This is a genomic window from Leptothoe sp. LEGE 181152 (assembly GCF_032906605.1).
Lineage (GTDB): Bacteria > Cyanobacteriota > Cyanobacteriia > Phormidesmidales > Phormidesmidaceae > Leptothoe > Leptothoe turfae.
Genome location: NZ_JASATU010000065.1, coordinates 115,344 through 173,014, shown reverse-complemented (window position 1 = coordinate 173,014; position 57,671 = coordinate 115,344). Strand labels below are relative to the sequence as shown.

Genomic DNA, 57,671 nt, shown 5'->3' with positions numbered 1-57,671 from the left:
TAAGGGAGAAGGGGGGCCTGGCCTCAAAGTCCTTCGCCCCCAGGGAGAAGGATTTAGGATGAGGGCCAATTCAAGGTCAGGTCTACTTTTTGGGACATTATCTTCTAGATGTGTATACACCGTAGTTGGTAAGGGGGAGGATCGGAGTTTCCCCTCTTGGTAAGGGGGGATTAAGGGGGGACTGCAGGATTGTGAACTCCCTTTCGAGATGTGTGTACACCGTAGCCCTTTTAATGGAATAGTCCACCTTTTCCAAATTAGGAATACTGGGGTTTCCCAATTCTGGGGAAACAAGACTCAAAGCCCCCAGTATTGGGGGTTAGGGGGCCTGCCCTCCTTGAAACCCCTTGGCCTGTTACTCAATTATGGAAATATCTTTTGATTAGAGAATCAGCCCTAAAATATGAGGGGGGTTGCATTTAAGAGTGCAGCCATGTAAGGATTAAGGACTGTATTCCAAGGACTGTACCATGAGCCGCAGATGTGATCTGACGAATAAAAAGGCCAATAATGCCTTTGCTGTTTCTCACTCTCACCGACGTACCAAGCGTCTACAACAGGCAAATCTTCAAGACAAACGGGTTTGGTGGCCCACAGGCAAACGTTGGGTAAAGCTACGTTTATCCACTAAAGCGATTAAAACCCTTGAAAAGAAAGGGATTGAAGCAATGGCCCGTGAGGCAGGCATTGATTTGAGTAAGTATTAGAGACTGTGGCACTGGTTCAGGCATTAATTTATTGAGTTTTCAATTGCCTGAGTTGATACAACTTAATGCTGCTTACTTAGCTTTATCAAAAGCTTAAAGTTTTGGTATGTTCACGGATAGATCCCCTGGCTGCAAAGTCAGGGGATTTACTGTATGTATAGTCGATGATATTCAAATGCAGGATCTTGCAGAACCTTAGTTATGTCGAACTGATCGTGATGTAGAGATAGATATCTATGGATTGTTTTGATCACGATCTGATCGATTCGTCATAAGGAATGGGTAAAGTTCAAGTAAACTATTCAGGCTTTATACTGATTACCAGTTTGGTAATTAAAGGTTTAGGCTGGGTAAATCTACTATGGGACATGTAGATACCACGCAAGTTTTCGTTCCCTGAGAGTTCAATTGCTTTAAGTCTTAAATAGACTGCAAATCGATGGTCATGTTGGCATATGCCACACCTGATCTAACGCTTATTTTTTAGAAGTCAGCGATGTCTACCCCAAAACGCTCTCGAGTTTCTAATCGTCGGTTACTAAAACGTTTTGTACGATTGCCGAACCAGCTGATGGCTGGGTTGCTAAGGCTCGTTTTTATCAGTGCTCGTTTTAGTCGCACCAGACAAGCTGGGTTTGTCCTGCCGACAACGGTATTGCTACTGTTAGTCGTTACTTTGACAGTTGGTTCACTCAGTTTTCGGGCATTCAGCCGTTCTGCGAGTGTGATTGCAGAGCGTGAACAAAAGGTGGTCTATGGGGCTGCTACCCCTGCCATTGATCGAGCTAAGGCTAAGCTTGAATACCTTTTTGACAAGAGGGTTCCATCCAACAGCACACCTAAGAGTGCTGATCTTGAAGGTTTTTTGCGGGAGGACAATCTTTTTACTATTCCTGGTGCTGTAGCAGATGGTGGTGAAACACGAATTGATATCAATGGCGATGGCACTTTAGACAATGCTTGGTGGTTTGCAGCAGATGTCAATGGCGATGGTACCGTAGATACGGATAATGAGCGTATTGTCTATTCCATTTTGGTAGGTCATGAAGGCTCGGATCCAACGCCTAATCCTGGTGAGGTTACTACTGACTTCTTGTTAGAAGACATAGTCAGGCAAGGCAAGGCTGATGCGTTAGTCACTCGTAATGGTCCAATTGATGTCGCCACTACAAATAATGCCTGTCCAGTTAGCTTAGGAACTAATGAAGAAGGCTGGCAGGAGATTGCGACAGGTTCTCCAGTCATTAAAAAGAACTTTCAGATTAATGCTTTTACGGTCAACTCTAACGATGTCAACCGCACAGTCAGTGCGCTTGAAGTGCAGCAGGTGAGGGAAGCTCGTAAAGGGAGCAAATGGGGAGCATGGTTTCAGAATGATTTAGAAATTTTCCCAGGTGCTCGTGCGGCAGCCTTTACTTGGAACGGTGCCATGCACACCGAAGGCAGCCTTTTCCTTGGACCGACTAACAGTGCTTTCAATCTCAGAATGATTAGCAGCTACAACTCCTGCATCTATTCTGAGGCAGCTTCTGAAATTGAGTTGGTCCAAAATCGTGCCCCCAACAACTACAACGGCCAGGTTATTGCTGGCAACCTGACGGGAAACGCCCCTGGATTTGACGGTAGGCAGACCAGACTAGATTGGTATAACGGTCTTGCAGCTGTGGGTTCAGATCGTATTGGTCCCGCTGAAGATTCCATTAATACTGAACCCACGGATATTGAGGACTTAGCGTTAGATCCCATTAAGCTTTTTACAGCTAACGAGCTTGATTATAGAAACCCTGCTGGCTGGACACCAGAAGATGATGCAGGGTTTTGGAATAGAAATTATGCGAGAAATCGTATAGCCCGAACAGATGAAGATGATCCTCCATTTTTAGATGATATTTATCGAGCGGATGGACGATTTGGGCCTAAAGCTGTGTATGACAGCGCTAAAGGTCTATCTTTGAGCAATGCGAGAGCAAAACTAGGTGACCTGATTTCAAGCATTGCCCTTACGGCTGATTTCACTGCCGCTCAAAGAAATGAATTAGATTCGGTTGGTGCTCCCTTCGAGGGCTTAGATGGGTACTGGGAAAAGCAGGCCACCGATAAAGGGGCTAAGGTGATTGTGGGTGAGCGTTTACAGCTAGGCAACTCCTTCGGCTGGAAAGGGGCCTATGCTAGCCAAGTTGATCCAAATTCAGGTGCTTCAGATGCCGCTAATAGGCCAAGGAATTCTGATTCGCTTTACCCTGCCTACAATGTTGCCATTGGAGACACAATTAATGACCTTGACGACCAGTCATTGAGACTGCATGCCCGCTCATTAAACGACAACCTGGCTGCAGTTCAGTCCATGGCGTTATATCACTACAAGTCGGCATCAAAAACCTTTCCTAGGGCTTGTATGTCATTGGTTTCACATCCGGGCACCAACACCACCAGAGATAATGCTCGCACATTTAACTTTTTGCCAAAAATTAATGCTGCGGGTGGTCTATCACTAACCCCAGGTGATACAGATTTAGTCAATGTGGACTTTGATGGTTTGCCTGGTAACGATGTGCAGATAGATGCTGACTTTTTCTTTGGGTATGGCACGAATGCTTGGGAATATAGTCCACCGCTAGGTACAGAGGCTGCCTTTAGGGCCGCATATGACACACCTGCACTTGCCCCAAGTCCTTTGAAAAAAGCTCTGACAAATCTGGCGTATTTTGCTGGCGATCCAGAAGGCGGTTCTCCTTCATTTACACCTGTTCAAGGTCAACAGGGAGGTCCGGATCCGTTCATTCATCCCTATCCCTATTTATCAATGTGGGGAGACTACTCGTCGTTACGACGGATTTTAGAACCTGTAGCGAATGGTGGCTTGGGCAATCCTAATTATGACGACTTGAGTATTGCAGATAAGACTACTGTTCAGACGGCTGCCTGCACGCTGGGTATGTTGGCAACGAATATCCAAGTGGCGGAAAGTTTGGACTATAATAACCCCTTGGTTCAGACAGCGCTCGGTCAGCTGGCAACCAAAATTGGTGCTCTTGCGGCCCCTGAACTGACAACTGCTGACTACTCTCCTGATGAATACATTTCTGCATTAGTTCGTCAATACGAAGCTACTGGTAATGATGATGATGGCGCTGCTTTGGCTTTAGCAAGGTTGTTGCATCTCAAAGAGCAAATTAGACGAGATCGCACCTATGGCTTTTTAGAAACACCTCTTAGTGTTCCGAATCGCAACTATACCGTCAGCTTTGGCAATCAAGATATTGCTGCCGCTGGTGTTCAGACTATTCCTGACGCTACGACTGTGACGCTAGGAATCGACCCAGTCAGTGCTGACAATAATTATTTTGGTGCTGGTGCTGCGCCTGCGAACGCTGCAGAAGAGCTACGGTTTTTGCGTCTTGCTGCTGTTGCTGGTGGCATACTAGATGCTAGTGCTGTACCAGCATTTGGTGTGCCAAACGGTTTACCCAAGTTTCCTTCTCTTTACTATCTGTTCCCATTAGAACAGCACGATTACCTGGGGAATCATCCAGTTAATGCTGCCCTAAGTCAGGTTCAACCAACCAATGAGCCCTACATTGATCCAGACTTAGATGGGGATCCGGCAACAAATAGCTACACCGCTATCAGCAATAGGCTGAATCCAGCGGCGGCGACGCCATACTTTTATGAGCCATTTATTCCTGCTGACTTAGATGCCATTCGAGCTGAGCCCCGCGAATTAATTGCGGATTGGACTCTGCCCTATACAGACGCTGATTTAGCTGGAAGGCCAAACCTGATTAATTACGCTGGCGGCACCAACAACATTGCAACCTTATTTCAAGACAAGTCCTTTATGGATGGTCGCGAAATGATTAGCGTGCGAACGGTTGAGCTAGATGTGGCCATGGCCACAGATGCTGCCAATGCAGATGTGGACAACAAACAGGTTGGTGGTCAGTCTTGGTTTACCGAAGGTGAAGGGGCAACCGTACAGGGTGGCATCTTCTATGCCTTTAGGGAAGATGCACGGCGCGAAGATGAACTGTTTAGACCCATTGCTAGCCCTAACCCTATCCCAGAGTGGGGTAACTGCGATGCAACAGCAGAGATTCTGACAGAAGCTTGTCGTATGGACTTTAATGTAGGTGCTGATCAAGATCCACCCATTAGACGCTCGGCAGATGCTCAGCAAGACAACTACATCAGTACTAAACCGGTTGATTTTTATCCTGATCCTGAACGTCGCCCTTATGGGTTCAGACTATCCAATGGTAGAACGCTAAACCGTGCTGATGATGTCTCCACCGGCTTGACGTTTATTACTGACAATGCACTCTATGTCCAAGGTGATTTCAACTTACACATTGCCCGTAGAGCTTTTGGTGGAGTAGCGGTTGGCGATCCTCTAGAAGAGTTCTTTACCCCGGTTGCAGGCGTTGTCGGTCTTGATGAAATTACTGAAGATGAGTTTTATGCCAACCGTGGTAATGTTGCCGCAGATTTTGACACAGAACTATTTGCCAAACCCGATGGTGATGACTGGCGCGTGGTTGAGTTAGTCGCCGATGCGACAAGTATTCTGTCCGAGAATTTCAATGATGGGGTCATTAGAGACTATTTCTTGGAGCCTAGAGGTGCAGGTGCAGGTACAGCAATCTCTTCGTACCAAAATGTCTTCCGTGTCAGACAACCTGGTGTTACAGCATGGACTGGTAGAGGAGGCAGGGACTTTGCCTATCAAGGTGCAAATATAGATAAGGTCTTTCAGTCAAAATATGCAGCGACAACGACAGATGCTGTTGCTGATCCAGATCCGATATGGCCTTTCTGGATTCGTCGAAATGGCAATGTTGATGGAGGTGATGATACCGATATTTATGTAGATGGTGGCGTTCGGGATGAAGATCGAATTGCAGCCACTGGCACAAGGGTGAATGCGTTGTTAGTTGGCGGTATTATCCCATCACGACAAAATCTCAGCTATGGCGGGTTGCATAATTTCCCCCGCTTGAATGAGCATTGGCCAGGCCATGATTTGTCGATTTCAGGAGCTTTTTATCAACTCAACTTTAGTACTGCATCCACCGGTCTGTTTGAACAGGATATCAACGCTGGTCGCGGTGCTTGGGAGCCTGGAGTAGATCCGGTCGCAGGATCAGGTACTCAGTACTATTACGGTGCACCGGGTCGTAAATGGGGTTATGATGTCGCTTTCCAATACACCAGTCCTGGTCCTTTATCTCAGCGCTTTACAGGTAACGAAAGTGTGCGGAGCGAATATTACAAAGATCTCCCTGCTGATGATCCCTATATAACCAATTTGCAATGTGCCCGAGATGCTGGCGGTCGAGTTGTCGACAAGCCAACGGTAACTTGTCCTCTTCCATAGGTCGATGCCACCCACAGAGAAATTAATCATGATTTGGAATTATCAGTTTGGTAACAAACGAAAACTTGAGCAGCAGGCTTCTGATGTTGGTTTAACTCTGATCGAATCGCTAGTGGCTATTTCTGTGATTGGTATTACCGCAGCAAGTATTGGGCCAGTAATCTTGATTTCAGCGGCGACGCGCATTCAAAGCCAGCAGGCTGAGCAAGCTTTACAAGTTGCCCAGAGTGAAATTGATCGGGTTCGGCAAATTGTTGAGCAAGGGTTTGTAGATGATGGTCCTGGCGGTTCCCGCGAATATAATGCGGCGGATTTAAGCATTGCGTCCACACCAATGGCGATTGCAACAGCATTTGATGCAGCAGCACCCACCAATGTTAATCCAGACTTTGATCCAGGTAACTATCGAATAGCACGTGAGATTGATGTCGATGGTAACGGCGAACCAGATTTCGCAGTACAAGCTTATCGTCTAGGTGCAAGAGAACTTGCCAATGGTGGTCGGCCCATTGCATTTCCAATGGGGGTACGTGTTTATGCTCATGACGCAGTGGCAGATGGTGGAGCTTCAGAGACCACGCCTGCCCGTTTAGGCACCGCCGCTGGCTTTGGGGAACGTGATGAAAAACCTTTGGCGGTTCTATACACAGAGATTGTCAAAAGTGATGAGCGTCAATCCTTATGTGACTATTTTACTTATCAGGGAACTCCACCGGCTGCCCTTGATTGTTCATAGTTTGGGTTGAGTCTGTTGGAACAAAACAACAAAATTCAATGTTTTTAGCATATTCACATAGCGGCTGAGGTGACTTTTATAATGCTGAGGCAAGTCTTAAAAAAGCATCTTGTGAGATACCCTAACCAGGGATTCACATTGATAGAATTATTGGTATCCATGGTGATGGCTGGGCTGATTATTTCTGGCCTGATGTTTTTGGTGGTTGACCTGCTACGTACCGATCAGCGGGAGTTGACCCTGGAACAAACTCAGCAAGATATGAAACGAGCCCTAGACTATATTGCTGATGATGTACGAGAGGCCATCTACGTCTACGATGATCCCACACCATTAGTCACAAATCTGGCAAATACAGACTATGCCCTACCGGCTGATGCCAGGCCTGTCCTGGCTTTTTGGAAAATCAAGCAGCTAAATGTTGAGGCAGGGGATTATTCCAAATTAAGCACACCTGGTACGGCGGCTTGTAGTGGGTTAGGCGTCGATCCATTTAAAAGGTGTCAGGCTTTGCTTGTGCGCCATGGCTATTATGAACTTGTGATTTACTACAGCACTGACGATGCTGATCCAGAATGGGAAGGAGAAGCCCGTGTATATCGTTACAGCGTACCGGAATATTCGCAAGATGCATTGACCAATCCAGCAATAACCTTAGAGGAGAACTCGATATATGTGCTGGATCCAGGCGCGACTCCTATCCAGGGTGGTTTGCCCAGGTCTGACTGGGCCTGGGTACCTAACGATAGTGGAGCAGGTACCTTCCGTGGTGATGTGCTTGTGGATTTTGTTGCTAATTTAGCTGCGATCCCTGCTGTTCCTCCAGCTTGCGAAGCGGGTTATACACAGATTCCAGCAGCAACGGCAGGAGTAACGGCTAGCAATAGTTTTTATGCTTGTATTCGTCCTATTGATGCTAGCAATAATTTGTTAAACCAGGATGTAAGCATCTATCTACGCGGCGATGCTGATCCGACACCGACAAATTCTTCACTGGTGCTAGGTGGGGTTAGCGGCAATAGCGAGTTGCCAACTTTGCAAACACGAGTTTTAACTCGCGGTGTGGTTAATAAGGATTTACCCGATTAAGGAATATTATGAAACGCTCTTTGTCCGGTAGTTGGTTTAAGTTAATATCTCGTCGTTCTCAGGATGCGGAGAGTGGCTTTACTCTCTTAGAACTTCTGGTCATTGTCGTCATGGTTGGGATTTTAGCTGCGATCGCAGCCCCTGGTTGGCTAGGCTATATCAGCAGAAGGCGGGTTACCACCACCCGTGATGACGTTTATCAAGCTATTCTTCAGGCCCAGACTACAGCACAACAGCGCAGCACTACATACCAGGTTTCATTTCAAGAAACACCTGATGGATTTTTACAGTGGGCAGTCCATCCCAGGACCGCAACACCTTCTAATTGGACAACAGCGGCGTCAGCCAACATTGAAATTGACACTGATTGTGCTGGGGCTCTAAATCCAATAGCTCCCGGCACTGATATTATTGAATTTGATTTTAAAGGAAACCCTGGTGGGACGGGTGCTCTTTATTTTGCTAGTGCCATAGGTGATTCTGTTGGTGACGCTGATCCAACCTTGAGAGCCATAGACTTTGCAACCCTGATTGGTGGACTGAGAAAAGTTAAGCAGCAGTGCATTTAAGGATCTAAACACTGCACCGATGCTCTCCTATCCCCTCTAAACAGCTCAGTATATCCTGGGAACCCCTAGCCCTGAAATGTTGTAGTTGTCTAAACAGATCAGTGTATCCTGGGAACCATCTTTGAACTCAAGGTCGTTAGTCTAAAGTATCCTGCCTCATAGAAGGATACATATGAAACGCTTTCGGGTTCCTGTCCCTAATCGTCATTCACTAAATTATTATATTGGTCGAATACCTAAGCGGTTTATGGCTTGGGTGCTAAGGCTAGCTTTTATGGGTGCTCGCTTCAGTCGCACTCGACAGGCTGGCTTTGTATTACCAACAACGGTAATGCTGCTTCTGGTACTCACCTTAACTGTTGGAGGATTAAGTTTCCGCTCATTCAATCGGGCTGCTCAGACAATCGCATATCGTGAGCAACAACAGATTGACAACTTTGCTGCGCCCGCCGTTGACAGGGCTAAGGCTAAAATTGAATACTTATTTACAAAAGATCCAGAAGTCATTAACAAGAGACCACCCTCTAGCAGTGACTTAATCAATTCACTTTTAAAGTATTCAAGGCCATTGGCAGACGGAGGTTACGGCCAAACCTGGGGGGCTGCAAATCAAGCCAATGACGATCCATACACATTGCCAGATGAAACCCAGTTAGACATCAACGACGATGGTAATCCTGACCCTGCGTGGAGCTTTGAATCCCGTGATGGCAATACCATTGTTTATTCAATCCTCACCTCTCACGAAGCAAGAGATTCAGATGGTGACATTATTCAAGACTCAGATGGTAATGAACTGACTCTAACCTCTAATCAGGTAGATGAAAAAGCAGATAACCTGGTTACGCGCAACGGTCCTATTAATACGCAACAGTCGGTTGATGGTTGCCCTGTAAGTACCCTGGCCGGTGATGGCTGGCAAGATGCTGGCGGTACGCTACAAAAAGTTTTTCAAATTGACGTTCTAAACATTGCTAACCCTAACAATATTAATCGAACGGTTAGCTCCGCAGAGTATCAGCAAGTACGCACTATTCCAAAGGGGAATGTATATGGTGCCTGGTTCCGTTACGACATGGAAATATTCCCAGGTGGAGATTTCCGCTGGAATGGAGCCATGCACTCAGAGTCAAACATCATTGCATTTGAGAATCTAGAGGCCTATCTAGTAAGCTCTCCAGAGTCCTGTGTTTTCAGTACCGATGCATCGGAAATTAGCCTCAGTGTGAGTGGCTACGATACCGATGGCGATGGCACTGATGATCAATTTTTCCAAGGGCATTTGATTTCAGGTGCATCAAGGGATGACGATTTTGGGGGAAATACAGAATTTCACAAAGAGAATAATGCTACCCCCACTAACCCTGGCAAAAATAATCTGAAAGATGATACCGATTCAGTTGATGAAACTGGTGGAACTGATGTCACAGATGTTGCTGTAGACCCAGTTTTGATTCTTACAGAAGACATTACTGTTAATTTGGATGATACATCGTGGGATCCTGAGGCTGCCAAGGATGCGTTATCTCCAAATCCTTTAGAGCCCAATGATCAAGTTCAACTGTTGAGTGATAGCAGTCGGGTGCGCGTATTTCCCGATGCGGCTCGTCCATTTGTAGATGATGGGTTTCGAGCAGACAATCGCTATGGGCCAAAGCCCCGTTACGACTCTGAAAATAGCTTAAGTCAAGCTAATGGTGTATATCTCTCTACACCTCACCAAATTGGTGATGAAATTAATGACAACTCAGTGTTAGCTAGTGATAATGCGGCTGAGCAAGAGTACGGTCTAGATGGGTATTGGGAAAGACGCTCTATTTCTCAGGGTTTACGTGTTGTTGTTGGTCAACGGTTAGAGCTAGGTAATCAGTTTGGATGGGAAGCTGATGATCCGCTTTATCCACCCACAACAGTTCAGAATCTAACTCGTAGTGGAGGTGACATAGAAAAGACACCTGCTCAAGCTAAGCAGCAAAAGTCTCTACGGGATAACTTGTCGGCTGTGCAGGGTATGGTTGTTTACCATTACACACAGGGTAACAACGGTACGATTCCTTATATTTGCGCGGCATCTACTGTCCATCCGGGTACGCAGCAGACCTTAACCAATAGTCGTACCTTTAATCGCTATGAAATGCCTGATGGTGGTACAACTCTGCCTGATGGCACTACCCCAAGCCCTTTAGAAACTAACTTCTTGACGGGTAAAGGAACAAACGGATGGGAGTTTGACTTTAGTAGCTTTGATAGTGATAGTGATGGCGATATCACCGATGAATTTGTAGTAACAAGGCCCATGGGCAAAGCTCTACGAAATCTGGCTCACTTTGCCGGCGATCCTAGAGGGGGCGCTCCATCCTTTTCGCCTAAGCAAGGGGTGAAGAATAACACAATAGGTGCAGTACTGGCCGATGATGATGAGGTTATGCATCCCTATCCGTACCTATCTATGTGGGGAGACTTTTCAATCCTTCGACGTATTTTTGATGAGTATCTTGATGCTGGTACGGCATATGACAACTTGAGCCCTGCTGATAAATCAACATTGCACAGTGCTGCCTGCACCCTTGGCATGTTGGCCTATAACCTCAAGGCTGAACAAAACATATTTGATGCTGTTTTAGATGATACGAGTATCAACTGGTCGAATTTAGGAGTAAAGCTGACTCAGTTGTTTGATATGAACAACATCACCAATGGTTCACCGATCATTGGACGTCCTTTACCTGGTGATTCTAATTACAAAGCTGAAGGGTTGTGTAAAGGTACTCAGGCTAGCGCACCAGACTACACTGATCCAGACTGGACCGGCTGTCCTTCACAAAATCCCAATGATATTACAGATGTTTCTGATCCTGAACATCCGCAAAACTATTTCAGTAGATTCTCCACGGATGAATGGATTGCTGCGTTAGTGAGTGATGGTAGCTTGTCTGCGGACGAAGCAAAGGCACTTGATTTGTTGATTACTGGTTCACAGATCTTACGAGATAGAGTGCTTGGGTTTAACACTACATCTGCCTTTCAGGGGGATGTATTACCCGCTGGGAACTACAACATTACAACAGGCATCTGGACCAATCCAAGCGGCAGTGATGAGGTTAGTGCTGGTGAATTGGAAACTGGAGATACGTTGCAATTGGGTTGTGACCCTGACATTTTCAGGGATGGTACAGCCAGTTCAGGTTCAAAACGGGCGCAGTTGGGTCTTGCTGTAGTGATGTGTGCTTATGGAAATGGTCCCAAATACCCATCCCTATATTATTTATTTCCGACCTTTGACCATGACCACTTAGGTGCAGATGATTCTCTCACTGCAAGTATTGGCATAGATCACACTCAGCCTGCCACGGAAGAATATATCAATGAAGGTGGAGGTGACATTTACATTGCCGATGCAGACACAGGTACCACTAAAGCCAATGATGGTTATACCTATTTAACTGTTGATCCTACCAGCATTGCACTGACGCCAAAAACTGCGGCTAGTGATTTTAATCAACCGACAGCAACTGTTGCAGGTGGTACACTCGCATCTCGTGATGATCTCCAGGAAAATATTATTGATGCCAATGGCACCATCACTGAACTTGCTTTCCTAGATAAGGCTATGATGGATGGACGTGAGTTGTTAAGTGTTCGCGTGCTTGACTTAGATATCGATAAGCTGACAGATATTACTGCGGACACTCGTTCATACTTTACCGTTGGCACCGATCAGATTTCCTGGATTCCAGAAGAAGATGGTATTTTCTATGCCGCCAGGGAAGATGCTGTGAGAGAAGACAGTATCGTTCGTCCTCGCCAGGCGGATTGGGCTACCTGTCAAGATTTTGCCAATCTGCAGGATAACGGACAAAACTGTCCAATGGACGTTGTCCCAGAGGCGAATAGTCCAAATCAAAAAGGAACCTACGATCCACCGTTGGCAGACAACTTAATTAGTCCAAAGCCGGTTGATATGTATGCTGATCCTGATCGACGCCCCTACGGGTTCCGGTTAATTAATGGTGCGATTATCCATCGTTCAGGGGACGACAAGGCTGCAGGGGTTACCTTTGTCACCGATAATCCAGCTTATATCTATGGTAATTTCAACCTCCACCAAGACACTTCTGGCAATATTCTTGAAGAATTTGAAGAACAGCTAGGCACAGACTTTGCCACCGGAGCAGGCGACCCCTTTAACGATTTCTATGGACGTAGCACCCTGGATCAGGACTTTGCACAGGGCGGCCAAGACCTATGGAGACCTGCCGAAATTTTTGCCGATGCAGTCAGCATTCTCTCCAGTGAGTTCCGCGATGGTTACGTTGAAGATGCCTATATTTATGAAACTGACGGTAGTACAAATACCATAGGAGATGAAAGTGCTCAGTCCTCATATCTAAATTCGGATCGACCTCTGAGGGAGGATGATGCTACATGGGAGCCCAGCCACTGGCAGCGTGAAGATTTGGCAGACGAACAGGGTGATAGCGATGTTTCGCTGCCAATCCGATTTAATCGGAACGGCATTGCAGCTAAAGCACAGACTGAAGGGGACTTAAGTTCTGCATACACCGAATTCCCCACTACGTTTAATGGTGGCCGTGCAAACCATATCCAGTTTTCAGATGAGGCTGAACGTCAGGAGAATTTGATTCCAGCAGCTGATAATACCCGCGTTAATGCACTGTTAGTTTCGGGTATTGTACCGCTGCGAGCAGGCCAAAACTACGGTGGGTTACACAACTTCCCACGGCTGCTTGAGTATTGGCCCGGTAAAAACTTGTTTATTTCAGGCGGCTTTTTCCAGTTGAACTTTAGTACCCAGGCCACTGCTCCATTTGACCAGGACTCTTGGGAACCAGGTACTACACCTATTTCTACTGGTGGTAACAATGTGTACAACGGCTTCTACGGTGCCGCCACCCGTATTTGGGGTTACGATGTCGGTTTCCAGTACACCAGTGTTGCTCCCATTGCCCGCCGTTTCGTCGCCTTAGGTCGACCACGAAGTGAGTTTTATCGGGAGCTGCCACTGCAGGATGAGTATATCGCTAACCTCTGTACAGCAGAAGATTCGACCGGTGCCCTTGTACTCGGTGCTGATGTTGGTTGCCAATAGGGAGTAATCGAAAATGTTTTTGAAAAATAGGCAACTAAAAAAGCTAATGAGTACTAAGTCGCAAGTACCTGCCAAGGCCGATGACAGTGGTCTGACGCTGATTGAGGGTTTGGTGGCAATTGTAATTATCGCGATCGCTACTGCAGTCATGACGCCAATGGTTATCCTGGCTGTTGGGACCAGAGTTCAGAGTCAACGGGCAGAGCAAGCCTTTCAAATAGCCCAGGCAGAAGTAGACCGGATAAAGCTGATTGTTAGTCAGGGTGGGAACTACACCTTAAATATTGCGCCAACACCAACGGGTGTAAATAGCGTAGCTGACTTTGATGTTGTTCCGGTCCCTGCGCCAAATGTTATTAACGACAACACACACTCAACAACGACTGACGCGGCTCGGGCCATTGATGTGGATAACGATGGCAACGCCGATTACGCTGTTCAGGTTTTCAAAACTGACGGAATTACAAGCGGGACAATCCCCGTCGCGTTTGATCTAGGGGTTAGGGTTTATCGCGCTGACATCATAGGAAGTTTAGATCCCACAGATGTGGAACAGGCCAGCCTGATTATGACCAGCGGTGAAGGGCAATCAGGTAATGCCCCCCTCTCCACTATCTACACTAGCCTCATCAGAAGTGATGATGAAGAATCACTGTGTGACTACTACGAATTCATCAACAGTGTTCAAGGAACAACTGTTTCTACGCCTTCTGAATGTTAACTGCACTATTCTTTGAAAGCTCCATGGCTAATTACCATTCTAAAAGTTGGTTGTATCGATGGCTGTTGCAGCAACGAAAACATCGAACTTCTGGGTTCACCTTAATGGAAGTTCTTATCTCAATGATCATTGCTGGCATCATTATATCTGGCTTGTTGTTTTTAGTGGTTGAACTGTTACAAATAGACCGTCGAGAAATTGCACTGGAACGGGTTCAACGGGATATGCAGCGTGCCATAGACTATATCGCTGATGATTTAGAAGAAGCTGTCTACGTCTATAACGATGTTCGCATGCAGGAGATTGTTGACGATATCCAGATTTTAAGTGACCAGATGGGCACTGGTGTTGAGGGTAGTGGTGATGCAGTTCCCTTACTTGCCTTTTGGCGCACAGTGCCTCTAGATGATGATGTGTTGCCTGATACTTGTACAGGCAATGACGATGAGATGGAAATCTGTCGAGTTGCGAGAACACGTCGAGCGAGTTATTCCCTGATTGTTTACTATCAACAGCATCGGGATGATACTGATGCAGACTATGTTTGGAAGGGTCCCAGCGTCCTCAGACGTTACGAGCTGCCCCAGTATGCCAACTTAGCCACTTTCACTGAAACCCCTGGTTACGCGGACCCTATTACGGACCAGGCTACTGATTTTGAAAACTGGGAGCCGAGTACAACGCCTGATGCTGTTGGCGGCAATAGTGTCGCGTTAGTAGATTTTGTGGAACAAGCGGATCCAGGGGGGACTGCTGTTGACTGTCGTAATTTAGTCTTTGGTCTCAATAGCCGTTTAACTGGAGAAAACGATAACACTAATGATGTATATGACTATGTCGTGACTCCTGAAAATGCGACCGATGCAGCTGGTTTTTTTGCTTGTATACGACAACCTAACCTGGCTGACGGAGATTTTAGGACAACCCAGGATGTCTATCTTTTTCTCAGGGGTGATGTTGAATCGGAAAATCGCTTTTTAGGGCCAGCAAGTGACGGCAGCCGTTTCCCTGTACTACAAACTCAGGTCAAGCTGCGCGGTGTCATCAATAAAGATGGATAATTAGCGATAAGGACACTAATCATGAAGCGATTTAAGCCACAAAAATCTATCTCTTCAACAGCTGGTTTCTCAATGCTTGAGCTATTGGTGGTTATCATTATGGTAGGCATTTTGGCCGCCATTGTTGCGCCTGGCTGGCTGGGTTATATGAATCGTCAACGTGTGAGTCGTGCCCGTAGCGATTTAGCTCAAATCATTCAAACTGCTCAATCTGATGCACAACAAAAAAACTCCACTAGAGTCATCAGATTCTCTGGGGCTGCGGGTGTATCAGCTGCTCCTACAGTACAAGTAAACTCTACAACTGGTGAAACAACTGGTAGAGAACAGTCTGTTGGTGGAGAACAAAATGGCAGTATTCGGTTAACGGCGAATGTTCAAGAGTTTGTTTTTAATTATAAAGGGGAAGTTGAACCCGTTAATCCAACAGATTTACCCTATATTGTGTCTGTCACCTCGGAACTGAGTGAGACACCGAAATGTATCATTGTGCCGACTATACTTGGCGGCATTGTGCAAGCGAATGGTAACGATTGTGATGCTTCTCTTTACTAAGGACAACTCTCACAAAATATGAGAGTTTAAGGCTTGAGCATTTGATATTAGTCGAGCTTGTTGACAGCCAATTTAGGGCTATTTCTGGGAATTTTAAAAGTGTTGCAAGTTTCCGCTTAGCTAGACTATGAGTAAATTCCACAGACTTCAATATTCTGTTGCTAGGGACTCTGGCTTTACACTTTTAGAAACAATTATAGTTCTCGTCGTTGTTGGTATTTTAAGTGCTCTAGTATTACCAACATGGAATGGATCGCAAGAACGATGGCGGGTTTCTGAAGCTCAAAGTAACGCCTATAGTGCAATTCGCAAAACTCAAGCGATGGCAATGCATCAGCACGTAACCTGGCAATTTAGTATTCGTGAATCACTCGCGGGCGAGGTGGAATGGGCCATGCACCCGCTGTCAGGTGTACCTGTTGACTGGACATCTTTGGGTGATAAAGCTCTGGATCTTGACCTGGCAGATACCACCTTGCATAAGCGCGATGGAGCGTACTATATACGCTTTGACTATAAGGGACGGTTAGCTTCACAGACGCGGACGCTTACGTTCACCAGCAGCAGGGCACCATCCATAAAAAGCTGTATAGTAATGTCCACCCTATTGGGTGCTATCCGCCAATCCCATGAGCAACCAAAACCTAACGCCAGAGGACGATATTGTTATTAAACGGTATTGTTATTAAGTAGAGTAATTGTGTTTGCTTGCTTGGAGGGAGATTAATGGCTCCATACTCTCATGCTCAGATTGAAAGCATAGTTTTTGATCTGGGTGGGGTAATTGTCAATTTGGATTATGGTCTCACTATTCAAGCATTTAGTGAGTTGGCTGGTTATGACGTCACTCAGCAGTATAGTCAACAGAGCCAAGCAGACATTTTTTCCAAGTTTGAGGTTGGCAGTATTACACCAGCTGAGTTTAGACGCAGTCTAATGCAGTTGCTACAGTTTAAAGCTGACGATGAGGCAATTAATCAGGCGTGGAGTGCACTGATTCTTGATTTTCCGCCAAAGCGGGTGGAGTTAATACGTCAGCTCGGCCAGCAGAAGCGGATATTTTTATTGTCCAATATTAATGAACTACATTTAGCGACGAGCGATCGCAAATTCACCGAAGCCATGGGCAACGACATTGGCACCCTAGCCGATCAGTTTGAGCGGGCCTACTATTCGCATCTGGTGGGCGATCGCAAACCAAATACCAGCATTTTTCAACGGGTCATCGATGAAAACAACCTTGACCCCGCAAAAACACTTTTCCTCGACGATACAGCCCACAATTTAGTCGGAGCACAGCAGATTGGCTTGCAAACCGTACACATTACCCAGGAGCGCCCTATCGAAAGCCTGAATTTGTTGGATTTATAGCGATTTCAAACAATTTGGCCCTAGGAGAACGTATAGAATAGTAATCTATTCCCTTGATGTTGCATTCTCCTATGGTAAGCCTCGCTGATTTTGCCCTGTTTGCCCTGTTAGGTCTTGGCGCTGGGACCCTCGCTGGCATGTTGGGCATTGGTGGTGGCATGGTCATTGTGCCTGGCCTGTTCTATTTGTTTTCACTGATGGACTTGCCTAGCTACAGCCTGATGCATCTCGCTGCAGGCAGTGCCATGTGCATCATGATTTTTACCTCAGCAGCATCAACGTTTTCCCATCATATGCGCGGGGACGTCCATTGGGATATTTTTGGTCGGATCATCGCTGCCATTGGTGTGGGTGTCTTAATTGGTAATCTACTCTCTAATCATTTAGACACCCATTGGCTAGAAATTATTTTTGGGTCATTTCTCTTATTGGTGTCCGTCAAAATCTTGCTTAACTGGAAACCTGCCTTTGAAGAAACCAGCTCCCCACCCCTTGTACTGATCGCCACAATTGGAACTTTAATTGGCTTTAAATCAGGCATCCTAGGCATTGGCGGAGGCGCAATCAGTGTACCTTTTCTCCTCTATTGTGGTCTTCCCATGAGCAAGGCTAGCGGTACCTCCGCCTCATTTACCTTGCCAATTGCCATCGTCGGTACCCTGTCATTTCTACTATTCTCCCAAGGATATACAGATATCTCCTGGGCAACGGGTTACATATACTGGCCAGCCGTAGCCTTAGTGGCCCCGTTCACCATGCTCGGAGCCCCCATTGGCACTCAGCTATCCCACATTATTTCGCCGCAGCAGCTACGGCGAATCTTTGGCTGGTTGCTGGTGGTCATTGGCCTACGTATGTTTGGTGGTGGTATTCAATTTTTGGCCTAGGAATAATACCTATAACAAACGACTGTTGAGGCAGCCTCTCCTTTGGAGATGTGCATTCAGCAGTTTGCTATACTGCCCTACTCAGCCAACCAATCTTTTGCCCAAATCAACGCTTCATCCGCATTGGTCAATTCTCCACTGGCTTGGGCCTGTTCAATGGCACTGAGCAATTGTCCGATCTGAGGGCCTGATTTTAGATTTAACCCACGCATCAGATCCTTACCGCTGAGTAGTGGTGTAGGGTGGGCAACCGGATCATCAGGTGTCTGATAGCGTTCTACCATCACCCCAACAGCGGTGGCCGGTATACCCATGGAAAGGGCGACTAACGAGACAGCGGGCAAGCTGGTGCCAGCGAACTTAAATAAAAAGAATTGGTCTGCTTTGGATAAACAACCATTTTGCTCAGCCATACGGTCCAAATAGGGCTGCACCTGGAGCACTCTAAAGATGGCCTGCCCCTCACTGCGGCTGTACTTTAAACGCATCAACCAACGGTGAGCTGCCTCTTCATCCAGCGGCAGTAACCGAGATAGGCGAGCGGCCTTAATCCAGCTACGATAGTGCCCTGCGGGAACTGTATCTTTCCAGCCATGGAGCAGCTGTAGGTAACCTGGTAGGTTGGGCAAGTTGACTAACGCACTATCTAAATTAGCCAGTTGCTGGGCATGGCCAGCATTGAGGTGGGGTAGCCAGGCATCAAATAGGCCATCTTGCCAAGCCATTTTGAAACAAGCTGACCCGTTAGGCTGACTTAATAGGGCATCTAGCTCATGGCGAATACGCTCGGGGGCAATTTTTTGTAGCAGTGGTGCCAGCTCACGAATAGAGGCGCGAGTATCACTGTCAATGGTAAATCCTAACTGAGCTGCTTGACGATACGCTCGTAACAGTCGCAATGGATCTTCAGCCAAGTTTTCACGACTGACCATCCGCAATGTTTGCTGTCGCAGATCAGCAATGCCATTGAGGGGATCGATGAGTCGATCACTGGGAGGATGATACGCGATCGCATTAATAGTAAAGTCGCGTCGCTGCAGATCCGTTTCTAGGGTGGGGCCTACCTGTTGGGCAAAGTCGATGGTCGCCTGGTCGAAGACAGCACGGGCAATTTGATTATCGGCATCGAGCACCACAAAGCCAGCCCGATAGCGTCTAGCAATGGCACTCGCGATCGCAACTGCTCCATCCGGCAAGACAAAATCTAAGTCTAAATATTCTGCCTGGCGCTCTAGCAAAGCATCCCGAACACTTCCCCCAACAACACAGGCCGTTTCCGGCAGCAGGCGGCTATCAAAGGGCCAAGTTTTAGGAATTAAGGCAGACGCCATAGACGACACAAACTTCAACGATGCAGCTCCAAACGTAGTGCGGCTTACAATTTTCCTATATTGCGTCGCCCGTAAACACGTATTTCGCAACCTAATTTTAGGCTTCTGCTAGGTTTTCGCTAAAACTTAGGGGCAACCGCACATTTTGAAACAAATTCCCCTGGCTATATTTTAGCTGCGTTAAAGTGGTGGCAAAGTGCATATATTCTGCAGGAATGCCCTCACTGGGTACGCCCCATCATCTGCCAAGTGCCAGCAGCAGCAACTTTTATTATTTATTCCCTACCCTGCTTTCACTCTCAACCATTCAGCCCCTTAAGCACACCTTTTCCATTCCATGTGTATTTGCATCAACTGCCACTATGTTGACCGCTGTATCACTTACCATGCGGTTGAAACGAACCATCGGCAGCCCCACTTAACAGATTCTCCAGATTTTGACCCCCAAAATCCGACAATTAACGCCAACATTAGCCCGCCCATTGTCAGCGTAGAAGGCGATCGGATTGTGCAGTCTGGCGACTTTGGCTTTGAATACGATGTGGTCGGCTGCGACAGTTTTCAACAGGATATGGGCAAATGGGCAAGATTGCGTCCCGGTGAAGCTATCCCCACATAATATGCCCATGGGTAACGAAGTGGGCACCGCCCAGACACCATGGTGAGTCAAAGGACAGTTAACGGAAAACACCGTTATGAAATCATCCAAAGCTTTGGCAGAGGGCAAAGTGGCCAAACCGATCTCGCCCATGTTGTAGCACCTGAATCCAATCCGACCGCTCAACGGCTCCTCGTTGTCATCAAACAAATTTATCGCCCCCAGGAACCGCTCGATACCTTAACGAAGCGGATGCAAGCTGTGGGCCAACATCCTCAGCTACCGGCACTCGTCGATAGTTGGCAGACATCGGCAGGGCAGTTTCTAGCTTTTGAGTACATTGATGCCCCAGCCATCACCCAAGCAGAGCCTCCGCCTTGGCCAGCAAAAAAGGTGGAAGTTTGGTTGTTATCCCTTTTGGCAGTCTTAGAATATCTGCACAGTTTTCGCCTTATCCACGGTGACATCCGCCCAGACAACATTCGTCAAGGTCAGCAGCCGATGCTCATTGACCTGCGTATCACCAAACGTCTGAACAGACAGCAAACGCCCCTCAACGCCACTGGTGGCGACGCGGCCTATGCGGCCCCCGAACAGGCCCTTGGTCAGCTAGTCTGCGCTAGCGATTTGTACAGCCTGGGATTGGTAGCCACTCATTTACTGACCGGATTAAACCCGTTTGATCTTTATTCAGTCGCTGACAATCGCTGGATTTGGCCCGATTTAGTCGCAACACCGATACCCAAGAATCTCAGCACCGTTCTCCATAAATTGTTGGCACGGTCCCTTGAAACTCGCTATGCCACTGCCAGTCAAGCGATTAGCGACCTAAAAAAATCTTCTGCCGTCTCCCTATTGGATAAAGCCCGTTCTCTACTATTGCCAATAGATACCTGGTCCCAGCCTCCACAAGCAAGCAAAGCCCCCGCATCCTCTAAATCTCTAACGGCCCTGTCCTCTCCACAACTCCAGTGGCAATTTCTATACCAATTTTCAACCGGCATCACCACGGCCTTAGCAATTCAAGGCAATATCCTGGCTATGGGCACTAGCTCTGGCAGTCTGCTCATTTGTGATTTACCTAGCGGTGAGGAGGTTTATACCTTAAAGGGTCGACGCCATCGAGATCGCATCACTGCCTTAACCTTCCATCCTCAGCAGCGCATCCTGTTCAGCGCCAGTAGTGATGGCACCGTCAAACTGTGGGATTTGAACCGTGGTGAGCTTGTGCAAACATTGCAACAACCCGGTTGGCAACCAACAGACCTGGCCGTCGCACCACCGTATCTCATCATCAGCGATGGCACAGGTTATATCGATCTGTGGGATTTGGCGAAGCTCTCACCCTGCCATCGGTTTAATCAACATCAGGATTGGGTTAGCGTGATCGCAACCAATGGCAAACAATTAGCCAGCATTAGTCGCGATCGCACCCTGCGGCTATGGTCTTTACCCGAACAGCGTCTGCTGGAAACCATACCCATGGGCCCAAGCCGAGCCCTCGCCCTTCACCCCAGCGGGCAGCATGTGATTGTTGGCAATGACCAAGGGCAGGTAAATGTCTGGCATGTAGCTAACCTCGCTAAACCCGATCGACTATGCAGTGCCGACGATGGGATTACGGCCCTAGCCCTGAGCCCCGATGCTCGATTGCTGGCAGTTGGTACCGATGGCAATGCTTTACGCATCTATCAGGGCACTAACGGGCAGTGTGTTTCTGAATTAGCGCAGGGATGGGGAGTGGTTGCGATCGCTTTCGACGGCAACACCCTTGTCAGCAGCAGCCAGGACGAAACCGTCACCGTATGGCAACGGAGCAACCACTCCGTGACATGATCCGTGACATGATCAGAGGCAACTTGTGAATCTCCTCTGTCAGTTGCCACAGCTATGGTCCATCCCTTACCTTCCCCTCTCGCTCCTGGTGATTTGCTTTACGCTATTGCTCCCAGTGGCGCTTTACGAGCAACCGAAAAATTCGAGGCAGGTGTGGCAGTGTGGCGAAAACGTGGTTATAGGGTAGAACTCAGCCCCACCTACGACACACGTTGGGGCTATTTAGCAGGTAGTGACGAGCAGCGTCGCCAGCAGTTACTTAACGCCCTGAAAGACCCTAGCTATCGTGGCGTACTATGTGTTCGAGGCGGTTATGGTGGCACCCGTCTGTTAGAAAACTTTCAATGGCCAACGGGCATTAATAAATGGCTCATTGGCTTTTCCGATATTACCAGCCTGCTGTGGAGCAGTCAGATGAGTGGCGGCGTCCATGGCCCCCTACTCACCACCATCAGCCAAGAAGCCCACTGGTCACTGCAACGGCTATTTAACTGGTTAGAAAACCAAACCCTAGAACCACTCAAAGGTCATAGCTGGGTCAGCGGCATCGCCACAGGCAAACTGCTGCCTGCCAACCTGACCGTGGCCACCTGCCTGCTGAACACCACCCATGAACCCAATTTTGCCGGAGCAATTCTGGCCTTTGAAGATGTAACCGAAGCACCCTATCGCCTCGACCGCATGCTCACCCACTGGCGGATGTTAGGCAAATTTGACCAGGTAGCAGGTATTGCCCTCGGTCGCTTTAGCCAATGCGAACCGCCAGCTAATATTCCTAGCTTCAGCGCTAAGGAAGTTTTACAAGAACGTCTGGGGGACCTGGGTATTCCCATCGTCGCTAATCTGCCCTTTGGCCATGATGGCGTCAATGCGGCCTTACCGTTCGGTATTCAAGCAAAAATAGAGGCCAGAGCCGATGGCCCTGGCCTCTTGTCATTTCCAAATCATTATCGACAACCGCTGTAGGGGCGTTCCATGGAACGCCCCTACAGCGGAAATTCCTACGTAATTATGATTAAGCCTTAACCATTTTCTTCTCGCCGTCACCAACGGTAACGATTTCGGTTTCCATTTCATTCATCACCGTTTCTGACAATGCTGGAATCGAATCATCTCCGGTAATCAGACGAGCACCACGCTGATAGGTGAAATAATTCCAGCCCCACTGCAACAGCACTAGCAGCTTGTTATCAAATTCGATCAGGAAGTAGATATGAACAAAAATCCAGATAAACCAGGCAGGGAAGCCAGATAACTTCATAAAGTTCAGGTCGGCCACGGCCTCATTACGGCCAATCACGGCCAGGCTGCCCTTATTCTTATAATTAAACGCCGGAACTGGTTTCTTAGCCAACTTAGTCTTGATGGCATTAGCCAAATAGCTACCCATATCCATGGCAACAGCTGCAGTACCCGGCAAAGGCTTGCCTTCATTGCCCTGGTAGGCAAAGTGAGCCAAATCGCCACCAATATAAAGATTGGGATAGTTCGGCACACTCAAGTCAGAGTCAACAATGACTCGACCAATGCGGTCGGTTTCAGCGCCAGTCTTTTCTGCAATGGTTTTACCCAGGGGAGAAGCCTTGATGCCAGCCGCCCAAAGTACGGTGCAAGCCTGCATATCAGTCACGTTTCCATCGTGTTTGATGGAAACTGTGTCACCGTCGATATTGGTAACCAAGGACTGTGTACGCACCTCAACCCCTAGCTTTTCCAAAGAAGCTTTAGCTGCAACTGACAAATCAGCAGGGTAAGGGGGCAACACCCGGTCCATACCCTCTAGCAAAATAATTTTGGTTTCCTGGGGGTCGATATCGGTGAAGTCATCCTTGATGGTCTCGTAGGCCAGCTCAGCCAGAGCTCCAGCTAGCTCAACACCAGTGGGACCAGCACCCACCACGAGGAAGGTTAGAAGTGCCTTACGACGTTCGGGATCGGTCTCCTTCTCAGCAGCCTCAAATGCCAAGAAAATACGACGACGCACCTCCAGGGCATCTTCGATAGTTTTCATTCCAGGGGCAACATCAGACCAATGATCATTACCAAAGTAATGATGGCTAGAGCCAGTCGCTAAAATCAGACTGTCATAATCAATGACTTCATTACGCTTGAGGCTAACCTTTTGAGCATCGGGATCAACATCCACAACCTCACCCATCAGCACTTTGACGTTCTTTTGACGACTGAGTATAGAACGTAGAGGCGAAGAAATATCACCAGCTGACAGTCCACCTGTAGCTACCTGATAAAGCAATGGTTGAAACAGGTGAAAGTTCCGTTTATCAATGAGCGTCACCCTCACTGGGGCCTTGCCCAAAGACTTGGCGGCGTAAAGGCCGGCAAAGCCTCCACCAACGATCACCACATGATGTAGAGATTTTTGCTGAGCTGTGGTTTTTTGGGCTATAGGAGCCTGACCAGAAAGGGCTGCTGTCATAGCATTAAAAACTATTACGTATGATTAACAATCTTATATCGTCTATCTCTGAGTTGAACGCCTAAACCAGGGTCTTCTTCAAAGTTTATTTATATATCAGCTCATGAAGTAGGCCTGACATAGGGGTTTTTCCTATTTTGAAGATTCCCTTTTTAAGAAAAAAGCCTGAGAAAGCTACCACAATCAGTCCCAAAATCAGATGACGTATTTACTTCTCAGTATGTTTTTTAATGTGTCATGGGATTTACATACATGCTTCTATATTGTTGCGTCCGGAAGAATACATATCATTCAGATTCATGAGTCTGAAGCACCAAGACGGGGCTTGACTTGGTAATCTGATTAACCAGGTTTATAAAACAGTGCTAGGCGCATGTTTTTCTGATGGTTTAGACGAGACAAACTATTCAGATATTTCAGAGGGCAAATTGAGTTTGTGGGTTTGAGAGGGGGATAGACTATGGCTTTAATCGTCCAAAAGTACGGCGGCACATCGGTGGGCAGCGTTGAGCGGATCCAAACCGTTGCTGAACGGGTACAGGCAGCGGTACAGGCAGGCAATTCCGTTGTCGTGGTCGTATCAGCCATGGGCAAAACCACTGATAGCCTGGTCAAACTCGCTAGCGAAATTTCTAGCCAACCGAGTCGTCGAGAAATGGATATGTTGCTCTCCACTGGAGAGCAAGTATCCATTGCGTTATTGACAATGGCTCTCCAAGAACGAGGCCAGGCAGCGGTTTCTATGACCGGTGCCCAAGTTGGCATTGTGACAGAGGCTCGTCATAGCCATGCTCGTATTCTGCGTATTGAAACGGAGCGAGTCAAGCGCCACTTAGAACAGGGTCAAGTCGTTGTAGTTGCTGGTTTTCAAGGCATTAGTGATGCCCCTGATTTAGAAATTACCACCCTTGGTCGTGGTGGCTCAGATACCTCTGCCGTAGCGTTAGCTGCTTCCCTACAAGCGGATGCATGTGAAATCTGCACAGATGTTCCAGGGATTTTAACCACGGACCCGCGTTTGGTGCCATCAGCCCAGCTGATGACTGATATCACTTGCGATGAAATGTTAGAACTGGCCAGCCTGGGGGCCAAGGTTTTACATCCAAGGGCCGTGGAAATTGCCCGTAACTACGGAGTTACCCTGGTGGTGCGTTCTAGCTGGACTGAAGATCCTGGGACCAAGGTTACCGCCCCGAACAGACTGCCACGCCCCTTAGAAGGGTTAGAGCTAGCTCACCCGGTGGACGCTATCGAGTTCGATACGAACCAGGCCAAGGTAGCCTTGCTCAGGGTGCCAGATCGACCTGGCATAGCGGCCCAGCTATTTGGTAAAGTGGCTCAGCAAAATCTCAACGTTGACCTGATTATTCAGTCCATCAACGAAGGGAACTTCAATGACATTGCCTTTACCGTTGAAAAGAATGTCTTGGAAGACGCCAAAAACCTGGCATCATCACTGATTCCTTCATTGCGAGGTACCTCTGAGGATGGCGATACGGTTGCTTTGGTCACTGATACCCAAATTGCCAAAGTGAGCATTGCTGGTGCCGGTATGATTGGTCGCCCCGGTGTTGCCGCTAAGATGTTCTCCACCTTGGCAGCCGCAGAGGTTAATATCCAAATGATTGCGACGTCTGAGGTCAAGGTGAGTTGTACCATTGCTGCTGAGGATTGCGATCGCACCATCGCAGCCCTCTGTAATGCCTTTGACCTCAATCAGTCACCCGCCCGCTTAGATGCCACTGCGACCGTCCCTGGCCCTGCTGTTCGTGGAGTTGCCTTAGACCGTAACCAAGCTCGCTTGGCTCTACGCTATGTACCCGACCAACCCGGCATGGCAGCCAAACTCTTCCAAGTCCTGGCCGATCGAGGCATCAGTGTCGACATGATCATCCAGGCCCAGCGCTGTCGCGAACTCAACGGCATTCAAACCCGTGATATTGCCTTCACAGTAGCCCAGGCTGATGCGGACATGGCTAGGGGCGTCCTCCAGTCTCTCGCGACCGAGTTTGGCAGTAGTGAAATTGTTCTGGATAAGGCCATTGCTAAAGTCAGCGCCGTCGGCATCGGCATGATGACCGAACCCGGCACCGCTGCAAAAATGTTTCAAGCATTGGCCGATAGCGATATCAATATCCAGATGATTGCCACCTCAGAAATCAAAATTAGCTGCGTCGTCGCTGAAGATAGCGGTATTGATGCCCTAAAGGCTGTGCACACCGCCTTTGGCCTAGCAGGTAGTCAAGAAATTAAAGTACCCGCCTAATGGATAGAGAGTAATGGGGAGTGGCACTTGCCCAGGAAAAACTTCTCTATCAACGCTCCACTTGCTCCAGCGACAAATGAGGTGCCACTGGTTTAATCACCGATATGGGTTTGGACAATTGATTAAATAACTCCCAAAGCACCTCATTAGCATCCGTTGTGGGTTGAGAGGACCGGGAAAGCAAAATATCGCGACACACCTGCCGAAACTCAGCATCATCCGCTGAAATGTGGATCCTCTCACGCTGACAAACCTGGGCAATCATCAACTTAGGACGTAAGCTAAATTGCCCTTCAGGAGCCACGTGTCTAAAAAACTGCTGCACAATCCTAATCACCAAAGTGGCAGCATCATTAGAAATGCCCGCTAATTCTATTAACAGCTGCTGCTGAGTCAAAACATCTGGTTCCGACAAATGTATGGTGATCAAACGATCCAGTAATGCAGTTTGGGTGCCATAGGTACCATAGTATTCTTCCGAATTCGAAGTAAAAATCACTCGAAATTCAGGATGAATGGAAACATACTCTGAGCCATGGTCACCAGTCAGCACTAGAATCCGCTCCTCTAAAGCAGATAACAAAGCCGTATTGAGCTCAGGGCGAGAACGATTAAATTCGTCATAGATCAGCGTCCAACCTTCGGCGCAAGCTAGCCTGAGCCAAGAGTCTTGCTGACCAGAAACAGTTAATTCATGACCACCGACAACTAGCAACATCGGACGCTTTCGACAGTCCGCTAAATGCATAGCTAACGTAGTTTTACCAATTCCCGTTGGACCTTCCAAGTGAATGGAATAGCCAGACCGCAAATATCGCAGCGCCCGCTTCATAATCTGGCCAAGTGCAGCAGTCTTTACAAACTGCTGAGGGCGCACCTGAATTACCGTGGACACCAAAGACACCGATCCCTTGTAAGTGGAGTATGGGCTATAACGTGTACACTGCCCATAAAGATTAGCTAATGCTGCTGTTAAAGATATCCCTATGAAAATGTTTCTACGTAGGAAGTGCCGATAGATAACTGAGAAGACCTACAAAAACATCTCAAAGATGAGCAACGGCATTTGCCTTAACATTCCCCAGTGGGGTATATCACTCTCTATTGTCCCCTCCCTAGGCCTATTCATAACCCAATAGGTGCTTTCCGCACTATTCAGGCTTAGCGTTATCTTTCGACTACTTAAGGAGCTACCGTCTGTTTTCCCAGACTTACTGATTCAGAGATCCCACTATTTTGCCAGGCCCACTGCTTTACAGGACCCACTGTTTTACAGGACCACTCGCCCCCGCTCGATTTGTCTAACTGATGGATTCTGCCTACATTGAGCGCCTATTACAGGCATTAAAAGATTCAGATGAAACTGTTCGCAATCAAGCAACAGGTGAGTTCTGGCATATGTGGTTTCACCAAAAAGGGATGCAAGGGGCCAAGCGTTTGATTGAAAGTCAGACCCTAGTAGAAGCAGAGCGGAATGATGAAGCCAAAGCCATTCTCGATGAACTCATTGTGACTGAACCTGACTTTGCCGAAGCATGGAACCGCCGTGCCGTTTTGAATTACATGCTCGGCAAATACCCAGCGGCTATTAACGACTGTGAAAAAACCCTTGAGCTCGTCCCTTACCACTTTGGCGCACTCCATGGTCTAGGGCTATGTCATGCATCCATCGGTAACTATCTAGATGCTATTCAATGCTTTCGTCGCACCCTAGATATTCAGCCGTTCTCCTTAATCAATCAACGGCTAATTTTGGAATGTACGGCCAAATTAACCTGATGCGCTGGTGGATCTAAAGTTGCTGTCTAGTGAACCGTGTTTTTGAAATGTCGCCCAGACTGCGAGTAACCACTTGCATTTTGTGAGACCCTGACAAAATACAATAGGCAATAACTTTAAAATTCGCTTCACGACGTATGCAAACCCTGACGCCCCCTTCTTCAAATACTGGTTTAAACGAACTGCTCGATACCAAAATTATTCGTCGCAAAACGCGTCCAGTGCCGGTTGGCAACGTCATCATTGGCGGCGGAGCTCCCGTCGTTGTGCAATCAATGATCAATGAGGACACCCTAGATATTGAAGGGTCCGTCGCCGCCATTCGCCGTCTGCATGAAATTGGCTGTGAAATTGTGCGCGTTACGGTTCCTAGCATAGCCCACGCTAAAGCCTTGGAAACCATCAAGGAGAAACTGGCAGCAACCTATCAAACAGTGCCTCTGGTGGCTGACGTACATCACAACGGCATGAAAATTGCCTTGGAAGTTGCCAAACACGTTGACAACGTACGCATCAACCCCGGCCTTTACGTGTTTGAAAAGCCTAGCGATGACCGTACTGAGTACACCCAGGCAGAATTTGATGCAATCGGTGAAAAAATCAGAGAAACCCTAGAGCCTTTGGTCATTGCCCTACGGGACCAAAACAAATCCATGCGCATTGGAGTCAACCACGGATCCTTAGCAGAACGCATGTTGTTCACCTATGGCGACACCCCTGAAGGCATGGTGGAATCGGCCCTGGAATTTATTCGTATTTGCGAATCCCTAAACTTCCATAATTTAGTGATTTCCCTCAAAGCCTCACGGGTACCTGTCATGCTGGCCGCCTATCGTCTCATGGCTCAACGCATGGATCAGCTAGACATGGACTACCCGCTGCACTTGGGGGTGACTGAAGCTGGGGATGGAGAATATGGTCGAATTAAATCGACAGCCGGTATTGGCACTCTCCTAGCCGAAGGCATTGGCGATACCATCCGTGTCTCTCTAACCGAAGCCCCTGAAAAAGAAATCCCAGTGTGCTATAGCATTTTGCAGGCCTTGGGCTTACGTAAAACCATGGTGGAGTACGTTGCCTGCCCATCCTGCGGGCGTACCTTATTTAATCTGGAAGAAGTTCTACACAAAGTACGCGCTGCAACTGACCATCTCACAGGATTAGATATTGCTGTGATGGGCTGTATCGTTAACGGTCCAGGGGAAATGGCAGATGCTGATTACGGCTATGTGGGTAAAACGCCTGGATATATTTCCCTGTATAGAGGGCGTGAAGAAATCAAACGTGTGCCTGAAGAAAGCGGCGTAGAAGAATTAATTAACCTGATCAAGAGTGATGGTCGCTGGGTAGAGCCGGACAAATAAGTGACATATCTGTAGAACAAATTACCGAGTACAGCATTCGGGGCTGTCATTTTTTTCCTGAGGAAAAAATGACAGCCCCGGATATGTTTTAAGTACTGTTCAAGGAAAACTTCATCTCCAACTCATATCCATTTGTTAACTTGGAGCATAGAGCATGAGTCCAATGCACATTTAACCAGCCAAAAGCTAAGATTCCTTGCTAAATCTACTTACCGATTCCCGAGAGGAGTTGCTAAGCTGCATAAAATAACTAAATATTTCTATACCCCCTGCGGCAGTTGAGCAAAGCCTATATATTTGATAAGGGGTGTGAGTTAGTTATTTTGGCCGTTTGACTAGTTTCGTATCGTCCTATTGTTCTGGATCTCTTTTTTATGGCAACCAAGAAGCATGGCCTGATTTTGGGTGCAGCAGCGCTAGCAAGCATGGCTGTTGTCGTTGCAGGAACAAGCATTCACTGGTCTCAAAGTCAGGCGTTCTTTAAAGAGAGCCCGAAAGAGGTTATTGATGAAGTTTGGCAACTGATCGATCACGAATACGTCGACGAAACATTCAACGATCAAGACTGGCTAGCGATTCGCAACGACTATCTCAACCGTGACTACACAGATAGCACCGCGGCTTATGATGCCATCCGCGAGATGCTGGATTCTTTGGATGACCCCTATACTCGCTTCATGGATCCCCAAGAATTCCGCAATATGCAAATTGACACTTCGGGTGAGCTAACGGGTGTGGGCATCCAAATTTCCCAGGAGGAAGAAACAGAAGAAATCATCGTCGTTTCTCCCATTGAAGATACGCCGGCATTTGAGGCAGGAGTCCGCTCTGGAGATATTATTACCGGTATTGACGGAGAATCGACCGAAGGCATGGATCTAAGCGATGCGGTTAATTTGATCCGAGGTCCAGTGAATTCTGAGGTGACATTAACGGTCATCCGTGATGGTGAGCAGATAAACTTTGATCTTGTGCGTGCCCGCATCGAGATTCATCCTGTACGCTTTGCATATCATCCTGAACAGGAAGGTGGTGTTGGCTATATTCGTCTGACGCAGTTTAGTGCAAATGCGGCTTCTGAGATGCGTGAGGCGATTCAGGAACTAGAGCTACGGGATGTGACTGGCTACGTAATGGATTTACGTTCTAATCCGGGTGGATTACTTTACTCCAGTATTGATATTTCTCGCATGTGGCTCAGCGACGGCACCATCGTTTCAACCGTGAACCGTGAAGGTACCGTTGATGAGAATGTGGCCAGTGACCGCGCACTAACCGATAAGCCCCTGGTTGTATTGGTTGACGGTGGCTCTGCCAGTGCTAGTGAGATTCTGTCCGGAGCACTACAGGATAATAATCGAGCGGTATTGGTGGGTACGAAAACCTTCGGCAAAGGTTTAGTGCAATCGGTACGGGGACTTGGAGATGGGTCAGGGATTGCAGTGACCATTGCTAAGTACCTCACACCCAGCGGTCGCGATATCAATACCCTGGGCATTGAACCTGACTTTACCGTTGAACTGAGTGATGATGAGAGGGAATATCTGAGTGAAGACCGTGAACGGATTGGGACAGAAGAAGACCCTCAATACGCTAAAGCAATTGAAGTCTTAAACGATATCATTCGTGGCCAGCGAGAAGCAGCGAATGCTGGAGTAGTTTCGGTTAATTAAAAGCTGCTGTCACTCTCTATTTAGGCAAACATTTACCAGCTCGAATTAGCCCCACACGTTTAGCTATTGCTTCAGCTCGGCTCGCAAATGGTCCCCACATTTGTGGAGACTCACCTAGTTGAGCAAGTTCAGCCTGACTAAAAATTTCACAGTGTCCGTCAGTTTGCTTTATCACGTGCCAGGAATCGGATTCCTGGGTATTTTGAGTGTCTTCAGGTGTTTCAGCAGCCATAGTTTTCTGAACAGACATCAGTTCATGACTTACCCGTAACTTTTCTAGCCGTGAGATAGATTAGGCCGGACCACCAGGTCAATCCTACAGCTAGCCAGAATATACTCAGGGCTGGTAGAGGATATTGCTGGGATATGGGTGAAATCAGGAGTGCGATCGCAACAATCTGCACCACTGTTTTCACCTTACCCCACATATTGGCTCCTGTAATCGTCGCCTGCCCTACACGCCAACCGGCAATGGTTAACTCCCGGGCCAAAATCAAAAATACGCCCCAAGCAGGTACCGTTCCTAGTTGCACCAAGACCATTAACGGAGCCAGCACCAATAATTTATCCACCAGCGGATCTAAAAACTTTCCCAGGTCAGTCACCTGATTAAGACGTCGTGCTAAATAACCGTCCAGCCAGTCAGTACAAGCCGCTAGCAGAAACACAACCACTGCCCACCAACGATTGCTAGTCGAGGGCGAGGGACTTGCCAGCAAGCCAAACACTAAGGGAATCGCCATCAGTCGAGAAACAGTAATCCATGTAGGTAAATTCATGGGGCTCACCGATAGCTAATATAATCTTCCCGATAGTTCGGCGGCTCGACATGAATGGTGACCCGAATTGGCCCAAACACCTTCTCTAGTTTCTGTTCAACCACTTCAGTAATATCGTGGGCACTGACCACATCTTTGGGTTCCACAATCAAATGCATATCAATAAATACCTGGCGACCCAAGAGGCCTCGTGAAGCAATGCTATGACAGTTCAACACCCCAGGTACTCGCATTACTTCTCGATGAATTGCCTCTGGCGCAATGGCCATTTCATCCACTAGCCAGGGTAAATTTGCCGACAACACCACCCAGCCACTATGCAACACCAACACTGCCACCGGCAATGCCATCACAATATCTAACCAACCCAGCCCTCGCCACACCCCGATCAGACCCGCAATGACAACAATGGTGATCCAGATGTCACTCATCGTGTGGTGCGCATCAGCGATTAGCAGTTTGCTACCCAAACGCATGCCCACCCTGCGCTCATAAACAGCCACAATGATATTGATGCCCAATACCAACAACATGAGCCAAAGAGCTATAGGGGTAAGGATCACGGGGTCAGATCCCATCAACAAACGTTCAAACGCACCTCTCAAAATTTCAAAACAGGCAATTCCCAAAAAAGCCGCAATCCCTAAGGCACCGACAGCTTCATATTTCTGATGGCCATAGGGATGCTCTCGATCAGGCTCTGGAGAGGCTAACTGATTGGTCACCAATCCCAAAATGTTGTTGGCACTATCGGTAACACTGTGCAGCGCATCAGCCAACAAACTCAAGGACCCTGTCCAAAAACCGACCAGTACCTTGAGAAGCAGAACCAATACATTAAGAAGCAGGGTGATTAGCAAGACCTGCCTCACTTCAGACCGATAGCTAACACCAGATACTTCAGTAGACATGCACGACTTCTCCGCAGCATGTTTAATAGTAGCGAAGGACGTTCCCCTATGGCGTAATGCTTAACGCTAAAATTCTAAGCTGCTTGCTGCTGCTGCAATTGCAGACCATGCATATGGGCAAACAACTGCCAGCAGTAAGACTCTGGTAAACCACAGGTAAGAGCTCCTCTCATGACCACATCAAAATACCAATCACTGGGAGCATGCTCATGCCCCAACTTCTCTAACACAGTGTAGGTACGTGTGTTAGAGAACGTCTTACCTCGACATTCGATAGTGACTGGGTGGTGCACATAGCCTTCTTCACGGTGATCAAGCAGCGCACTTAAATGCCAGGGCAATGAGTACAATACTCCGTGCACCGTTGCACCGGGGGTGTGCATAATGTCTAAAACACCGCACTGACGACGGCGCGAGTATCGAAAAAAGCCAAGCCGATAGCCCTTTAGCTGGGCTGGTCCAATCACATAGGGATGGGTGTTTTCCCGCAAAGAGCGCTTGAGATCGACAGGACACATACATGACCCATAGGCAAAATAGTAAAACTGCTCAGAGTTTCCATGGATCATTGTTATTGCCACAGTCAATCTCCCTTATCAACCTCAGAAAATTCAGTAAGTTCGGCCAGCTTACTCAAAACTTACAAATTTAAATGTACGAATATGACAAGAATTTAACAGAGATGGCTGGGGAAATAGAAAATCACAACAATTCCACACGATTTTATAGACTTAGAAAGTAGTTCTATCAACCTCCATGCCACACATCCATGCCATTCATTGTCGGCCTAATCATTCTGCTGATCAGCCTGCCATTATGCTTTGCCATTGATGGTCTAGCGCATTTGACGCCTACTCTGTCAACAATGCCACTATGGCTGTGGCTGATCGTTGGCTCAATTCTATTGAGTTGGTTAATGAAGGATAGCTAATGGCAGAAATACTTGAGACAGGATAATTTACTTGCCATTGCGGATCCTCAGGAGGATTTAATCGGAAACAATAATGTAGAGCAAGCTTTCTAGATCGCTTCATTTCCTGAAGCAGTAACAGCATTTGCTTAATCCCTAACAAAGCAACTAATCCTAAACCGAGCAAGTAAGCTACTCTCTATACAAAGCTGTGTATAAACACGTCATCACAAGCCATGGCCAAGAACTTCGATTTAGAGCAATTAGAACAGCTTGCTGGAGGAGATAAAGCCTTTGAAAAAGAACTTTTGAGGATGTTTGTAGGGGATACTGAAAATAGTCTGACTCAGCTGACAACAGCACTCTCTACGGACAATCCAGTCGCTGTACAAGAGCTAGCACACTATATCAAAGGGGCCAGCGCAAACGTTGGTGCCACTGGGATGTCTAAAACTGCTGCCAAGCTTGAGATGCTGGCTAAGCAAGGCAACCTGAAAAATGCGGCCAATCACATAAGACAGTTACAAGCGCTACACCAAGAAGTAAAGCGGTTAGCGCGTTAGAGTATCATATTTACTATTTATTTTATCTAACACTGAAATGCCCAACTGTAGTCACAGGGACTACAGTTGGGCATTCAGGCTATTAATAACGCTGCGTTGACTGCACCTAGGCAGATGTACGACTCTCAGTAGGTTCGGTGGTGCCGTAAAGTTCTGGTAGATCACGTGATGGTGGTAGTGTCCGTGATTCCCGAGTCTCAATGTATCCTGTGTAGTAAGCCCCCGGTTCTATCTCCAAGGAACCTGCCACTACATCACCTTCTAAACGGGCTGTACCGCTTAACATCAGCTTACCTTCAGCAAATACTCGCGCTTTCAGTACACCCTGAACCACAATGTCGTGAGCACGCACCTCCTGGCCTTCTACCAGGCCAGTTTTAGAAATTTCCAGGTCTCCCTGTATATCAACAATTCCGTGAACAATGCCATCAACAACTAACTTGCCTTCGGCATGAACGTTGCCCTCTAATTCACATGTTCTGCTGAGATAGGTAAAACTAGTCGCTGGCTTTCGCTTGAACATAAACACAGTAATCAGTACCCGTACGGTTGGACAGCAGTAAAAAATGAAAGCTCTACCACGGGGTAAGGCCCCCAGATGCACACTTAAGCTAAATTTTGGCTATTGAACCATACAATCAAAACTCTAAACTCTAACCATCTACTGGCTGGACAACGACTAAGCAGACTGCTGCTTCTGAAAAGTTAAGCCTTTCCTTGCCTAAACTCTAGCATCAGTTTTTGATTCAGACTGTCGCTCAAGCTATTTGTTTACTTGGTTTTTTATACAGGGGGGTGCAAGATTCGTCTATAGGCACAGACAATCACCGCGAACGAAAAGCATGGCCTATGGCCTACATAAATTCCCAGGTAAGCATTCCATGACTTTTTTTGAAACAATCTATCTAGAACACTTGTGTGGGATTAGCCTAACAGGCTGCTTAATATCAGAGATACAGTAGTTGTACCGATAGGAACCGTAAGATTATCGATACCGTATTTAGACACAGCTTCCAGGGCAGTGGCTGCGATCGCAACGCCTAAGGCCACCAACAGCAGCGACCCGCTCAGCCCTTGAAGCGAGCCGAGGACAATGAGCACAATCAGCGTACTTACGATCGCCATCGTTAAGCTACCTTCATAGCTTTTTTTCTCCCCCCACAGTTCATAGGGATGCCGCCCCCATCGCTGCCCCACCAAAGCAGCCAGGCCATCGCCCCAACACATAATTAAAATGCCAATGACACCAAAATAGGGATACCCTTGAGGCCAACACCAGGCCATCACCCCTCCAATACTGACCGCATAAAAAAAAGTCCCCCAGCTGCGGCGACCCACACTGTTAATTCCTGGCAAAATAGGCACCCGATAGGACACTAACGCCACACCTGCAAACACGACGGAGGCCGCTACCCCCATCCAAGCAGGCAACATGAACCACCAAGCCAACAAAATCACATGGCCTGCTCCAATGTGCACAATCTTACGGGTAATCTCTGGACCAAATCCCGAGCGCCGTGCCCCTTCAGAAACAGAACCAATCAGCAACAACCAGGCCAAAACCAAACCAACCTGCCAGCTATAGACTGTAAATCCCACCTCCAATTGCCCCATGCACTACCATCCGCATAATCATTCAACGCGATTGTAAAGCCTACACTAGATCCTCCCTAAATGCGGTTCCCCAATCAACCTCAGACTGCTATCTTGATGGGGAAATTCAGTCACAAGCTATCGCATGGGGAATACCTACAAGCGAGTATTACTAAAACTTAGCGGCGAAGCCTTAATGGGCAATCTAGCCTATGGCATTGATCCAACTATAGTAGATGCTATCGCTCAAGAAATTGCAGCCACTGCTGCTCAAGGAGTTCAAATTGCTGTTGTTGTCGGAGGTGGCAACATCTTTCGGGGAGTTAAAGGCGCTGCATCCGGGATGGATCGGGCAACGGCAGACTACATTGGCATGCTTGCCACCGTCATGAATGCCATGACATTGCAAGATGCCCTAGAACGGATTGATGTCCCTACACGGGTACAAACTGCCATTTCTATGCAGGAAATGGCCGAACCTTATATTCGGCGACGGGCCATTCGCCACCTTGAAAAAAATCGAGTGGTCATTTTTGGCGCTGGTTCCGGTAATCCTTTCTTTACAACCGATACTACAGCTGCCCTGCGTGCGGCTGAGATTAATGCCGAAGTGCTACTTAAAGCGACTAAAGTAGACGGCGTTTATGATTCTGATCCCAATACTAACCCCAACGCAAAACGCTACTCCAGTTTGACCTATAGCCATGTTCTGGCTAAAGATCTCAAAGTGATGGATGGTACTGCCATTGCACTGTGTAAAGATAACAACATCCCCATCATGGTGTTTAATCTAGCTGTTGCTGGCAATATTCAACGGGCCATGACTGGGGAACCAATTGGCACAATTGTGGGAGGATCTTGTGAAGTTAGCTGATATTAACGACGTAGAACAGGCGATGCAAAAGGCGGTTGAAGCCACGAAACGCTCTTTTAACACCATCCGCACCGGGCGCGCTAATGCATCCCTGCTAGACCGTATTTCTGTTGACTACTACGGTGCCCCTACCCCCCTGAAGTCAATGGCTAACATTAGCACCCCTGACCCGAGCACGCTGATGATTCAGCCCTATGATGCCAGCATTCTCAGTCAAATCGAAAAAGCGATTTCCTTGTCTGACGTTGGGTTAGTTCCCAACAATGATGGATCGGTGATTCGGTTAAACATTCCTCCACTAACGACCGAGCGTCGTAAGGAGTTTGTTAAACAAGCTGGTAAGTACGCTGAAGAAGGTCGCGTCGCCATCCGTAATGTCAGACGAGATGGCATGGACTTTGCGAAGAAGCAAGAAAAGAGCGGTGACCTGTCTGAAGACGAAGCCCGCGATTTACAAGATCAGGTACAAAAACTAACAGATCAATACATTAAGAACATCGATAAGACATTAGACGATAAAGAAAAGGAAATTATGAAGGTGTAATCGCACCATATTGGTTCATCCTTAGCACCTAATCATCTCAATCCTGATCGTCACCTATGCAAAATTTGGTGACCACAGCCGCTTAGAATAAGTTGCGTCATTACTATTTGAGGCCTTTCACCTGAAACAGTCAGCTCATCAGTTGGGCTGATTTCAGGCTGATTACCACAATCAATTAGTAGTACAGATAAAGCGGAGCATATGGGGTGTGCATGATGTTTGACTGTATCGTCGTGGGTGCTGGACCTGGAGGGAGCACAACCGCTTATCAATTGGCTAAGCGGGGTCGGTCGGTGTTACTGCTGGAAAAGCATACGCTGCCCCGCTACAAGCCTTGCACTGGTGCTGTAGCTCCCAGTATTGCCACCTGGTTGGACTTTGATATCACCCCTGCGATTGATCAGAAGCTGCGTCGTATCCGCTACACCTGGCAGCTGGATGATCCCATCGAAGCAGAACTCGAAACCGACGAACCCATGTGGATTGTACGTCGGGATATCTTTGACCAATATTTGATTGACCAGGCCCTTAAGGTTGGCGTCGTCGTTAAAGATGGCACGCCTGTTACGTCTATTAGCTTTAAAGATCAAACGTGGACAGTTAACACTGACCACGGCTCCTATGAAGGCCAGTACTTGATAGCCGCAGACGGAGCCGATGGCCCCATGGCTAAGTGGCTCGGATTCAAATCGGAAAAGGTCCGTCAGGGTTATGTGCTGGAAATCGATTTACCGACCCCAGAGCCCCATCCAACCATGGCGTTTGAATTTGGGTTAGTTAAACAGGGTTGTCTCTGGAATTTTCCTAAACATCAGGGTCACTCCTTGGGCATTACCCGCTTTTTAGGAGACAACCTTAAAGATCCCGAACAGTCTTTAGCAACCTTTGCCAGGGGTCTGGGTGACGATGCTGAGGCAGGGCAACTTTATTCCCATGGTCTTAAGCTTTGGAATGGCAACACTCCTCTCCACACAAAACAGGCCCTGTTAGTGGGCGAAGCTGCAGCTTTAGTCGATCCCATGACAGCTGAAGGTATTCGTCCAGCTATTTTTAGCGGAATTCAGGCCGCTAAAGCCATTAATAAGGCTTTGGATGGCGATAACAAAGCATTGGCCAACTACAGCCAAGTTATCCATGAAGAGTGGGGCAACGACATTCAATGGAGTCACCGGATCGCCAATATATTTTTCCGCATGCAAAAAATTGGTTATCGCGTTGGCATTAAACGACCGACAGCAACTAAACGATTGGGTCAACTACTAGCTGGTGAAATTCGGTACGCAGATCTAGCCAATCGAGTCATTAAACGTATCAGTGGTAGCCTTTTACCCGGCAGAGGGGCTTAAGTTTACTTTTTTAGACTTAGCTAGTCACTTTTACTGATTTACACAGAAATATTAATTCTTCGCATAAAATAAAAATTCACTTATGAAAATGTAAATTCACAAGGAGATAAAATACCCATTCACAAGTAAATACGGCAAACAGTATAGTTTGCTGCTAATTATATAAATTAAACCTTTAGATTAATTCCACCAATACAATCCCTTCTAAACACATTCTTCATAAGTTTAATAACTTTTATTTTTTAAATTCTCTAAGTTTTATCTATTTTTTTAGGTCGTAGTAAGCGCCTAAAAATAGGTCAGAACAAAGGCTCTAGCGGCAGCGGGGATCGCCCTTCAATCAAGCGATCCCCGCGCTTCTTGTAACTTTTGACACATTGTCGCGATCATGGAGACTTGTCATAATTAGGACCTGTCTACCTACTTAGCAATCTTTATGAGTACTGTGATTCAAACGATTCACTGCCCAAACTGTGGAAGGTCAGCCGAGCGTCACTATTTGAATGATCAGGAGTTAACTCGGACTCAATGTTCAGGCTGTGACTACTTGATGATTGTTTGCCAAAAAACTGGCAAAGTCATTGAAGCCTATGCACCAGGGATTACAGCTGCGATCGCACATTAAAAGAGCTTTAAATGTCTTGAAATACTCACAAAAAATGCAAAACTCTTTCCGTATAACTTTGGGCTAAGCGTTCACTTTGGATGCTCGCAATTGACCACAGGCAGCATCCTTTTCCAGCCCCCGCGAGTAACGAACACTGACGGCAATCCCGGCCGCTTTCAAACTATCGGTAAATTGGTTAACACGTTTACGTGAGGGACGCTGGTAATCTACCTCATCGATAGGATTATAGGGAATTAGGTTGACATGGCTTTGAAAGCCTCGCAACAGCTGTGACAACTCAGCCGCATGTTCGTTACAGTCATTCAAACCCGCTAGCAAAATATATTCAAACGTGACGCGACGTCCCGTCATAGCAATATACTCACGACATTCATCGAGTAAATCGGTGAGGGGGTAATGTTGCGCACTGGGAATCAACTGAGTGCGCAACGCCTGGTTAGACCCATGCAAACTGACGGCCAACGTTGTCTGCAAACGATACTGAGCTAACCGGCGAATTTGCCCCGGAATACCCACAGTCGAAATAGTAATGCTGCGCTGACCAATACCAATATCTTGATTAAGGCATTTAACTGCACCCACAACATTCTGAACATTGATTAGGGGTTCCCCCATCCCCATAAACACAATGTTACTGACCCGTTGATCAAACGCTTCTTGTACGGTTAGGACTTGATCAACAATTTCATGGGTTGCCAAATTACGAACAAACCCGCCTTTACCCGTTGCGCAAAAATCGCAGGCCATGGGGCAGCCCACCTGGGATGACACACATACGGTCAAACGCTTGTCCGTTGGCATACCAACGGTTTCAATGATCTGCCCATCGTCTAAGCGCAACAGAAACTTAACCGTTTGATCAGCAGCAATAGAACGATGGTGAATGTCAGAACGCCCAATACATACATTTTCCATACCCTGACGCCAGGCCTTTGGAAAAACCGTAATGTCTGTTAAAGAACGCACACCTTTAGCGTATAGCCACTGGTGCAACTGCTTACCTCGATAGGCCGCCTGCCCCTGGGATTGTACCCACTCAGTCAATTCAGCTTGATTCATCCCCAGAAGAGGACGCTGAGCTGACGCATTGGTTAGTGAACCATCAAGGGTAGAAACCATGATTAAACACAATAAAAAATAGTCCAGACCCATGCTCTGGAACTATATCTTAGAAGATTTAGGTCGACCCTCAATTTTTCAACCTTGAGACAACGTCATTAATTAATTATTTGCCTCAGGATTTTCTTGAATCAGATCCACCAAGCCTTCAGTCAATGCTCGAGGATCCATAAAGACCACTTTTGAGTTATCGCTCTCACCCAGCTTCTGATTGGCATCTACATAGCGTTGCGCAATCAAGAATTTTAATATATCGCCCTGACTTAGCTGCCCATCAAAGGCTTGAGCAATCAAACGCATCGACTGTACATTGCCCTCTGCTTCGAGAATAGCGGCTTCTTTTTGACCTTCGGCTTTAGTAATCGCAGCCCGCTTAGCAATCTCAGCAGCCTGCTCAAGCCGCATGGATTCTTCCACTTCAGATGGAATCTTAATCTCTTGAACTTCTACACGATTGACTTTTACACCCCAGGGCTCAGTTGCTTCATCCAATACATCAAGCAGGGCCTTATTAATGGCTTCTCGGGAAGAAAAGGTTTCTTGAAGGTCCATCTTACCAATTTCAGATCGCAGCGTTGTCACCACCAACTCTTGGATAGCGGTTTCTACATCTTCAATGGCGTAGTAGGTTTTTTCAAGATCAAGAATTCGCCAGTAAATGACAGCATCTATCTCAACATTGACGTTATCTCGAGTCGTTGCACTTCTAGGCTCAATATCTAGAATTTGCTCGCGCAGTGTATCCTCAATCACAAGAGCATCCAACAATGGCACGATGAAATTAACCCCCGGTTCCAGGGTGGAGCGATAACGACCCAAACGTTCTATTAAAGCTGCGTTGCCTTCTTTGACAACCCTCACAGAACCAACCGAGTAGCCAATAATGATCAATGAAAGGATAGCGAGAATAGAAGAGCCCATGGGGAACCGAAACGCAATGGCGATTGATGAATGTGCTCATGGATAACACATCTTTTGAGTTTCTGTCTAGCGTACAGTAGGGAAATTGAGATACCCTGCTCTCCACGTAACATCAATTCTTGAAAAGGCACTACTCAAGACAGTCTTTATGTCAGAAAAATTAATAGTGCAACACATCATGAAACAGATCGGTGCCACTGCGCTTAAAACAATCCCACTCTTTTTAGGTCTTAGTCTCTGGGAAGCAGCAACCACAAGCGTTCTAGCCCAAATTGACCACAGCGGCTGTTATATCCAAGATCGCAATGGTGAATTTTATGACCTGAGTGTACTCTGTACCATCCCTAATGACGGCAATGTTGCACCGGTTTTACAGACCGGTGATGTGCAAGTGACGTTGCGCTGGAATACCAGCGATGATCTAGATCTAATCGTCGTTGACCCAGCCGGAAGCATTGTTGATTTTGGCTCTCCCACATCGCCTTCAGGCGGTCAACTGGATGTAGATGCCAATGGCTTTTGCCAAACTCAAAATTTCTCTCCGATTGAAAATATCTTCTGGCCCACAGGCAGTGCTCCCGATGGCGAGTATTTGGCTTACGTTACCCTGGCTATCCCCTGTAGTTTAGAAGATCTGGCCAGTAACGATATCAATGCGGCAAATATCGCCTATGAAAACCTGGCAGTCCCCTACACTCTGACGATTTTGAATGATGGGGTGACAACAACCTATGAAGGCATGAGCAAACCTGAAGGATTGGGTGTAGACTACCCGTTTCAGGTAGGGCCGGTTACAGGCTCCAACGAAACGGATCTAGGAACCGATGAAGCACCTAAGGATGATTTAGAGCTGCCTAATTTTGGCCTACCAGAATTGTAGACAAGCACGGTCTAGCTAATGGCTAACGACGACGGCTTTGGTTTGAAGGACCTCGTCCCCCTGGTCCCCCTGGAAACAAACCCAATAGCGGTCCCAAAACCACACCAAAAATAAATCCACCGGCATGGGCCCAGTAGGCAACACCGCCTGTTCCCATATCTGCGCTGACACCCAGGCTAGCAATGCTGTTAAACGCTTGCATGACAAACCAAAAGCCTAGGAAAAAGACCGCAGGTATACGAACAGTTGTAAAGATAAAGAATAAAGGCAACAGTGTGAGAATTTGGGCCTTAGGAAAGCGAATGATATAGGCTCCCATCACTCCTGCGATCGCACCGCTTGCCCCCAATGTCGGAATCATCGAGCCTGGCGAGAAAATCCACTGAGACAACCCTGCCAACGCTCCACAGGCCAGATAAAACAGAATGAAGCGTCGGTGACCCATTTGGTCTTCGATGTTATTGCCAAAAATCCATAGATAGAGCATGTTACCCCCCAGATGGGCAGGCCCCCCATGGAGAAACTGAGAGCTAATCAGGGTAAACCATTCACCTATGGGATTAGCAGCCCGTCCAGCAAAGCTATCTGTCAGTTCAGCGGGGACAATCGCCCATACCGTAAAAAACTGATTAAGCGCCTCTTCTCCTGAGCCTTGAAGAGATAGCTCATACAAAAAAATCGCAACATTAAGGGCAATGATCACAAACACCACATAGGGCGTTGTGCGAGTCGGATTATTGTCGTTTAAAGGAACCACAAAAACGCTAGATAGGCTGGCTACCTACCCATTGTCGGTGATGAATGATGAGTTTTGAATGTTGAGTTTTAAGTTTTGAATTCTTGGCATTTTGTGGGGTGACATACCTAGATGCAATCCCTCTATGCAGCCTTAGGTTCAATGGGTTTGCCGCCCCAGACAGCCTTAATGGTGTCCAAAAAGGCAAACACTGAAGGCGGCTGTAGCGCATCCACCAGGGTTACCACCCCAATTACCCGTTCAAAGGGTTCTGGTAGCTGCGCAACGGTAATGTCGTCAGGGATAGGTTCAGCGGCTAACTTCGCCATAATGGTTGCCCCCAACCCCCGCCTTACCATACTGACAATGGTGGAATCTTCCCTCACGTCATAGGCAAAGTTGATCGATTGAGCATGGCGGGTTAAATATTGCTCAATGTTGTAGCGACAGCCATCGCCAGGGGGTGTTTGAATTAAGGGATATTTAAATAATTGCTCCCAGGTTAGTTGAGCATCCATGGGTTTAGCGGCAGGGGGCAATAACACCACATATTCATCCCGCAGCAGTTCCCATGCTTCAAAGTCGGCACTGGTGGGTAAATAAGTAAAGCCAATATCAATACGTCCCTGGCGTAGATAGTCTTCGACAAGGTGGTAATGACTAAACTCATCAATGGTCACACTGATGCCGGGATACTGCTGACGAAAGCGTTCGATCACCGCTGGCAAAATGTGGGTGGCCACACTGCGGAAGCCCCCCAAGCGCACCTGACCTGATTGCAACCCCTTCGCTAGCTGGGCCTGCTGACAAATTTTTTCTAGTCGGTCCATCACTTGCTCTGCTTCTGCTGTGATGGCTTCGCCGACGGGGGTGAGGACGGCCCCCTGGCGGCCTCGGTTAAGAAGGATCACACCAAGCTCGGTTTCTAGGGTTGCGATCGCATGACTCACCGCCGACTGCGATAGCTCTAACTGTAACGCTGCATCACTAAAAGTACCGGTCTTAGCAATAGCCACCAGTGCCCTGAGTTGGGAAAGTTTGAGTCGATTGGGATTGCTCTCGGCCATGGAGCACCTAATAATTGGACGATGCTTAAAACCGCATCCAAGTTAAAGCTCCTAAAGTCATCTAAAACTATAGGTATGAATACGGCCTATATTAAATATTGCCTTAGGGTGCTCAATAAAATCGATTAAATTCATCTATACCTTTTATGCAACCCGTGAAGTAGATCATTTGATCTATTTGCTGGCCGGACATAGACTAGAAAATTGGGCAAATAGCTAACAACGCTGACAACCATGGGTCTAATCAGCATTCGCCCGGAGGGTTTATAGCGTTCCCCAAGCAACCTTTTCCTCTGGATGGATGGCAGTGCGGGGAGCCCGCCATCATCGTGGCTACGAACGAAGCTTGGTTTTATCTGATCATGCTGATTGACCCAGTCTGGCCAAAACGGTTAAACAAACTCAAGCAAAGACAGGCTACGTCACCCATGGTCACAATGACGTGTTATCGCGCTATCTAACGGAGCAGCTAGGCATTAACGCTCAGCCGCTGAACACATTGTTTGAAGGGGAAATTGATAGTTAAATGCTCTTTTCTTTTCACTAGAAATAGCAGAAAGACTGCTATTTTAGTCTGCCTCTATTCTTAGATGTAAAACTACACGAAGTTTGTTAGCATCCAAGATTAACGACTGCATTTTAAGTCCTTAAATATTTATCTATCCGAATCGTTGAAAGTTTTAAACCATTTGATAGCTAGAGTCTTATCCTTTTAAAGGGCTCTAGCTATTTTTATACATCAATTGCGTATCATCAAGATAACACTCCAAAAATCGTATCAGAAGCACAATCAACAAGCCTCTCGACTTTTCTTCAGTATTCTGTAACCGGTACAAACAAAATTTCTAGATTTGTACTTTTCATGCGTGTTAAACAGCATTAATAAATAGAGTATGGTAAGCGACTGACCATTATTGTCTTAGCATCTACAGCAGCTATAGATAATCAGCATAAATCATGGACCTAACATTGAACGAAACACCTAACGACAAAATCTTAATTGTTGATGATCATCAAGTAGTACTCAGCGGCACTATCGATATCCTGCGTCAGCAATATCCAAATTATGAGCTTTTAACAGCAAAAACAGTCCAGGAAGCTATAGAAAAGTTAGCCGAACATCATTTTATCCTAGTTATTTTAGATTTATCTATTCCTAAAGCTTATTCTCAAGACGCAAAAGTTGAAACCGGCATAGAGTTGCTTAGGCAGGTTATGAAAAACTACCCTGAGCAAAATATTGCTATACAAAGCACCTATATTAAAGCTCTAGTGAGAGTTAGGTCAGAAATCGACAGTCACCAGGGCGGATTTACCATTGTTGATAAAAGCATGTCTAGCCAGGACATCTTTCAGCGCATTGATGGTGCCATCAAGGGCTTTAGCTACACAAGAGGACTCAAAACCTTACAGGCTGGTATCGAACTGAAACCTGAATGGTTAGACGTACTCACGTTAGCGTTTCACGAAGGGCTGCAAGATAAAGCTATTGCCCAAGAACTCAATGTACAACCCAGTACAATTCGTCATTACTGGAACAAGCTCTACGATGTTCTAGAAATTGATCCTGAACTCAACAAAAAGAGTGGTAAGAACTTGCGAAGTCTAGTTGAAATACGGGCCCGTGCAGAAGGATTAATAGATTGATGAAAAAACTAATCCATCGGGAAAAAATCTTAGAAACACTCAAGACCAACCTATGGGGAATTGGAATTATTTTGTCTGTTCTAAGTGCTCGTTCTTTAGGAGCTTTCCACGCCCTGGAGCTGATGGTGCTAGATCAATTTTTCATACTCAATACCCGGCTTTCCATTGAAGCTCCAGATAAAAAAATTGCCATTGTGGAAGTTGGTCAGCCATTTGTGGAAGGCTCTGTAGATAAAGGCTATACGATCACTGCCGACTCCCTGGCAAACGTTCTAGAAACTATCTTTAACAGTGCCCCTACTGTTGTGGGCACCGATATTGTTTCGTATAGAATCACAGGCGATCACCAGGAACTGCTATCTGTTATCAATCAACATTCCAACTTGATCACAGTTGAAAATAGCGACCCCAACATTGCTGAACCCATTCCAGGACTCACTAGCCAACAATTATCTACTCAGGTAGGGTTCAACGATCTGATTTTTGATAGAGATGGCACTGTCCGTCGAGCTTTACTAGGCTCTTCGTTTCAAGGAGAGTCTAATGACTTCAAATTTTCCTTTCCAGTTCAAGTAGTTCGAGAGTATTTCAAAAACAGAGTTCAAAATACTGAAAGCGAAGCCATTGAGTTGGCAAATGGCCTCGAAGATACAGGCACTATGCGCTTTGGTTCTGTTGAGATACCGCGTATCCGACCTATTTATGGATATACCGAGCGAGAAATAGAGGGCGTTGAAACCCTGATTAACTATAGAGGTCAGATCGCCCCCTTTGAAGTGATCAGTGCTAGGGAGTTACTGGAATCAACAAACAAGGATGAGCTCATCAAAGATAAAATCATCATCATCAATTTAGAGGGCCTATCACCGGGATTTGCAGTTCCTCTCACCAGAGTATTTAGAAGTAGTTTGAATGATAATGATCAAATAGTGACCGGCATCGAAATTCAAGCTCATATTATTAGTCAATTAGTTCAAGCAGTTGAATCACAAAGACCTCTTATTTTGACTAATCAAATTACACAATACGTATTTATCATACTATTCTCAATGCTCGGCATTAGCTGTAGCAGATTCTCAAAAGAGGTACTAACTAACTTCGTTTGCTTATCAACAGTACTTATTTTAAGTGTCTTAACAAGTTATTTATTACTATTGCAGGTAGGACTTTGGCTACCTCTAGTTGCAACACTCATATCTACGACAATAAATGGTCTAATTTACATTAACTACGCTCAGAATAAGCGTCGCTGGGAAAAACTAATAAGTCAACGGAATCTAGCCCTTGAAAAGGAACGTCAATTATCTGAACAGTTAGATTCTCAACGACAGAAAACAATTGAGAATGTATTTGACTCTATTCATAATGGCCCTTTACAGACGTTGGCTAATCTTCTCAGGCGAACTCGTGATGAAACAATTGACTTGCATGAGATTTGCTTGACCTTAGAAGACCTTAACCGAGAGATTCGTTATATAGGTGACTCCATTAAACAGGATGCTAGCGATCGCAAACACAATCTTGACGTTAGCTATGCTGGAACCAAATTTGACTTAGACATCCCGCTTCACGAATTATTCCAAGAAGTTTATGACGCTATGTTATCAAGACCATTATTAGGCTTCGCAAACCTGAAATTTACAATAATATCGTTTGCACCTGTTGAAACGAAAAAACTGAGTATTGAAGCCAAACGAAAGCTATGTAGATTTTTAGAAGAAGCTTTAGGAAACGTTGGCAAACATGCAGTTGGCGCTACACGTTTAGTCGTAACTGGAAAGCAGAGAAATAATAACTATGAACTTACCGTAGCTGATAATGGTCCAGGCTCAAACCATGAGAGGCTTGAATCTGGTGAAGGTACTCGTATAGGAATGGAAGTATCCAAGTTAACTCGTGGCAGGTTTATTAATAAGCCCAATAAACCTAGAGGCTTTCTATGTCAGCTAGTTTTCCCCACATCCGTTTGATTGCATATAAGTAATCCATACTTTTAGCATGAAGATAAATACGTCTATATTCGGATTAGTAAATATATTATTTTTTAGAAAATTAAGATCAGCGCATCAATAACCTTTTAACCTAAAAATCCTGCTTTACGCACTGAAATCTCGGTTTTGATGCGCATATTATATCCATCTTGAGGGGAAATATTAAAAATATCTTGTATGCGTAACCAATAGTTTCGGACTGTACGGCGTGAAACCTTTAAGTATTCGGCAATTTCTTTATCTTGAAGACCTTTATTGAATGCAAGCTCAAGAACTTGTAACAGTTCTGACTGTATTTCTGGATAAACACGTAGCTTAGCAGGAACGTATCGTAAACCTTTAAGTGCTCCATCTATTTGTGTAAAGATATCTACCTCTGAAAAACACTTATCAACAACAGTAAATCCACCCTGGTGCGCATCTATGTAGGTTTTCATACGAATTAAAGCTTTAATATTTGTACCCTGAACAACTATATTAAGTTGCGAGTTCAGTTGCATCAAATCCTTTAACAGTAAAAGGCCAACTTCAATTTCAGGGCTTTGGCCTTCCTGCAGTGAAATGGATAAGTTACAAATAACCAAATGAGGCTCTTCAGTAATAACCATCTCTTTAGCAGCTTGAGCATCAGTAGCAGCTAGCACTTGAGAATCAGGATACTGGGCATTCAATAATTTTTCAGTCCCCCACAAACTTAATAGGTAACTATCAATAATTAGAAAAGTTGGAGACATATACCAAATAGAACTATTGCCAATAGCAGATTCTAATCACAAACGCGTGGAATAATTTAATTAAAAAAGCTCTACTGGTGCTGCACCGCAGTTATTTTGACAAGTTTACTCAAACATACCTCAAGGCGTTTTGACAAACAATAACAATAACCACTACAGAACCTTTCAAACGCAAACCAAGCAATACATACGAACTACTTTTCGACTCATCTTTTAAGTATTCTTGAGCTGCTAGCTAAGTTCACTATATATGGGACTAAAGTCATAAACCAATTGCTGAATTTCTCTTTTGAGCAATTTACTTCATAAAAAAATTTAATTCACCTTAAATAAAAATCAATCTTGGAATGCAGAAAAGTGAATTGACCTTAACTGACTGCATTCATATGCTTATAGAAGGTAAAAATCACAATGGTTGTAGAGTTGGCTTAGAAAGTACCTACATTCAGCAGTCATAACTGGTTGAAAAACTGATTCTAATTTTTGACCAGAAATTTGGAAGTCCTTGATTGCTTCCTAAAATGCTATAGCTACCAGTAGGGTTAGTTTAGAGGTTTTGCAGGCTTCTAAGGCAACAGCTCTATTGTTTTAGTTAAAAAATCTAAATTTGCAGCACTTAGTAGTGTGATTAGGAAAGCGTTAAATGTGATTGAGCCTTTAGTGAATACGCTAGTCACTATATAGCGCTTCGTGGAACAAAAGCACTCTTAGCAAGAGTAACTTATTGAAGTAAGCTCATTTATATAGTGATGAGCTTATATTTTTTTGCAAATCTAGTTGCCCAAAAGGGCAACTAGATTTGCAAAAAAATATAATGTTCATTATATAAAATAGTGACAAGCTTTGAATTTTTGATTACAATGATGCGCAAGAATCAGTTTTCAACCAGCTTTTGCCATGAGTGTTCCTCTAGTGAAGGGATGCAGTTTGCCTGCATTTCACCAAAACCTATATCGCTTTCCACTTAGCTTACTATTTATGGCCAAAGAGCCTGTTCCAAGGAGGCTAATGTTCACTTCAGACTCAGGAGCGACTTTAGATCTTCTTGAAGAGGAGAATGATCCACGCCTTCCTCTAATTAGGAAGGTGTTAAGATGCCTAGAATCTGGAAATTTACGAAATGTCGGACTAATAACTAGAAGATTTCCTAGTATGTCTGTCTCAGGCGCGCACACATTTGTTTCTACGCTATCAAATCAAGGAGCAAAAGACTTCCACATTGTCTGGTATCAGGAGCCCGCAAATGCGACTATAACTATCGCTTTGCTGTACGTTGACTAACGTTAATTTATGTCCATGAGCTAACGTCACCCAAGCTTAAGTTGTTGTCGCAATGTTTCTGGTATTGCTCTAACATTAGCTAGCTTTTCTTTACTGGGCCATTTTGTATGACCATCCCAGCTAATGCCTCTTAAGTTTGCACTTTCAAGGGACGCAAAGTCCAAATTTGCTCCATTCAGTTTGGCTCCTTCTAGATTTGCAAAGCCAAGTCTAGCTCCACGCAGGTCAGCATGGCTCAAATCCACGTATCTTAAGTCAGCGTTTTCAAGAACAAGCCCACTCATGTAAGCGTTGCATAACTTAGTTTCACTGAGGTTTAATTCAAAATTATTCAAGTCTGAGTCCCGTCTACTCAAAACAGATAAAACCGCTTGAATATCGTGGGAAACCTTAAACTGTTGCCCCTCCGAAGATACGCCTTTGGATAACTCTATTGTAATTTCTTCATTGGATATATTAGATATGCCTCTTATGGATTCATTAGGCGAGTGTGTACGAATAAACGCAGTTAAAATATCCATGACGGATTCACAATCTTCCTTCGAATCCTTTGCAATACGCTCTAACGTGTAAATACCACCCAAACGAATTTCTACATGCTCGCTTGCAAGCATTTCAATAGCTTTCGTAAAGCGTTCTGTAACTTGCTTATCGTCTGTCAGTTGATAGATTTTCTCAGAGTTCCGAAGATTACGCCACGTAAAGAAAGATGTTACACAAAAGAATATACCTCCTAAAGTCTGTACTAATGTTGTTCTAGCTGCATTCTCATAATCAAACTTATTTTTATCCCCTACAGGCTGTATGTACTTTATCTGCCAAACAGGGACTAGCCATACTACAAAAAATACAGCTAACATCACCAGAAAAAGCAATGAGATCTGAAGGCTCACACGGTATATCTCTATTTTTTTATCCATATGTAAAGAAATTTAGATGCCTGCAGAGAATTTGAGCTAATTTATCGGGGCTTTCAACCGACCATAACTACGTCTACAAAACTACTGCTATCTGATTTTTTTAGGTAGGATCCGAGTGTGACACTTCAAATTGCGGAAAGTAGGGTTGATGACTTGATCTAAACAGTAGGTAACTTATGTATAAAACTTAGACTTGGCCACATAGGTTACTTGGTCAAAGACCATAGCATTGACTGAGCAAACAATTGCCCTAGTCACTAACTATCCTATTTTGGTAAGCCTTATCATGGTGATTTATCGTCTATAGAAACAATAAAAAGGCAACGTATAGAGTTATTTGTCAAGCTAGCTATTTCCTTAAAAAGCTTCGACACAAACTAAATTGTGAGGCCAATTATGTCTAACGAATGAACACTGACATTGGAAAAATTACGGTTACATATTCTAGGAGCCACGTTGATTTCATTATCAACCGTTTCTATAGTAAACCAATCAACCAGAGCTGACTATTTCCCGCCACCTGTTGTTGTACAGGATGGTCAACGCTCTGTCAGTTCTACCCGATAAAGTTAGCTAATAGGAAATGATTTTTATCACAGAGACATATGATGTCGCATAGAATTCATTTTGTTCCCTAGCAAAGTGAGTGCAGTTGCTTTTCAGAAAAGTGTAAGCGATTTTACACGGAAGATCTGAGCAGCCTGAGGAAAAGCTCACAAAAGTCTGCATAAAAGCAAATTGTATTGCCAGGAAGCCTTCGTTATTCTGTGATTGTTCGATAAAACATCACTGATTCAGCTTACTTTTTTGCTTGACTAGTTGATTTACGCCTGTATCGCTATTGCAACTTTAGATGATTCATATCACTGCCTTCTGAAAGTCACTTCCTTATCGTAGAGCTTGTGCAATGCCCTTTCTACCACTTTTTACCGTTTGTCTCGCTTTCTTTCTCTTTTCTGAGGTCTTAACTCCTAAGCCTAAGAAAAAGGAAACAAAAGACGTACCTACATAATTGTTAATTGAGTTAACAAGCGCTGAAGGCAGTGCTGAGTAACTGGGCAATCATTGGAATAAGCACTAACCCCCCCCCCATCTTGAGTTCAGAGGACAACACCATGATCGTTCTATCTTCCATGAAAGCAATGAGAACACGGCGTACAGAGCTATTGGCAAGCCTGGTGTTGACCCTATGGCACAAGCTTAGACCCGAGCAAGGCTGTGAAGCTGATTGCTGCTAATATCCTGCGTTAGTCGATAGATGTAAGCGCTCAGTAAATAACCCGCGACAATTTTTTCAAGTTTTGCTGTGACAGTAAGGAGTGAAGGCCAAGCGTTAGTGGTCTTTGCTCCTTTTTCTTATTGGGGTAGTGGGGAGCTTGCCCTGAGCCTGTCGAAGGGTGAGGAGTAGAGAAAAAGAGGGTGGAACCGACAACTAGTCTTGCTCATCTCGGTTAAAGCGGAGATTATCTAGGGTTTGGCCAGGGGGTAAATCCACAAACACACGGTCCTCAGCCGTGACACCATCTAAAATTTGGATTTGATTGCCGATCTGAGGCCCTAAGGTGACGGGACGGAAACGAATATTTTGATTGTTTGCACCAGGTACCAGCACACCGGTTTCCCCACCCTGGGTAACCACAGCAACCGCTGGTACGACTAAAGCATCTGTGAGGCGATTGCCGAGAAAGGCGACATCGACATTCATATTTGAGCGCAGCTGCTCTAGACCATTCTCTAAGCGAATTCGCACCTGAAAAATGGTGACATTTTGGCGTTCAATGGCCTCTGGGGCAATCAGCCGCACTGTCCCCTTAAACAGATTTTCTGGATAAGCTGTCGATATAATCTCTACCGCCTGACCCACTTGAATTTGACCTAAATCGGCTTCAGGCACTTCGGCAACAACTTCTAAACCATCGGCGATCGCAAAAATAGCACTAGATGTGGCTGAAGCCGCTTCAGATGCTGACGTGGTTGGCGTGACAAAGGCTCCCTCAGTGGCAAATTTTTGGGTCACGACCCCGGCAAAGGGGGCTCGGATAATGGTGTTGTCGATGCGAGTTTGAGCGGCTGAGACTTGGCCTTTAGCGCGCTCGACACGGGCAGTGGCCTGGTCAACATCCTCCGGGTCCGGATCATCTTCTAGATCTACAAACCGTTGTTGCGCTTCGACCACCCTGGCCTCAAGCTGGCGCACATTGGCCAGGGCACTCTCGACGGCATTCTCACTATTGTCGAGTTCGCGAGCAGAAATTGCCCCCTGGCTGTAAAGGTCCCGATCGCGATCCAAGTCTCCCTCCACCAGGCTCAATCGCGCCTCAGCATCCACCAGCTGGGCTCTCACCGCCTCCAGATTTGACTCAGCCTGGGCCAGCTCTGGGCGATCTGTCCCCTGTAATAAATCTTGTAGTTGAGCCTCTACCTCTGCCAGATTGGCCTGGTTTTGGCGCAGTTGAGCATTCAAATCATCGATATCCATCCGGGCTACAACTTGCCCCTGCTCAACGATGTCTCCTTGTTCAACCAACAGCTCATCCACAATGCCCGAGTTCTTAGGGCTCAGGTTCACTGTGCGATAGGCTTCTACCTCACCACTGGCATTGATGCGAATCGTGACTTCTGCGGCCTCTACTGCCACAGTCAACGTATCAACATCGTAGGTATTGGCACGATAGCGCCGGAAGGTGACTGCGCCAATACCAATAATTGCGATCGCAACACCGCCAACAATCCATGGCAAAGGGCGCTGCTTAAAAAACCATTTCACTCGCTGATAACTCCGTGGTAATAACCGAGATTACTAGAGCACAAGCCAGTATTGATGCCCCTATGTAGCTTAACGAATTTATTGAATCATCAGGGTCAATAGGCATCACCAAAAACAACTATGGAGGAGAATATTTTAAGCTCACAACAAGGGTCGACAGATTTTCCCGTGCTTGAGCTTTAAATTATTACTGTTGCATAAGAGGGGTTCGATAGATAACAGAACGTCAGATAACAGAACGTTCTGTTAACCGTTCTAAAAACCTATACAAAATCCTGACTGATAGCGCCTGATGTCGAAGGACAGGCTTCGACGGTGCGCTCAGCCGACCTCCACAAGGGAATGCCCCTATAGGATTGTCCATTTTTAATGTCTGCTGACACAACAATTACCAGCGAGACAGACTCAAGCTCTGCTCGGAATACCCTTAGATATTCGCTCTCTCAGTCAATGGTGGCGCTAATTATTGCCTGATAGTACAGCTGTTAGCTCAGCTGGGACTAGCGCCGCTGCCTGACTGCGAGAGAAATCTGCTAACGCACTCCAGGCTGCATCAAAGAGCTGATCAGGCTGCAAATCGTCCTTTACCAAATCCCACAAACGCCCGACCTCTTCGGTGTGCAAACGATTGTCCTCAGTAAGGGCAGCCAAAATTTGCTGCCGTAGATACTGACCTTCGTCAGACATTAAAAATTGCATCCCCAACCCGGCGGTGGGAATCAGGTTAAAGCCCTGATCGCCTTGGGCAATGCGAATCATATTCTCCAGACGCTGCCATTGGAAGCGGCCATCCTTGAACAAAACGTCAATCAGTCGCCGCCGCAGAGATTCGGTTTCACCCATTAGCAATCGCCTGGCCACATAGGGATAGGCAATCTCCACAATCTTAAATTCCGGATTGAGGGTGAGGGCCAGACCTTCTTGAGTAACCAACGAACGAATAATCAGTGCAAACTTGGCGGGTACTCGGAAGGGATATTCATATACCAGCTCTGAAAACCTATCGGTGATGCTCTTAAAGTTGAAGTTACTCACACTGGCACCAATGGCACCATCAAAAACCGCTTGCAGAGCAGGCACAATGGGCCGCACATCGACATCAGGGGTGAGAAAACCGAGTTTGACAAAATCATCGGCCAGCTTGTCATATTCCTGGTTGATTAGATGCACAACTGAGTCCACCAGAGTTTCCTTCATATCCTGGTTCAGCTGATCCATCATGCCAAAGTCAATGTAGGCCATGGCCCCATTGGGCATGGCAAACAGGTTGCCGGGATGGGGATCGGCGTGGAAAAAGCCAAACTCTAACAGCTGTCGAAGGCCTGACGAAACACCAATGCCAACCAGGTCATCAGAGTCTAAACCAGCCGCTTGCACCCGCTCGATGTCGGTTAGCTTAATGCCATCAATCCACTCCAGCGTCAGCACCCTGGTACTGGTATAGCGCCAGTAAATTGCTGGCACCTTGACCCTGGGGTCATCGGCAAAGTTAGCCGCGAAGGCCTCCGCATTACGACCTTCATTTAAGTAGTCGATTTCCTCAAAGAGCTTGGAGCCGAACTCATCCACGATCAAGGTGAGGTCGTGGCCCAGATTGAGGGGCAACCAGGGGGCAATCCAACCGGCAGCCCAACGCATCAAATATAGATCGCGGCAAATGATCGGCACTAATCCAGGGCGCTGAACTTTTACCGCAACCTCTTCTCCAGAGTAGAGGCGAGCTTTATATACTTGACCCAGACTAGCAGCGGCCACCGGCTCAGGCGATATGTAGCTATAAACTTCGTCAGGGGTGCGACCTAACTCTTTTTCAATAATTAGGCTCGCTACATAGCTATCAAAAGGGGGGAGCTGATCTTGAAGCTTGATCAGCTCATCTAGAAATTTTGGGTTGATTAAATCAGGGCGCGTAGAGAGGGCCTGACCAACCTTGATAAAGGTGGGACCAAGATCCGTTAATATCTGTCGCAATTGAGATGCTCGTTTGGGCTCATTGATGTCTTGACGCCCTAAACCTTTATCAAACAGCAGTCCTAAGAGAAAACTGCCAAGCATTAATACCACCGAAAGTGCCCGCCACAGCACTGTCCAAAGACGAAAGCGATAGTGGTTTGCGATCGCAACCGCATTGTACCGCCGCATCTTTTCAAGCTCAGCCATACAGTCTCATCTCCTAAGCCAAACGCTCAGTCAAGAAGGCACAGTGACACCTGGGTGGTACGAGTATCATCAGCCTTCGCCCTAAGCAATGTGGATATTGGGTAAATTCTGCCCCACTATCCAACAGTAAATGTCTTAATCATAGTATAGATAACTACATTTTTATTTAGATTTCTCTGAGAATAACGAGTCCTACTCTAGTTAATCAACAAACAATAAAGAAGGAGCCTCTAGGGGCTCCTTCCTTATTTCACCTCAACTTCAAAAAAATAAACCAGCAAAAGGCTCAATTGTTGGGGCCGCGCAGATATGTTGGGGCTGCGCAAATATTTAGATGACAGCGTTCAGGATAGAGGTGATAACCGATAGCAAAAAGGCACCGATAATCGCACTCCAGATGCCCCAGCGTAGGCGAAACCCCTCAACTAGCTTGGCAGACAGACCGAATAGAATCAGGTTTAGCAGCAGGCCCCCCAGGGTTACTAACCACAGCACCCCCCCTAAAACTGGTAGGCCAGCAACAATATTGACAACGCCATTCAGCACACCAAAAACGAGGGCCGTAATCGCTGTTTTCCCGAAGCTATCAGACTCTACACCAGTGGGCAAAAAAGTAATAATTACCAGAGCAATGGTGGTAATCAACCAGGTAACAATAAAGGGAACGAGAACGTCCATGACAGGGCTCCTTAGAGGCGATAATAACGGAATATCCGTGTTTACTCGTAGCAGTTTCGCCTGAAGTATATCAAATTTTTCTCTATGCGTAATTAAAGGAGTGTTAAGAGCAATGCCTTTAATTACGGCTATTTCAGCCGGTAATATTGGCGTAGTCGCTGCTGAAATTGTCCCCAGTGTTGGTCTAATTTGTCTGGGGTAAGTGTAAAAAGTTGCGGCGAGGCATCTTCGAGTGCGATCGCAACCATCGCCCGCTCCACCTTAATGCCATAATCCCGATATACCCAATTCACAGCCCAGCAGTAGGCCGCCACCTGCAGAAAATAATCTTCAATCCACTCTGGTTGTTTGGGACGTCGTGCAGTTTTCCAATCACAGACCAATAGCTGGCCCCCATAGACCATGAGCGCATCTGGATACCCAGCAAATTTAAGTGGATGCCACACCGCTCCTTCCACCAAAAGCACTTCGTCAATATTTTTGAGCACCGGCTCAATAGATGCCCAAAAGCCTTCAGTTCCCTCCGGTAGCACCCAGTCTTCTTGACGCAGATAGGCCTTAATCACCTTGTGAATTTTTGTCCCAGATCGTGACGCTTTGGCGGTAATGCGATTGGCTTCTTCAGCGCCCACCCGCTCCCGCCAGCGCCACAGACGCTCTCTATCTTCCCAAGGCTTGGTCGCTGACAAGACTGTGGTCACTCCAGGCAGTTGCTGTTCCTTCTATTTCGTAATGCCGGCGACGATTTACCGAAACCTGCTTCGCTTTGTAATGGGGCAGCATTGACCAAATTATCCTAAGAAAAATTCATCCTAAAAACGTAGAGACGTTCCACAGAACATCGCTATAAAGCGCCCAACACCCCATATGCAATCCCTACTGCACCGCAAAGGACTCAATCATCCATTTATCGTCTTCTTTTCTGAGGCTATACTCCACCGTCAGCTGATCTTCATAGGAGAATGCACCGTTATACTCACCAAATTGATAAGCATTCCCCGTTTCACTGACGTCAGCCGTCACTTGAATCTGGTCATCGCCAAGCTCTTCAGCAGTCAGATTTTGCATCTTTTGAACATATTCTAAATGGACACCTTCCCGCTGATTGCTCTCTACCTTAGCAACCCACTGGGCAAGCGTTGGTTCCAACAAAATATC

48 protein-coding genes and 1 pseudogene (1 of these 49 only partly in view) are annotated in these 57,671 nt (G+C 46.4%); 29 read left to right on the top strand and 20 right to left on the bottom strand.

Annotated features, from left to right (window positions below):
• Positions 1 to 470: 470 nt before the first annotated feature.
• The 12 genes from rpmB to QGP82_RS29815 all read left to right on the top strand — a co-directional run bounded on the left by rpmB (position 471) and on the right by QGP82_RS29815 (position 18,180).
• Positions 471 to 707 (top strand): 50S ribosomal protein L28, encoded by a 237-nt coding sequence (rpmB, locus tag QGP82_RS29870; protein WP_006515318.1) that lies wholly within the window; start codon positions 471 to 473, stop codon positions 705 to 707.
• A 496-nt stretch (positions 708 to 1,203) separates the two neighbouring features.
• Positions 1,204 to 6,081 carry a hormogonium polysaccharide biosynthesis protein HpsA gene (hpsA, locus tag QGP82_RS29865; protein ID WP_499061835.1) on the top strand — a complete coding sequence of 1,626 codons (4,878 nt, stop codon included), beginning with the start codon at positions 1,204 to 1,206 and terminating at the stop codon, positions 6,079 to 6,081.
• A gap of 28 nt (positions 6,082 to 6,109) precedes the next feature.
• The gene (locus QGP82_RS29860; RefSeq protein ID WP_499061834.1) at positions 6,110 to 6,817 is read left to right on the top strand and encodes a hypothetical protein; all 708 of its coding nucleotides are present in this window, start codon (positions 6,110 to 6,112) and stop codon (positions 6,815 to 6,817) included.
• Positions 6,818 to 6,928: 111 nt separating this feature from the next.
• Positions 6,929 to 7,906, top strand: coding sequence for a prepilin-type N-terminal cleavage/methylation domain-containing protein (locus QGP82_RS29855; protein WP_499061833.1), 978 nt, complete (start codon positions 6,929 to 6,931; stop codon positions 7,904 to 7,906).
• 8 nt (positions 7,907 to 7,914) lie between these two features.
• The gene (locus QGP82_RS29850; RefSeq protein WP_499061832.1) at positions 7,915 to 8,475 is read left to right on the top strand and encodes a pilus assembly FimT family protein; all 561 of its coding nucleotides are present in this window, start codon (positions 7,915 to 7,917) and stop codon (positions 8,473 to 8,475) included.
• Positions 8,476 to 8,647: 172 nt separating this feature from the next.
• Positions 8,648 to 13,585, top strand: a complete 4,938-nt coding sequence (hpsA, locus tag QGP82_RS29845; protein WP_499061831.1) for a hormogonium polysaccharide biosynthesis protein HpsA — start codon at positions 8,648 to 8,650, stop codon at positions 13,583 to 13,585.
• A 46-nt stretch (positions 13,586 to 13,631) separates the two neighbouring features.
• Entirely contained in the window at positions 13,632 to 14,306 is a 675-nt protein-coding gene (locus tag QGP82_RS29840; protein WP_499061830.1) for a prepilin-type N-terminal cleavage/methylation domain-containing protein, read from the top strand.
• Between the two features lie 23 nt (positions 14,307 to 14,329).
• Complete coding sequence (locus tag QGP82_RS29835) at positions 14,330 to 15,367, top strand: prepilin-type N-terminal cleavage/methylation domain-containing protein (RefSeq protein ID WP_250565082.1); 1,038 nt, start codon at positions 14,330 to 14,332, stop codon at positions 15,365 to 15,367.
• Between the two features lie 21 nt (positions 15,368 to 15,388).
• On the top strand, positions 15,389 to 15,922 hold the full coding sequence (locus tag QGP82_RS29830; RefSeq protein ID WP_163667833.1) for a pilus assembly FimT family protein: 534 nt from the start codon (positions 15,389 to 15,391) through the stop codon (positions 15,920 to 15,922).
• A gap of 127 nt (positions 15,923 to 16,049) precedes the next feature.
• Positions 16,050 to 16,595 carry a pilus assembly FimT family protein gene (locus tag QGP82_RS29825; RefSeq protein ID WP_163698445.1) on the top strand — a complete coding sequence of 182 codons (546 nt, stop codon included), beginning with the start codon at positions 16,050 to 16,052 and terminating at the stop codon, positions 16,593 to 16,595.
• Positions 16,596 to 16,648: 53 nt separating this feature from the next.
• Complete coding sequence (locus QGP82_RS29820) at positions 16,649 to 17,293, top strand: HAD family hydrolase (RefSeq protein ID WP_499061829.1); 645 nt, start codon at positions 16,649 to 16,651, stop codon at positions 17,291 to 17,293.
• 71 nt (positions 17,294 to 17,364) lie between these two features.
• Positions 17,365 to 18,180: a sulfite exporter TauE/SafE family protein gene (locus tag QGP82_RS29815; protein WP_163667827.1), complete on the top strand. Its 816-nt coding sequence runs from the start codon at positions 17,365 to 17,367 to the stop codon at positions 18,178 to 18,180.
• 77 nt (positions 18,181 to 18,257) lie between these two features.
• Here the strand turns inward: QGP82_RS29815 and QGP82_RS29810 are convergent, their stop codons facing one another.
• Positions 18,258 to 19,511, bottom strand: coding sequence for a CCA tRNA nucleotidyltransferase (locus tag QGP82_RS29810; RefSeq protein ID WP_250565732.1), 1,254 nt, complete (start codon positions 19,509 to 19,511; stop codon positions 18,258 to 18,260).
• Between the two features lie 337 nt (positions 19,512 to 19,848).
• Here QGP82_RS29810 and QGP82_RS29805 point away from each other — a divergent pair, with 337 nt between their 5' ends.
• From QGP82_RS29805 to QGP82_RS29795, 3 genes are read left to right on the top strand one after another with little or no spacing between them, the layout of a single operon-like run.
• Complete coding sequence (locus QGP82_RS29805; RefSeq protein WP_163667823.1) at positions 19,849 to 20,130, top strand: Ycf34 family protein; 282 nt, start codon at positions 19,849 to 19,851, stop codon at positions 20,128 to 20,130.
• Between the two features lie 39 nt (positions 20,131 to 20,169).
• The gene (locus QGP82_RS29800) at positions 20,170 to 21,945 is read left to right on the top strand and encodes a WD40 domain-containing protein (RefSeq protein ID WP_499061828.1); all 1,776 of its coding nucleotides are present in this window, start codon (positions 20,170 to 20,172) and stop codon (positions 21,943 to 21,945) included.
• 54 nt (positions 21,946 to 21,999) lie between these two features.
• A complete protein-coding gene (locus QGP82_RS29795) occupies positions 22,000 to 22,911 on the top strand; it encodes a S66 peptidase family protein (protein ID WP_163667819.1) in 912 nt (303 codons plus the stop codon).
• Between the two features lie 49 nt (positions 22,912 to 22,960).
• On the opposite strand, the gene QGP82_RS29790 is transcribed toward QGP82_RS29795, so the two are convergent.
• Positions 22,961 to 24,382, bottom strand: a complete 1,422-nt coding sequence (locus QGP82_RS29790) for an NAD(P)/FAD-dependent oxidoreductase (protein ID WP_499061827.1) — start codon at positions 24,380 to 24,382, stop codon at positions 22,961 to 22,963.
• A gap of 460 nt (positions 24,383 to 24,842) precedes the next feature.
• Here QGP82_RS29790 and QGP82_RS29785 point away from each other — a divergent pair, with 460 nt between their 5' ends.
• Positions 24,843 to 26,648: an aspartate kinase gene (locus QGP82_RS29785; protein WP_499061826.1), complete on the top strand. Its 1,806-nt coding sequence runs from the start codon at positions 24,843 to 24,845 to the stop codon at positions 26,646 to 26,648.
• A 49-nt stretch (positions 26,649 to 26,697) separates the two neighbouring features.
• On the opposite strand, the gene QGP82_RS29780 is transcribed toward QGP82_RS29785, so the two are convergent.
• The gene (locus QGP82_RS29780) at positions 26,698 to 27,543 is read right to left on the bottom strand and encodes an AAA family ATPase (RefSeq protein WP_499061898.1); all 846 of its coding nucleotides are present in this window, start codon (positions 27,541 to 27,543) and stop codon (positions 26,698 to 26,700) included.
• Between the two features lie 413 nt (positions 27,544 to 27,956).
• Between QGP82_RS29780 and QGP82_RS29775 the strand changes: the two genes are divergently transcribed.
• The 3 genes from QGP82_RS29775 to ctpC all read left to right on the top strand — a co-directional run bounded on the left by QGP82_RS29775 (position 27,957) and on the right by ctpC (position 31,464).
• Entirely contained in the window at positions 27,957 to 28,427 is a 471-nt protein-coding gene (locus QGP82_RS29775) for a tetratricopeptide repeat protein (RefSeq protein WP_163667811.1), read from the top strand.
• 137 nt (positions 28,428 to 28,564) lie between these two features.
• Entirely contained in the window at positions 28,565 to 29,791 is a 1,227-nt protein-coding gene (ispG, locus tag QGP82_RS29770; RefSeq protein WP_163667809.1) for a (E)-4-hydroxy-3-methylbut-2-enyl-diphosphate synthase, read from the top strand.
• A 374-nt stretch (positions 29,792 to 30,165) separates the two neighbouring features.
• Positions 30,166 to 31,464: a carboxyl-terminal processing protease CtpC gene (gene ctpC / locus QGP82_RS29765; RefSeq protein ID WP_163667807.1), complete on the top strand. Its 1,299-nt coding sequence runs from the start codon at positions 30,166 to 30,168 to the stop codon at positions 31,462 to 31,464.
• Positions 31,465 to 31,480: 16 nt separating this feature from the next.
• Here the strand turns inward: ctpC and QGP82_RS29760 are convergent, their stop codons facing one another.
• The 4 genes from QGP82_RS29760 to QGP82_RS29745 form a co-directional block, all read right to left on the bottom strand.
• On the bottom strand, positions 31,481 to 31,714 hold the full coding sequence (locus QGP82_RS29760) for a DDE transposase family protein (RefSeq protein WP_499061825.1): 234 nt from the start codon (positions 31,712 to 31,714) through the stop codon (positions 31,481 to 31,483).
• 4 nt (positions 31,715 to 31,718) lie between these two features.
• Positions 31,719 to 32,243, bottom strand: a complete 525-nt coding sequence (gene pgsA / locus QGP82_RS29755) for a CDP-diacylglycerol--glycerol-3-phosphate 3-phosphatidyltransferase (RefSeq protein WP_499061824.1) — start codon at positions 32,241 to 32,243, stop codon at positions 31,719 to 31,721.
• A 5-nt stretch (positions 32,244 to 32,248) separates the two neighbouring features.
• Positions 32,249 to 33,154 (bottom strand): CDF family zinc efflux transporter Cdf31, encoded by a 906-nt coding sequence (cdf31, locus tag QGP82_RS29750; RefSeq protein WP_163667800.1) that lies wholly within the window; start codon positions 33,152 to 33,154, stop codon positions 32,249 to 32,251.
• 74 nt (positions 33,155 to 33,228) lie between these two features.
• On the bottom strand, positions 33,229 to 33,723 hold the full coding sequence (locus QGP82_RS29745) for a gamma-glutamylcyclotransferase (RefSeq protein ID WP_163671761.1): 495 nt from the start codon (positions 33,721 to 33,723) through the stop codon (positions 33,229 to 33,231).
• A gap of 577 nt (positions 33,724 to 34,300) precedes the next feature.
• On the opposite strand from QGP82_RS29745, the gene QGP82_RS29740 reads away from it, so the two are divergent.
• Complete coding sequence (locus tag QGP82_RS29740; RefSeq protein ID WP_006515289.1) at positions 34,301 to 34,627, top strand: Hpt domain-containing protein; 327 nt, start codon at positions 34,301 to 34,303, stop codon at positions 34,625 to 34,627.
• A 106-nt stretch (positions 34,628 to 34,733) separates the two neighbouring features.
• Here QGP82_RS29740 and QGP82_RS29735 read toward each other — a convergent pair whose 3' ends face one another.
• Together QGP82_RS29735 and QGP82_RS29730 are read right to left on the bottom strand one after the other, a co-directional pair.
• Entirely contained in the window at positions 34,734 to 35,150 is a 417-nt protein-coding gene (locus QGP82_RS29735) for a bactofilin family protein (protein ID WP_163667798.1), read from the bottom strand.
• Between the two features lie 401 nt (positions 35,151 to 35,551).
• Positions 35,552 to 36,241 carry a diacylglycerol/polyprenol kinase family protein gene (locus QGP82_RS29730; protein ID WP_163667796.1) on the bottom strand — a complete coding sequence of 230 codons (690 nt, stop codon included), beginning with the start codon at positions 36,239 to 36,241 and terminating at the stop codon, positions 35,552 to 35,554.
• A 124-nt stretch (positions 36,242 to 36,365) separates the two neighbouring features.
• Here QGP82_RS29730 and pyrH point away from each other — a divergent pair, with 124 nt between their 5' ends.
• The 4 genes from pyrH to QGP82_RS29710 all read left to right on the top strand — a co-directional run bounded on the left by pyrH (position 36,366) and on the right by QGP82_RS29710 (position 39,609).
• On the top strand, positions 36,366 to 37,094 hold the full coding sequence (gene pyrH, locus QGP82_RS29725; protein WP_006515286.1) for a UMP kinase: 729 nt from the start codon (positions 36,366 to 36,368) through the stop codon (positions 37,092 to 37,094).
• Positions 37,081 to 37,638 (top strand): ribosome recycling factor, encoded by a 558-nt coding sequence (frr, locus tag QGP82_RS29720; protein WP_163667793.1) that lies wholly within the window; start codon positions 37,081 to 37,083, stop codon positions 37,636 to 37,638. Before pyrH ends, frr begins: the two co-directional genes overlap by 14 nt.
• A gap of 215 nt (positions 37,639 to 37,853) precedes the next feature.
• Entirely contained in the window at positions 37,854 to 38,984 is a 1,131-nt protein-coding gene (locus QGP82_RS29715) for a geranylgeranyl reductase family protein (RefSeq protein ID WP_163671760.1), read from the top strand.
• Positions 38,985 to 39,420: 436 nt separating this feature from the next.
• Positions 39,421 to 39,609 (top strand): hypothetical protein, encoded by a 189-nt coding sequence (locus tag QGP82_RS29710; protein WP_006515283.1) that lies wholly within the window; start codon positions 39,421 to 39,423, stop codon positions 39,607 to 39,609.
• A 63-nt stretch (positions 39,610 to 39,672) separates the two neighbouring features.
• Here the strand turns inward: QGP82_RS29710 and rlmN are convergent, their stop codons facing one another.
• Together rlmN and QGP82_RS29700 are read right to left on the bottom strand one after the other, a co-directional pair.
• Positions 39,673 to 40,731: a dual-specificity RNA methyltransferase RlmN gene (gene rlmN / locus QGP82_RS29705; RefSeq protein WP_163667790.1), complete on the bottom strand. Its 1,059-nt coding sequence runs from the start codon at positions 40,729 to 40,731 to the stop codon at positions 39,673 to 39,675.
• Positions 40,732 to 40,833: 102 nt separating this feature from the next.
• On the bottom strand, positions 40,834 to 41,652 hold the full coding sequence (locus tag QGP82_RS29700; protein ID WP_163667787.1) for an SPFH domain-containing protein: 819 nt from the start codon (positions 41,650 to 41,652) through the stop codon (positions 40,834 to 40,836).
• Positions 41,653 to 41,830: 178 nt separating this feature from the next.
• Here QGP82_RS29700 and QGP82_RS29695 point away from each other — a divergent pair, with 178 nt between their 5' ends.
• On the top strand, positions 41,831 to 42,532 hold the full coding sequence (locus tag QGP82_RS29695; protein ID WP_499061823.1) for a DUF2135 domain-containing protein: 702 nt from the start codon (positions 41,831 to 41,833) through the stop codon (positions 42,530 to 42,532).
• Between the two features lie 22 nt (positions 42,533 to 42,554).
• Here the strand turns inward: QGP82_RS29695 and QGP82_RS29690 are convergent, their stop codons facing one another.
• Together QGP82_RS29690 and QGP82_RS29685 are read right to left on the bottom strand one after the other, a co-directional pair.
• A complete protein-coding gene (locus QGP82_RS29690) occupies positions 42,555 to 43,289 on the bottom strand; it encodes a rhomboid family intramembrane serine protease (RefSeq protein ID WP_163667781.1) in 735 nt (244 codons plus the stop codon).
• A gap of 122 nt (positions 43,290 to 43,411) precedes the next feature.
• Positions 43,412 to 44,335, bottom strand: a complete 924-nt coding sequence (locus QGP82_RS29685; protein ID WP_163667778.1) for a LysR family transcriptional regulator — start codon at positions 44,333 to 44,335, stop codon at positions 43,412 to 43,414.
• A gap of 244 nt (positions 44,336 to 44,579) precedes the next feature.
• On the opposite strand from QGP82_RS29685, the pseudogene QGP82_RS29680 reads away from it, so the two are divergent.
• The 3 genes and pseudogenes from QGP82_RS29680 to QGP82_RS29670 form a co-directional block, all read left to right on the top strand.
• A pseudogene (locus tag QGP82_RS29680) lies at positions 44,580 to 44,861 on the top strand (ligase-associated DNA damage response exonuclease); the annotation flags it as partial.
• A 443-nt stretch (positions 44,862 to 45,304) separates the two neighbouring features.
• Complete coding sequence (locus QGP82_RS29675; RefSeq protein WP_499061821.1) at positions 45,305 to 45,982, top strand: response regulator; 678 nt, start codon at positions 45,305 to 45,307, stop codon at positions 45,980 to 45,982.
• Positions 45,982 to 47,952, top strand: coding sequence for a CHASE2 domain-containing protein (locus QGP82_RS29670; protein WP_499061820.1), 1,971 nt, complete (start codon positions 45,982 to 45,984; stop codon positions 47,950 to 47,952). The genes QGP82_RS29675 and QGP82_RS29670 overlap by 1 nt, the downstream gene beginning before the upstream one ends.
• 107 nt (positions 47,953 to 48,059) lie before the next feature.
• Here the strand turns inward: QGP82_RS29670 and QGP82_RS29665 are convergent, their stop codons facing one another.
• Positions 48,060 to 48,707, bottom strand: coding sequence for an ECF-type sigma factor (locus tag QGP82_RS29665; RefSeq protein ID WP_499061819.1), 648 nt, complete (start codon positions 48,705 to 48,707; stop codon positions 48,060 to 48,062).
• Positions 48,708 to 50,014: 1,307 nt separating this feature from the next.
• The gene (locus QGP82_RS29660; RefSeq protein WP_499061818.1) at positions 50,015 to 50,908 is read right to left on the bottom strand and encodes a pentapeptide repeat-containing protein; all 894 of its coding nucleotides are present in this window, start codon (positions 50,906 to 50,908) and stop codon (positions 50,015 to 50,017) included.
• Positions 50,909 to 52,023: 1,115 nt separating this feature from the next.
• On the opposite strand from QGP82_RS29660, the gene QGP82_RS29655 reads away from it, so the two are divergent.
• A complete protein-coding gene (locus tag QGP82_RS29655) occupies positions 52,024 to 52,146 on the top strand; it encodes a hypothetical protein (protein ID WP_499061817.1) in 123 nt (40 codons plus the stop codon).
• 194 nt (positions 52,147 to 52,340) lie between these two features.
• On the opposite strand, the gene QGP82_RS29650 is transcribed toward QGP82_RS29655, so the two are convergent.
• The 5 genes from QGP82_RS29650 to QGP82_RS29630 form a co-directional block, all read right to left on the bottom strand.
• Positions 52,341 to 53,675: an HlyD family secretion protein gene (locus tag QGP82_RS29650; RefSeq protein WP_499061816.1), complete on the bottom strand. Its 1,335-nt coding sequence runs from the start codon at positions 53,673 to 53,675 to the stop codon at positions 52,341 to 52,343.
• Between the two features lie 459 nt (positions 53,676 to 54,134).
• A complete protein-coding gene (locus QGP82_RS29645; protein WP_163667762.1) occupies positions 54,135 to 55,835 on the bottom strand; it encodes an ABC1 kinase family protein in 1,701 nt (566 codons plus the stop codon).
• A gap of 330 nt (positions 55,836 to 56,165) precedes the next feature.
• Positions 56,166 to 56,513, bottom strand: a complete 348-nt coding sequence (locus tag QGP82_RS29640) for a phage holin family protein (protein ID WP_006515272.1) — start codon at positions 56,511 to 56,513, stop codon at positions 56,166 to 56,168.
• 128 nt (positions 56,514 to 56,641) lie between these two features.
• Positions 56,642 to 57,214, bottom strand: a complete 573-nt coding sequence (locus QGP82_RS29635) for a PD-(D/E)XK nuclease family protein (RefSeq protein WP_499061815.1) — start codon at positions 57,212 to 57,214, stop codon at positions 56,642 to 56,644.
• A 175-nt stretch (positions 57,215 to 57,389) separates the two neighbouring features.
• Positions 57,390 to 57,671, bottom strand: partial view of an IMS domain-containing protein gene (locus QGP82_RS29630; RefSeq protein WP_499061814.1) — the final stretch only. The gene runs 1,782 nt beyond the window's last position; the window shows 282 of its 2,064 coding nt (coding positions 1,783-2,064); its start codon lies off the right edge, out of view; its stop codon occupies positions 57,390 to 57,392.

Coding starts and splice junctions, on each gene's coding strand:
- rpmB (WP_006515318.1), top strand. CDS start 471: ATGAGCCGCAGATGTGATCTGACGAATAAAAAGGCCAATAATGCCTTT.
- hpsA (WP_499061835.1), top strand. CDS start 1,204: ATGTCTACCCCAAAACGCTCTCGAGTTTCTAATCGTCGGTTACTAAAA.
- QGP82_RS29860 (WP_499061834.1), top strand. CDS start 6,110: ATGATTTGGAATTATCAGTTTGGTAACAAACGAAAACTTGAGCAGCAG.
- QGP82_RS29850 (WP_499061832.1), top strand. CDS start 7,915: ATGAAACGCTCTTTGTCCGGTAGTTGGTTTAAGTTAATATCTCGTCGT.
- hpsA (WP_499061831.1), top strand. CDS start 8,648: ATGAAACGCTTTCGGGTTCCTGTCCCTAATCGTCATTCACTAAATTAT.
- QGP82_RS29840 (WP_499061830.1), top strand. CDS start 13,632: ATGAGTACTAAGTCGCAAGTACCTGCCAAGGCCGATGACAGTGGTCTG.
- QGP82_RS29835 (WP_250565082.1), top strand. CDS start 14,330: ATGGCTAATTACCATTCTAAAAGTTGGTTGTATCGATGGCTGTTGCAG.
- QGP82_RS29830 (WP_163667833.1), top strand. CDS start 15,389: ATGAAGCGATTTAAGCCACAAAAATCTATCTCTTCAACAGCTGGTTTC.
- QGP82_RS29825 (WP_163698445.1), top strand. CDS start 16,050: ATGAGTAAATTCCACAGACTTCAATATTCTGTTGCTAGGGACTCTGGC.
- QGP82_RS29820 (WP_499061829.1), top strand. CDS start 16,649: ATGGCTCCATACTCTCATGCTCAGATTGAAAGCATAGTTTTTGATCTG.
- QGP82_RS29815 (WP_163667827.1), top strand. CDS start 17,365: ATGGTAAGCCTCGCTGATTTTGCCCTGTTTGCCCTGTTAGGTCTTGGC.
- QGP82_RS29810 (WP_250565732.1), bottom strand. CDS start 19,511: ATGGCGTCTGCCTTAATTCCTAAAACTTGGCCCTTTGATAGCCGCCTG.
- QGP82_RS29805 (WP_163667823.1), top strand. CDS start 19,849: ATGTGTATTTGCATCAACTGCCACTATGTTGACCGCTGTATCACTTAC.
- QGP82_RS29800 (WP_499061828.1), top strand. CDS start 20,170: ATGGTGAGTCAAAGGACAGTTAACGGAAAACACCGTTATGAAATCATC.
- QGP82_RS29795 (WP_163667819.1), top strand. CDS start 22,000: ATGGTCCATCCCTTACCTTCCCCTCTCGCTCCTGGTGATTTGCTTTAC.
- QGP82_RS29790 (WP_499061827.1), bottom strand. CDS start 24,382: ATGACAGCAGCCCTTTCTGGTCAGGCTCCTATAGCCCAAAAAACCACA.
- QGP82_RS29785 (WP_499061826.1), top strand. CDS start 24,843: ATGGCTTTAATCGTCCAAAAGTACGGCGGCACATCGGTGGGCAGCGTT.
- QGP82_RS29775 (WP_163667811.1), top strand. CDS start 27,957: ATGGATTCTGCCTACATTGAGCGCCTATTACAGGCATTAAAAGATTCA.
- ispG (WP_163667809.1), top strand. CDS start 28,565: ATGCAAACCCTGACGCCCCCTTCTTCAAATACTGGTTTAAACGAACTG.
- ctpC (WP_163667807.1), top strand. CDS start 30,166: ATGGCAACCAAGAAGCATGGCCTGATTTTGGGTGCAGCAGCGCTAGCA.
- QGP82_RS29760 (WP_499061825.1), bottom strand. CDS start 31,714: ATGTCTGTTCAGAAAACTATGGCTGCTGAAACACCTGAAGACACTCAA.
- pgsA (WP_499061824.1), bottom strand. CDS start 32,243: ATGAATTTACCTACATGGATTACTGTTTCTCGACTGATGGCGATTCCC.
- cdf31 (WP_163667800.1), bottom strand. CDS start 33,154: ATGTCTACTGAAGTATCTGGTGTTAGCTATCGGTCTGAAGTGAGGCAG.
- QGP82_RS29745 (WP_163671761.1), bottom strand. CDS start 33,723: ATGATCCATGGAAACTCTGAGCAGTTTTACTATTTTGCCTATGGGTCA.
- QGP82_RS29740 (WP_006515289.1), top strand. CDS start 34,301: ATGGCCAAGAACTTCGATTTAGAGCAATTAGAACAGCTTGCTGGAGGA.
- QGP82_RS29735 (WP_163667798.1), bottom strand. CDS start 35,150: ATGTTCAAGCGAAAGCCAGCGACTAGTTTTACCTATCTCAGCAGAACA.
- QGP82_RS29730 (WP_163667796.1), bottom strand. CDS start 36,241: ATGGGGCAATTGGAGGTGGGATTTACAGTCTATAGCTGGCAGGTTGGT.
- pyrH (WP_006515286.1), top strand. CDS start 36,366: ATGGGGAATACCTACAAGCGAGTATTACTAAAACTTAGCGGCGAAGCC.
- QGP82_RS29715 (WP_163671760.1), top strand. CDS start 37,854: ATGTTTGACTGTATCGTCGTGGGTGCTGGACCTGGAGGGAGCACAACC.
- QGP82_RS29710 (WP_006515283.1), top strand. CDS start 39,421: ATGAGTACTGTGATTCAAACGATTCACTGCCCAAACTGTGGAAGGTCA.
- rlmN (WP_163667790.1), bottom strand. CDS start 40,731: ATGGTTTCTACCCTTGATGGTTCACTAACCAATGCGTCAGCTCAGCGT.
- QGP82_RS29700 (WP_163667787.1), bottom strand. CDS start 41,652: ATGGGCTCTTCTATTCTCGCTATCCTTTCATTGATCATTATTGGCTAC.
- QGP82_RS29695 (WP_499061823.1), top strand. CDS start 41,831: ATGAAACAGATCGGTGCCACTGCGCTTAAAACAATCCCACTCTTTTTA.
- QGP82_RS29685 (WP_163667778.1), bottom strand. CDS start 44,335: ATGGCCGAGAGCAATCCCAATCGACTCAAACTTTCCCAACTCAGGGCA.
- QGP82_RS29670 (WP_499061820.1), top strand. CDS start 45,982: ATGAAAAAACTAATCCATCGGGAAAAAATCTTAGAAACACTCAAGACC.
- QGP82_RS29665 (WP_499061819.1), bottom strand. CDS start 48,707: ATGTCTCCAACTTTTCTAATTATTGATAGTTACCTATTAAGTTTGTGG.
- QGP82_RS29660 (WP_499061818.1), bottom strand. CDS start 50,908: ATGGATAAAAAAATAGAGATATACCGTGTGAGCCTTCAGATCTCATTG.
- QGP82_RS29655 (WP_499061817.1), top strand. CDS start 52,024: ATGATCGTTCTATCTTCCATGAAAGCAATGAGAACACGGCGTACAGAG.
- QGP82_RS29645 (WP_163667762.1), bottom strand. CDS start 55,835: ATGGCTGAGCTTGAAAAGATGCGGCGGTACAATGCGGTTGCGATCGCA.
- QGP82_RS29640 (WP_006515272.1), bottom strand. CDS start 56,513: ATGGACGTTCTCGTTCCCTTTATTGTTACCTGGTTGATTACCACCATT.